We start from the raw sequence: 57671 nt of genomic DNA, 5'->3' as shown, positions 1-57671 counted from the left end.
CGGAACTGGGCGATGACCAGGCCGAAGAAGCCGCAGGCGGCGACCGTGAGGACCGTGCCGGGGGTGACTCTGGCCGGGCCCTGGGTGTACGGGCCGAGCACGACGGACTCGATGATCAGGGCCGTCGCCGACGCCGCGTACAGCCCCAGCAGACTGGCCGGGCGGAGCAGCAGTCCGCCCGCCACGATCGGCAGGACCAGCATCGAGGGCGCGCACCACACCGGCAGCAGGATCGTCCCGAACGCGATCGCCGGAACGGTCAGCAGGAGGAAGGCCAGGGCGAGCCAGTCCGAGCCGTCGCCGCGGAAGTAGTCGACCCCGGACCGGCGCAGCCCACCGCGGACCCGGTGCGCCCGCTTGCGCATCCGGGCCGTGAACGAGTCGACTCCCACTGCGTGGCCCATTGGCCAGGACACTACCGACCCTCCCGGCTGCCCCGCAGGGGGACCCCTATGACATCGCGTTCGAAATGAGTGGCTTGTCATGCCGGGCCACTGGTAGGCATGGCATATGACTACGGAACTGCGGGTGCTGTCCGAGGGCGAGTGGGACACCTGGTACGCGACCCTGGAGCGGGCCTTCGGCGGGGTCGAGGAGGCTCCCGAGGAGAAGGCGCTGTGGCGGGACCTGACCGAGTACGACCGGTCGCTGGGCGTCTGGGACGGGGCCGACTGCGTCGGTACCGCGGGCGCCTTCAGCTTCCGTATGACGGTGCCCGGCGGGGCATCGCTGCCGGTCGCCGGGATCACCATGGTCGGCGTCGCGGCCACGCACCGGCGGCGCGGGATCCTCACGTCGATGATGCGCCGGCAGCTGGACGACGTACGCGCGCGTGGTGAGGCCGTCGCCGTGCTCACCGCGTCGGAGCCGGCGATCTACGGCCGGTTCGGGTACGGCGCCGCGACGTTCGAGATGCGGGCCGACATCGACACCGCGCGGGTCTCCCTCGCCGTACCGGAAGGTACCGAAGGCATACGACTGCGGTACGTGCCGGTGACCGACGGGGACGTACACCGGGCGTGCGAGGAGATTTACGCGCGCGCCGTGTCCGGGCGGCCCGGGATGCTGGCGCGGCAGCCCGGCTGGGACCGGGTGCCGGTGCTGGACCCGGAGAAGGATCGGGGCGGGGCGTCCGCCCTCCAGTGCGTGCTGGCCGAGGACGGCGAGGGACGGCCGGTGGGCTTCGCGCGCTTCCGGGTGAAGCCGGAGTGGGGCGCGGCGGGCCCCGACGGGGTGGTGGTCCTGGCGGACCTGGAAGCGGCCGGTCCGCTCGCCCCGCAGGCGTACGCGGCACTGTGGCGCTTCCTGTTCGACGTCGATCTGACGTCGAAGCTGGTCACCCGCAACCGGCCCGCGGACGACGCCTGGCTGCATTTGGCGTCCGACGTCCGGCGCGCCGGGGTGCGGCTGCGCGACTCGATGCACGTACGGCTGGTGGAGGTGGGGGCGGCGCTGGAGGCGCGGACCTACCGGGCGCCGGTGGACGTGGTGTTCGAAGTGGAGGACCGCTTCTGCCCCTGGAACGAGGGCCGTTGGCGGCTGACCGGCGACGCCAAGGGCGCGGTGTGCACGCGGACCGCCGACCCGGCCGATGTGGCTTTGTCGGTACGGGAGTTGGGTGCGGCCTATCTCGGCGGGGTGTCGCTGTCGGCGCTGGCCTCGGCCGGGCGGGTGCGGGAGCTGCGCGAGGGCGCGGTGGCGGAGGCGGCGCTGGGGTTCGGGTCGGACGTGGCGCCGTGGCTGGCGCACGGGTTCTAGGTCCGGGGCCGGTGGGGGCGGGTCAGGTCTGCTGGCAGGTGGGGCACCAGAAGAGGTTGCGGGCGGCGAGGTCCGCGGTGGCGACCTCGGTGCCGCAGAGCAGGCACGGCTGGGTGGCCCTGCGGTAGACGTAGACCTCGCCCCCGTGGTCGTCCTTGCGGGGCGGGCGGCCCATCGCCTCGGGCGTGTGCTCGGGGCGGACGGTGTCGATCCGGTTGTTCCGCACGCCTTCGCGCATCAGGGCGGCCAGATCGTCCCAGACCGCCTGCCACTGGGCGGGGGTGATGGCTTTGCCCGGGGTGTACGGGTCGATGCCGTGCCGGAAGAGGACTTCGGCGCGGTAGACGTTGCCGACCCCGGCGATGACCTTCTGGTCCATCAGGAGGGCGGCGATCGTCGTACGGGAGGCCCTGATGCGGCGCAGTGCGCGGTCCGGGGCGGCGTCCGCGCGCAGCGGGTCCGGGCCGAGGCGGTCGTGCACGGCCTGCTTCTCAGCGTCCGTGATCAGGGCGCAGGTGGTGGGGCCGCGGAGGTCCGCGTACGAGGTGGTGTTGAGCAGGCGCAGGCGGATCGTGTCCGTGGGGGGCGGGGCGGGGGCGTCGCCCAGGGCGTACTTGCCGAAGAGGCCGAGGTGGATGTGGATCCAGTGGCCGCCCTCGAACCCGAGGAAGAGGTGCTTGCCGTGGGCCTCGGCGGTCTCCATGACCTTGCCGGTCAGGAGGGTGGCGGCGGCCGTGAAGCGGCCCTGGGGGCTGGTGGGGTGGGGGGCGGTGCCGGCGAAGTGGGCCAGGTGGTCCTCCGCGAGGCGGTGGATGGTGTGGCCTTCGGGCACGGGAAGCTCCTGGGGGGCGGGGGGGACGTGCGGGCCTCGGGGCTTGGGTGTGAGTGGCGGGCCGCGCCGGGTGTGCGGGTGGGGGTGGGTTGCTCGCGCCCGCGCGGCGGAGCCGCACATCGGCACAGCCCCGCGCCCCCCACCCGACTGCTCGGGCCCAGCACCGCACGGTTCCCCGCGGCTCCGCGCCCCTGAGTGCTCAAGGGCGCGGGGACGTGCGGGTTCGGTCAGGGCTGCTGGGGGTGGTGCGGGGGAATCGGGGGGAGTTCGCCCGTGGTCTCGTACGCCGCGAGCATCTCGATGCGGCGGGTGTGGCGCGGCTCGTCCGAGTACGGCGTGGAGAGGAAGATCTCCACGAACTTGGTCGCCTCCTCCTGCGAGTGCATGCGGCCGCCGATCGAGATGACGTTCGCGTTGTTGTGCTCGCGGCCGAGCGCCGCCGTCTGCTCGGACCAGGCGAGAGCGGCCCGTACGCCCTTCACCTTGTTCGCGGCGATCTGCTCGCCGTTGCCCGAGCCGCCGATCACGATGCCCAGCGCGTCCGCGTCCGCGGCCGTCCGCTCGGCGGCGCGGAGGCAGAACGGCGGGTAGTCGTCCTGGGCGTCGTAGATGTGGGGACCACAGTCGACGGGCTCGTGGCCATGGGCCTTCAGCCACTCGACGAGGTGGTTCTTGAGTTCGTATCCGGCATGGTCGGAACCGAGGTACACGCGCATGGGGGAAGTGTGGCACGGGACGCGACGGGTAGGGGGGACCGATGTGAGGACCTTGGTCCCTCCGCATTCGGGACCTGCGCCCCCGGACTTTCGTCCGTACAACGATCCGGAATCAGCTCTTCCGATTCACCTCCGGCTCAGCTTGAATGCGGAGGCTCGTAACCCGAGCGTCAGGACCCTGAGGGCCCGATGACGTGCCCGAACGAAAAGATGAATGAGGATTGTGCATGAGCGCGCAGCCGACCCAGGCGGAGATGAAGTCCGCGGAGCCAGGCGGTTCCGGTAACCCCGGAAGCCCCGGTTCCCCGGACAACGGCGGGCTCCAGGCCGGCCTCAAGAACCGCCACCTCTCCATGATCGCGATCGGCGGTGTCATCGGCGCCGGTCTGTTCGTCGGCTCCGGTGCGGGCATCGCCGCCGCCGGGCCCGCGATCCTGCTGTCGTACGCCCTGGTCGGCGCGATGGTCGTGTTCGTGATGCGGATGCTCGGCGAGATGGCCGCCGCCCGGCCCTCCTCCGGTTCCTTCTCGGCCTACGCCGACCAGGCGCTCGGCCGCTGGGCCGGCTTCTCGATCGGCTGGCTGTACTGGTTCTTCTGGGTCGTGGTGCTGGCCGTCGAGGCGACCGCGGGCGCGAAGATCCTTGAGGGATGGATACCGGCGGTACCGCAGTGGGGCTGGGCCCTGATCGTCATGCTCGTGCTGACCGCGACGAACCTCGCCTCGGTCTCCTCGTACGGCGAGTTCGAGTTCTGGTTCGCGGGCATCAAGGTCGTCGCGATCGGCGCGTTCGTCGTCATCGGTCTGCTCGCCGTCTTCGGCATCCTGCCCGGCTCCGACAACCCGGGCGCCGGATTCGCACACCTCACGGACACCGGGGGCTTCTTCCCCAAGGGGTACGGGGCGATCCTGACCGGTGTGCTGATGGTCGTCTTCTCGTTCATGGGCTCGGAGATCGTCACGCTCGCCGCCGGTGAGTCCGAGGACCCGCAGCGCGCCGTCACCAAGGCCACCAACAGCGTCATCTGGCGCATCGGCATCTTCTACCTCGGCTCGATCTTCGTCGTCCTGACGCTGCTGCCGTGGAACGACAAGTCGATCGTCGCCGAGGGCGGTTCGTACGTCGCCGCCCTGAACTCGATCGGCATCCCGCACGCCGGCCAGATCATGAACGTGATCGTGCTGACCGCCGTGCTCTCCTGCCTCAACTCGGGTCTCTACACCGCCTCCCGGATGGCCTTCTCGCTCGGCCGCCGCAAGGACGCCCCGCGCTCCTTCACCACGGTGAGCTCGCGCGGTGTGCCGCGCGTCGCCATCCTCGCGTCGGTCGTCTTCGGCTTCGTCGCTGTCTTCTTCAACTACATGTGGCCGGACACCGTCTTCCAGTTCCTGCTGAACTCCTCCGGCGCGGTCGCCCTCTTCGTCTGGCTCGTCATCTGCTTCACGCAGCTGCGGATGCGCGGCATCATCCTGCGCGAGGACCCGTCCAAGCTGGTCGTGAAGATGTGGCTCTTCCCGTACCTGACCTGGGCGACGATCGCGATGATCTCGTTCGTGCTGGTCTACATGCTCACCGACGACGCCGGCCGCACCCAGGTCCTCCTGTCGCTCCTGGTGGCCGCGCTGGTCGTGGGCTTCGCCCTGATCCGCGAGACCGTCCAGAAGCGCAACGGCACGCTGCCTGTGGACGCCGCTGCCGACGCTCAGAGCGGTACGAAGGACTCCGTCACCCGCTGATAGTTCTGGAAGGCCTCTTCGCGGGCGGCCTGTTCGAACCAGACGTTGAGCTGGTACGACTTGCCGCCCGCGTTGAAGCCGATCTGCCGGGCCTGCCAGGGCTTGCCCGCCTGGGTGAAGGTGTACTCCCAGATGATCGCGGGCCGGTCCTGGAACGTGGTCCGCTCCAGCCGGATCTTCGAGTAGCCCGCCACGTCGTGCGAATCGGCCTCGAACTGCTCCCACTGCTTCAACAGATCGCCGCCTCGTGCCAGTCCGTACGAGGCGGCGATTTCCTGTGTGCCGTCCGGCGAGTGGTAGTGGACGTTGGAGGGGCTCTTCGCGCTGCGCGTCCAGTTCGGCGGCGGCACCCAGGCGAACCCCGTCTCGTTCCGGTTGCCCGGGCGTACCCCTGAGGTGGGTGGGCGGGCGGTCCCGGCGACGGTCGGCTCGGTGGTCGGCCCGCCGCTGCTCCCGGTCTCCCGCTTCGTCCCGGGGTCGTTCCCCTGTGTGAGCACGATGACCAGCGTCGCCACCACCGCCACCCCTATCCCCGCACCGGCCACGGCGGCGGCTCGGGTACGGGTGTGGGTGTGGGTGTGGGAGCGGTGGTGGGGGGTGGGAGTTGGGGGTGAGGTGGCCTCTGGGGGTGGGGTTTCTTCGGGGGTTTCTTCAGGGGTTTCTGGGGCTTCCGGGGTTTCGGGGGCCGCTGCCTCGGGTTCGGCGGGCTCTTCGGGGGCGGCTTCGGGGGCAGTGGAGGGCGGTTCCGGGCTGACGGGCTCGGTGGGGGGCAGTGGGGCCGCAGGGGACGATTCGTCCGCCGACGGAGCGGGGGATTCCTCCCGGGGGACGGTCGTCGGCGGCGGGAACGGCACGACCGGTGAGGCCTCCGGGCTGCGGCGGAACCGTACGCCCCGGCCGCGCTTGCCTACCGGCGCGTCCTCGGGGGGCGGTGCCGTCGGAATCCGGAGTTCCGCCGTGTCCGAGCGGCTGACGGGGCCGGTTTCGGGTTCGGCTGCCGCGTCAGCCTCGGTTTCTGTTGCGGCTGCCGCTGCGGCTTCCGGTGGCTCCTCGGGTGCGGGCTGCGGCTCGGGGGCGGGCTCCGCCTCCGGCTCCGGCTCCGGCTCCGGCTCCGGCTGCGGTGTCGGCTCCGGTTCAGGTGTCGGCTCCGGGGTCGGCTCCACCCGGGTCGGTTCGTACGCCGTCGCGGGGGGCGGCTCCAGCGGTTCCGGCGGGGCTTCGGGGGCTGCCGGGACCGCCGGGACTGCCGGTTCCACCCGTTCCACCCGTTCCACCCGTTCCACCCGTTCCACCCGTTCCACCAGTGTCGGGGTCCTCGGTGGGGACAGCACCGCCTCCAGTGAGGCGTACAGCTCGTCCACCGTCGGGCGCGCCTCCGGTTCCTTCGCCAGCAGGGCGGTGAGCAGGGGGGCCAGTTCGCCCGCCTCAGGTGGGATTTCCGGCTCCTCGTACAGGACCGCGTGCAGCGTGGCCATGGTCGTGGGGCGGGTGAAGGGGGAGGTGCCCGCGACCGCTGCGCACAGGGTGGCGCCCAGGGACCACAGGTCCGAGGGGGCGCCCTGCTGCCGGCCGCCCACGCGCTCGGGGGCCATGTAGTCCGGGGAGCCGACCAGCATGCCGACGATGGTGAGGGCCGTCGTGTTCTGGATGGCGGCGATACCGAAGTCGGTGAGGACGATGCGGCCGTTGTCCCGGCCCAGGAGGACGTTGCCGGGTTTGATGTCGCGGTGCAGCACCCCGCGCGCGTGCACCTCGCGCAGGGCCGCCGCCACTCCGAGGCCGATCCGGGCCGCCTCGCGCGGCGGTACGGGTCCGTCCTCGACGAGGAGTTGCTCCAGTGATCGTGAATTCACCAGCTCCATCACGATCCACAGCCGCTCGCTCTCGTCGGCGACGTCGTAGACCCGCACCACATTCGGGTGGTCTATACGAGCCGTGGCCCTCGCTTCCCGCAAAGTCCTTTCCCGGCGAATTCGATTGTCCTCTGCATCCAATCCGTCGACACGCATTTCCTTTACGGCGACGGAGCGGTCCAGGATCTCGTCGTAGGCACGCCACACACGCCCCATGCCGCCCTGGCCTATCGTCTCCCCCAGCCGGTAACGACCGGCGATCAATAACCCCTGCACCCCGCCACTCGTAAACCCCGGCATTCCCGTCCCCCTCCTCAGCACCTGCTGCGACCAGGACAGAAGCATTAACTTCCCACCATTGCATCACAGTTGGACGCAATCTTGTGGTACTCCTGCATGTACAGCTGGCGCTGTCCCGAAAAAGGGGCCGGCTGACGCTGTTCAGAATAAGGGGGCCGGGAAATGCTCGAAAAGATCGGTAAAGAGATCGTCGGCAAGCGCACTGGATCTTGCCTGGCGATCGCGGCAGCGTCTGTACTCATCCTTCCGTACGGCGCATTCGCCGCCGAACCCACACCCGGAAGCACTCAGGGCGGTACCCCCGGCCCCAGTGCTCCCGCCGACCTGAAGATCTCGACGGAACTTCCCACAAAGATTTCGGTCGACAACAAAACAGGAAAGACAAAAATCACCGCGACAGTGGCGAACAAGGGCGCAAAGCCGACCGGTCAGATCACCATGGCCGTCGTCGGCTTCGACGGGCTGAAGGTCAACGGCGTCCCGGGCTGTGTGCCGGTCCCGGCCGACCGGCTGCCCAAGGGCTCCAACAGCGGGTTCGCCTGTGTCGTCGCCGACCTCGCCGCCGGAAAGTCCAAGTCGTACGAGGTGGACGCCACCTTCGACCTGAAGAAGACCGGCAAGATCTGTCTGCCGGTGACCGAGGGCACCAGCGAGAAGCTGCTCTGGCAGCAGGGCCCGGTCGACTTCGGCACCACCACCCCGACCCCGAACGCACCCGACACCCCCCTCCTGCTCAACACGGTGAACGTGCCGTTCGGGCCGGACTCCCCCTCCCCCGCCCCCGGCGACAGCAAGCCCCCCGGCAAGCCCGGCGGGCTGCCCAGCACCGGTGTTGGCGCGGACGCGCTGCCGCTCGGCGTGGCCGGGGCGCTGCTGCTCACGGCGGGTGGCGCGGGCTTCTGGTGGAGCAGGCGCGACCGCTCCGTGAAGCAGCACTGAGCGCACGGCGGCAGGAATGAAGAAGGGGCTGTCCCGGGGTGGTCAACCCGGGACAGCCCCTCCGTACGACGTACGGACCGAGCCGTGGGAGCGGGCCTCAGCCCTTGCGGCCCGCCAGCTTCCACGCGGCCGGCAGTGCGCCCATCGCCAGCGCCGCCTTCAGCGCGTCACCGATGAGGAAGGGGACCACGCCCGCCGCGAGCGCGGCGCCCAGGCCCATGCCGGTGACGGCCATCAGGTACGGGACACCGACGGCGTAGATGATCGCGGAGCCGACCACCATGGTGCCCGCGGTCCGCAGCACCGAGCGGTCGCCGCCGCGCCGGGCCAGCGCGCCGACGGCCGTGGCGGCCAGCAGCATGCCGATGACGTAGCCGAACGAGGCGCCGCCGGGGCCGGACGTACCCGCCTGGAACCACGGCACCCCGGCCATGCCCACCAGCGCGTACAGGGCCAGCGACAGGAAGCCGTTGCGGGCGCCGAGCGCGGTGCCGACGAGCAGGGCGGCGAAGGTCTGGCCGGTGACCGGGACCGGCGAACCCGGTACGGGCACGGCTATCTGGGCCGCGATGCCGGTGAGCGCCGCGCCCCCGACCACGAGTGCCGCGGTGCGGACGCGGGTGGCCGGCAGGAGGTCGGCAAGGACCGCACCGGGGCGGGCGGATACGGCAGCAGTGCTCATCGGGACTCCGCGGTGAAGAAGAGGGGGGCAGTCAGGGACATGGCGACGTTAGCCCAGGGGTCAACGCCCGATCACCCTAGAGCGCCGACAAAGCAGGGAACAGGGACTTGGTGGACATCACACAAAGAGCGGGCGGCCACGGCCGTACGACCGGAGGTGACGTGATGCGCATCACTGGCGCCGCAGAGAGATAGGTCCCTTTTGCGCGGTGGGCGCGCGAGAGGGGAGACTGTGGGGTCCCGCCAAATCCCAGCGGCCGTGCAGCTGTGCTCCACGGCCCTTCGAGAGCACGAGCGCCATGCACGACGAGCAGCAGCTCCGTACGCCCGACCTCACGGCACCCGAGGAGCCCCTGTCGCACGGGCTCAAGCAGCGCCATCTGACCATGCTCGGTCTGGGCGGGGTGATCGGTGCCGGTCTGTTCGTGGGTTCGGGGCCCGGCATCGTCCTCTCGTACCTGATCGCGGGCGCCATCGCGATGCTGGTGATGCGGATGCTGGGCGAGATGTCGGCGGCGATGCCGGCCTCGGGGTCGTTCTCGGTGCACGCGGAGCGGGCGCTCGGCCGGTGGGCGGGGTTCAGCGTCGGCTGGCTCTACTGGTTCCTGCTGGTCGTGGTCCTGGCGGTGGAGGCGACCGGGGCGGCGGCGATCGCGAACGGGTGGGTGCCGGGGGTCCCGCAGTGGGGCTGGGTGCTGATCTTCATGCTGGTCTTCACGGCCGCCAACCTGGCCGCGGTGAAGAACTTCGGTGAGTTCGAGTTCTGGTTCGCCGCCCTCAAGGTCACCGCGATCGTCCTCTTCCTGGTGCTGGGACTGCTCGCGGTCTTCGGGGTGCTGCCCGACACCGATCCGGTCGGCCTGGCGAACCTGACCGGCCAGGGCGGTTTCCTGCCCAACGGCTGGTCGGGGGTGATCTCCGGGGTGCTCGCGGTGGTCTTCGCGTTCGGCGGCCTGGAGGTCGTGACGATCGCCGCCGCCGAGACCGACGACCCGGCCCGCGCGGTGGGGCGCGCGGTGCGCAGCGCGGTCTTCCGGATCCTGTTCTTCTACGTCGGCTCGATGCTGGTCATCGTGACGCTGCTGCCGTGGACGTCGATGACGCCGGGGCTGAGTCCGTACGTCGCGGTCCTCGACCACATCGGGGTCCCCTCCGCCGGCACCCTCATGAACATCGTGGTCTTCGTGGCGCTGCTCTCCGCGCTGAACGCCAATCTGTACGGGGCGTCGCGGATGGTCTTCTCGCTGGCCGAGCGCGGCGAGGCGCCCAGGGGGCTGCTGCGGACCAGTCCCGGCGGGGTGCCGCGCCGGGCGGTGCTGGCGTCGGTGGCGTTCGGGTTCGTCTCGGTGGTGCTCAATCTGCTGTGGCCGGACACCGTCTTCCTCTACATGCTCAACGCGGTCGGTGCGGTGCTGCTCTTCGTGTGGGGGCTGATCGCGGTCTCGCAGCTGAAGCTGCGGCGGCGGATCGAGCGGGAGATGCCGGAGCGGCTGACCCTGAGGATGTGGGCGTTCCCGTATCTGACGTGGGCGGCGCTGGCGGCGATGGCGGTCGTACTGGTGCTGATGCTGCTCGACGACACGGCGCGGCCTCAGCTGCTCTGGTCGGCGGGGGCGACCGCACTGGTGCTGCTGGTGGCGGTGGTGCGGGAGTTGCGCGCGAGGCGTGCCTAGATATTCACGGTGTGTGAGCGTGGTGTCCGTATAGCGGTCCACTGTTCCCTCTGAGCGGGATGCGTGCCGAGACTGATGGCCACTTGCCGTCCGCTCCCCCACCGTCTCAGCTAGTGAACAGGGCACGCCCATGTCTCGGACCTCCGCGCCGCCGCCCCCGCCCGCCGACGCACAGGCGTCACAGACGTCACAGGCGTCACAGGCGTCACAGAGCGAAGGACCCTCGGGCTCCTCGCTCGGCAGCGGTCTCAAGCAGCGCCATCTCTCGATGATCGCCCTGGGCGGGGTGATCGGTGCCGGGCTCTTCGTCGGGTCGGGCACCGGCATCGCCGCGGCGGGCCCCTCCATCGTGATCGCGTACGCGATATCCGGCCTGATCGTCATGCTGGTGATGCGCATGCTCGGTGAGATGTCGGCGGCCAACCCGGCGTCGGGCTCCTTCTCGGTGCACGCCGAGCGGGCGATCGGGCCGTGGGCGGGTTTCGCGGCGGGCTGGTCGTTCTGGGTGCTGCTGTGCGTGGCCGTCGGCATGGAGGGCATCGGCGCGGCCAAGATCATGACGACCTGGCTGCCGGGTACGCCCGCGTGGGCGTGGGTGGCCCTGTTCATGGTGGTGTTCCTGGGGACCAACCTGGCAGCGGTGAAGAACTTCGGTGAGTTCGAGTTCTGGTTCGCCGCCCTGAAGGTCGGTGCGATCGCACTGTTCCTGATCATCGGTGCGCTGGCCATCGTCGGCTTCCTGCCCGGTTCGGACGCCCCGGCGCCCGGTACGGCGAACCTCACCGGCGAGGGCGGTTTCTTCCCGCACGGCACCGAGGGCCTGATCGTCGGTCTGCTCGCCTCGCTGTTCGCGTACGGCGGTCTGGAGACGGTCACCATCGCGGCGGCCGAGTCCAAGGACCCGGTGCGCGGTGTCGCGGGGGCGGTGCGGACCGCGATGTGGCGGATCGCGCTGTTCTACGTCGGCTCGATGGCGGTCGTGGTGACCCTGGTGCCGTGGGACGACAAGAAGGTCGTCGAGGTCGGTCCGTACGTCGCCACCCTCGACCACCTGGGCGTCCCGGGCGCGGGTCAGATCATGAACGTGATCGTGCTGGTCGCGCTGCTCTCCGCGATGAACGCCAACATCTACGGTGCCTCGCGGATGGCGTACTCGCTGGTCGAGCGCGACCAGGGGCCGAAGTTCCTGGCCAAGGTGTCCGGCGGGGTGCCGCGCCGTGCGGTCATCGCCTCGTCGGCCGGCGGTTTCCTGTGTGTGCTGCTGAGCTACTGGCGGCCCGACGACATCTTCGTGTGGCTGCTGAACATGACCGGTGCGGTCGTTCTGGTGGTCTGGGTGTTCATCGCCGTCTCGCAGCTGATCCTGCGCCGCCGCACCGAGCGCGAGGCGCCGGAGAAGCTGGTGGTGCGGATGTGGCTGTTCCCGGTGCTGACCTGTGCGGCGCTGGTGGCGATGCTCGGGGTCTTCGTACTGATGGCGCTGGAGCCGGGCACCCGCGAGCAGTTGTGGATGACGGTGGCGCTGACGGTGGCGCTGGCCGCGGTCGGTTTCGTACGGCAGAAGACGAAGAAGGAGGGGGCGAGGGGCTGACGCCCGCCCCGACGGCCTCCGGGAGCCCGTTCCGCGCACTGTGCGCGGGGCGGGCTTCCCGCGTTTTCGGGGGGGGTGCTCCGGCGCTTCTCCGCCCCCGGCCCTAGGCCCATTTACTGAGGCAGACCTTAGCTGCCGCTTCGAATAACTGCTGGTAGCGTGCAGCTGCATACGACTTGCAATAAGCATCGGAGGGGTCGGACGACATGGCCATTTACACGCTTCCTGAACTTCCGTACGACTACGCGGCGTTGGAGCCGGTGATCAATCCGCAGATCATCGAGCTGCACCACGACAAGCACCACGCCGCGTACGTCAAGGGCGCCAACGACACCCTGGAGCAGCTCGAAGAGGCTCGCGACAAGGACGCCTGGGGCTCGATCAACGGTCTGGAGAAGAACCTCGCGTTCCACCTCTCCGGCCACATCCTGCACTCGATCTACTGGCACAACATGGCGTCCCCGAAGGACGGCAACGGCGGCGGCGAGCCGACGGCCGCCGACGGCGTGGGCGACCTGGCGGACGCGATCACCGAGTCCTTCGGCTCCTTCGCCAAGTTCAAGACGCAGCTGACCAAGGCCGCGGCGACGACGCAGGGCTCCGGCTGGGGCGTGCTCGCCTACGAGCCGGTCAGCGGCCGCCTCATCGTCGAGCAGGTCTACGACCACCAGGGCAACGTCGGCCAGGGCTCGGTGCCCGTCCTGGTCTTCGACGCCTGGGAGCACGCCTTCTACCTCCAGTACAAGAACCAGAAGGTCGACTTCATCGAGGCGATGTGGGCGGTCGTCAACTGGCAGGACGTGGCGAAGCGGTACGCCGACGCGAAGAACCGCACCCCGCTGATCACTCCGTGACCCGGAGTCCGCGGTAAGCACCCTCCCGCCCGACCGGCGGGACCCCAAGCGCCCTGCTCGTGATCGTCTTCTCAACCTTCCCGGGCGGGTGGATGGACGAAGAGCCCCTGCGAGGACATGACTCGCGGGGGCTCTTCTGCGTCCGGGGTCCCTGCGTCCACGGGGGCCGGGGCACGTGCTCAGCGGGGCAGGTAGCCCGTACGGCCCGAGGCGACGAACTCGTGGGCGAGGCCCGTCTCGTGGAGCCGGGCGAACGGGGTGAACGGGATGCCGAACTCCGATTCGCCCCGGTCGAAGTTCCAGGTCTTGTGGAACTCCACCCGGTAGTAGTGCGGGTTGGGGCGCACCACGCGGTACTGGATGCCGCGTGCGGCCAGCCACCAGTCGAGGGACGTGGACGGTTTGATCAGGATGCCGCGCCAGTCGTCGGTGCCGGACCACAGGCCCGCCTCGGCGGCCATCAGGCGGGCGTTCACCGCCGCCCGGACGGGTGGCAGGGCCGCCAGGGTGGCGGCGTCCAGCGGGTACGGGGCGCCGGTTCCGCCGAGGTAGTGGCGCAGGGTGCCCGAGGCCCGGCGCAGCCCGGTCAGCCGCCAGAGGCCGGCCAGCAGGTAACACCCTGCCCGCACCACCCGGTCGGTCGGGCGTACGGGCAGGGTGGCATGGGGGGCGTTGTCGTTCGGCAGGGACGGGTCGGTGCGCTCGCGTCCGGGGGGCAGCTCCGCTTCGTGCGCGGGTGCGGGGACGCGGGGGGACCCGCCCTTGCCTATGTCGCCGCGTATCTCACCTGTCTCCATAGGGGGACGCTAAGGCGGGCCGGGCCGGGGCGCCTGTTGGGCGCGTCCGGTCGGCGGGGCCGGCCGCACAGGAGACCGGCCGGGGCAGGGGTCAGTCGAAGACCGGCTCCTGGGTGCGGGTGCGCTTCAGCTCGAAGAAGCCGGGGGTGGAGGCCACCAGCAGGGTGCCGTCCCAGAGGCGGGCTGCGGCCTCGCCCTTGGGCGACGGGGTGACGACCGGGCCGAAGAAGGCGATCTGCTCGCCGTCGGGGCCCGGTACGGCGATGACGGGGGTGCCGACGTCCTGGCCGACCAGGGTGATGCCCGCGTCGTGCGAGGCGCGCAGTTCCTTGTCGTACGTCTGCTGGGTGGCGAAGTCCGCGAGGGAGGCGGGCAGGCCGGCCTCGGCGAGCGCCTCGGGGATCACGTCGGGGTCGGTGACGCCCCGGCCCGCCACGTGGATGCGGTTGCCGAGCGCCGTGTAGAGCCGCCCGACGACCTCGTCGCCGTGCTGCTGCTGGGCGGCGATGACGACCCGGACCGGGCCCCAGGCGGACTTCATCGCCTCCGCGTACTCCTCGGGGACGTCGCGCCCCTCGTTGAGCACGGCCAGGCTCATCACGTGCCAGCGGACCTCGACGTCGCGGAGCTTCTCGACCTCCAGCATCCAGCGGGACGTCATCCACGCCCACGGGCACAGCGGGTCGAACCAGAAGTCGGCGGGAGTCTTGGCAGCCGTATCGGACATGTCGGTATCTCCTCGGTGCGGGTCGCCAGAAGCGTCGTCGGACTCCGCGGCGGCGGGGCCGCGGTGTCTGCCGGGACAACCCTCCGCGCCCCGCGCCCATTCCCGTGTTCGATCCGACAGGTGCACATGCGAGGATCGGTCCTGTTTCGAGTGTGCAGATACGTGTCACGAAGGAGTGCCCGTGCCCGGTGAGAACCTTTCCCGCGACGAAGCCCAGACCCGGGCGGAGCTGCTGTCCGTCGACGGCTACGAGGTCGCGCTCGACCTGCGTTCCGCGGTCGGCGAGCACGAGGGGGATGGGCCGCGCACGTTCCGCTCGGTGACGACGATCCGCTTCCGGTCGGCGACGCCGGGCGCCGCCACCTTCGCCGACCTGGTGGCCCCCTCGGTCAACTCGGTCACCCTGAACGGCACCGCGCTCGACCCGTCGGCCGTCTTCGACGGGGTGCGGGTCACCCTGGAGGACCTGGCCGCCGAGAACGTCCTGGTCGTCGACGCCCAGTGCGCCTACAGCCGTACCGGCGAGGGCATGCACCGCTTTGTCGACCCGGAGGACGGCGAGGTCTACCTCTACACCCAGTACGAGCCGGCCGACGCCCGCCGGGTGTACGCCAACTTCGAGCAGCCCGACCTGAAGGCGCCGTACCGCTTCTCGGTGCGGGCGCCCGAGGGCTGGACGGCGTGGAGCAACGGCGCGGGCGAGCTGGACGCGGACGGGGTCTGGCAGTTCGCGGAGACCAAGCCGATCTCGACGTACATCACGGCTGTCCTGGCGGGCCCGTACCACTACGTGAGCGACTCCTACACGCGCACCTTCGAGGACGGCTCCACGCTGGAGATCCCGCTCGGCGCGATGTGCCGCAAGGGTCTGGCCAAGCACTTCGACGCGGACGACGTCTTCCTGATCACCAAGCAGGGCCTGGACTTCTTCCACGACAACTTCGACTTCCCGTACCCCTTCGGGAAGTACGACCAGGCGTTCGTGCCCGAGTACAACCTCGGTGCGATGGAGAACCCGGGTCTGGTCACCTTCCGCGAGGAGTACATCTTCCGCGGCCGGACGACGTCCTCGGCGTACGAGGGCCGGGCCAACGTCATCCTGCACGAGATGGCGCACATGTGGTTCGGCGACCTGGTCACCATGCAGTGGTGGGACGACCTGTGGCTGAAGGAGTCCTTCGCGGACTTCATGGGCTCCTTCTCGATGGTCGAGGCGACCCGCTTCACCGACGGCTGGATCACCTTCACCAACCGCCGCAAGGCGTGGGCGTACCGCGCCGACCAGCTGCCGTCCACGCACCCGATCACGGCCGACATCCGTGACCTGGAGGACGCCAAGCTCAACTTCGACGGCATCACCTACGCCAAGGGCGCCTCGGTGCTCAAGCAGCTGGTGGCGTACGTGGGCCGGGACGCCTTCCTGGAGGGCGCGCGCCGCTACTTCAAGGCGCACGCGTACGGCAACACGCAGCTGGGCGACCTGCTGTCCGCGCTGGAGGAGACCAGTGGCCGTGACCTGGGCGAGTGGTCGCGGTCCTGGCTCCAGACGGCGGGGGTCAACTCGCTGACGCCGGAGGTCACTTACGACGCCGCCGGGCGCATCACCGAGCTGGCCGTGGTGCAGGAGGCCGCCGCGTCCCACCCCGAGCTGCGCCCGCACCGCGTCGCGGTCGGCCTGTACCGGCTTCAGGACGGTGACCTCGTCCGTTACGCCCGTACGGAGACGGACGTGGCGGGTCCGCGCACGGTGGTGAGCGAGCTCGCCGGGGCGGAGAAGCCCGCGCTGATCCTGGTCAACGACGACGACCTGACCTACTGCAAGATCCGCTTCGACGCGCTCTCGCTGGACACGCTGCGCGCCCACCTCGGGGACCTCACCGACCCGCTGGCCCGCGCGCTGTGCTGGTCGGCGCTGTGGAACCTGACCCGTGACGCGCTGATGCCCGCGCGGGACTTCGTGGACCTGGTGCTGCGGTTCGCGGGCCGCGAGAGCGACATCGGCGTGCTCCAGATGCTGCACAACTGGACGCGGACCGCGCTCACCCACTACGCGGCACCCGAGTGGCGCGAGGAGGGCGGGCGGCTGCTCGGCGAGGGGGCGCTGCGGGAGCTGCGGATCGCCGAGCCGGGCAGCCAGCACCAGCTGACCTGGGCGCGCTTCTTCGCGGCGGTGGCGTCCTCGGAGAGCGACCAGCAGCTCCTCGAAGGGCTGCTGGCCGGCACCGCGAAGATCGACGGCCTGGAGGTCGACCAGGAGCTGCGCTGGGCGTTCCTGTCGCCGCTGGTCGCGCAGGGGCGGGCCGACGAGTCGGCCGTCGCGGCGGAGCTGGCGCGCGACGACACGGCGTCCGGGAAGCGGCACCAGGTGCGCTGCCTGGCCTCGCGTCCCTCCGAGGCGGTCAAGGCGCAGGCGTGGGCCGCCGTGGTGGAGTCCGACGCGCTGTCGAACGCGCTGGTCGAGGCGACGATCGGCGGCTTCGAGCAGGGCAGCCAGCGGGAGCTGCTGGCGCCGTACGCGGCGAAGTACTTCGACGCCATCGAGCGGGTGTGGAGCGAGCGTTCCATCCAGATCGGGGTGCTGGTGGTACGGGGCCTGTACCCGGCTCTCCAGGACCCGGCGGCGACCCTCGCCGCGACGGACGCCTGGCTGTCCGCGCACGAGGACGCGGCGCCGGCGCTGCGGAGGCTGGTGCTGGAGTCCAGGGACGACCTGGCGCGGGCGGGCCGTGCGAGGGAGTGCGACAGCAGGGCGTAGCGGGTGGAGTGACGTGGAGGGGCCACGCGCGCGGGGGTGCCGCGCGCGTGGCCCCTCCCGTCTGTCCTCACCGGCCCTCACCTGCCCGCCACCTGGGGGTGTCCCGGTTTCGGGCCGGTCGGGCCGGGGCACTGCTCGGCAGTCGAACAGCCGTACTTTAGGGCGGTGTTGTCCCGAATTGTCGACGGGACTGTAACAGCGGTTAGAGGCCGGTCCCCGGGTGGGCAAGTCCTCGGCATGAACAACAACACGCGCCACGAGACCCCCTCCATCCCCTCCCCCACCCGGGCCGTCCCCCTCACCCACCTCTCCTCGGTCCAGCGCCGGGTGCTGACGACCGCCCAGCTCCGGGAGCACGGGGTGAGTGCCGCGAAGGCGGCGTCGCAGTGCCGGGACGGCGGGCCGTGGCAGCAGCTGCTGCCGGGGGTCTTCGTACTGCACCAGGGGCCGCCGACCAGCGAGGAGCGGCTGCACGCGGCGCTGCTGTACGCGGGGCGGGCGGGCCGGCAGGGCCAGGAGAGCGAGGCCGTGGTGACGGGGCTGGCCGCGCTCGCCCTGCACCGGTTCTCCTCGGCGCCGCCGCTGCTGGCGCTGGAGCAGCTCGACGTGATGGTGCCCAGGACCCGGCGGCTGCGGTCGACCGGGTGCGTGCGGATCGTACGGGCGCACGCGCTGCCCGGGACGCAGATGATCACCGGGCTGCCGGTGGCCCCGGTGGCCCGGGCCGTCGCCGACGCGGTGGCGCACCTCAGCGACGGTGACACGGTGCGGCGGATCCTCGCCGAGGCGGTGCGCGGCGGTCACTGCGAACCGGCGGCGCTCGTACGGGAACTGAAGCTCGCCCGGCTGCTGACCAGGCCGCACGTCGCCGACGCGGTGGACTCGGTCACGGCCGAGGGGCGGGCCGCCGGGGAGGAGCGGCTGTACGAGATGGTGCGCTGCTTCGGGCTGCCGGACCCGGTGTGGAACGTGGATCTGCGACTGCCCGGCGGGCCGCACCTCGGCGGGGTGGACGCGTTCTGGCCGGACCAGGCCGTGGCGCTCGAACTGGACACCAGGGCGCCCCGGCAGGACGAGGACGCGCTCTGGTCGGAGTACGCGCGCAAGCGGGAGTACCTGGAGCGGCTCGGCATCACCGTGGTGCACCTGACCCCGGCCAAGCTGCGCGCGGCCATGGACCAGCAGGCGGCCGTGGTGCGGACGGCACTGATGGCGTCCGTGGACCGCGACCCGGCCGCCTACGTGGTGGTGCTGCCGCGATGAGGATGCACCGCACTCCCCGGCACAGCGGCCCGCTCCTCGCCCAGCGTCAGTGGTTCGGCGGCCGGTGGCGTCCGGGGCCGGGCTGCTCGACCCGGCCGGTGGCGGGCCGGCTGCGCCACAACTCCAGTCCGGTATCCACCAGTTCGACCCGGTCGAGCCCCGGTACCGAGCTCAGCGGGTGCCAGGCGGCGAGGTCGGTGGAGCCGCCCGTCTCGTGGCGCAGCTCGCCGCCCGTCACCTTCGCCTCGTACACGATGCGCAGTCCCTGGAAGTCGGCGAAGGACCCGAGCCTGCGCGGGTAGCGGCGGCGGATGGAGTCGAGGCCGAGGAGCTGCACCGGTTCGACGGTGTAGCCGGTCTCCTCGTCGACCTCCCGGACGACCGTGTCCAGGGGGTCCTCGCCGTGTTCGAGACCGCCGCCCGGCAGTGTCCACCGCTTGGCCCCGTCGCGGGCCACCCAGCGCGCCAGCAGCACCTTCTCTTCCCGTACGCACACCGCGTAGGCGGCCACTCTCAGCTCTGCGTTCATCTGCCGAGGCTAGTCAGTGCCGCTGTGGATTGCTCTTCGGACGGGCGAAGTCACCGGGGTGGCGGAGAGCGGTCAGTGGCGGATGTACGTCACAACTGGGTTTCGCCTCAGGCAACTCTCCCCAAACAACAGTCACTTACGTCATGCTGACCGGTCACGGGATACCGGAATTCGGACCGTTTCTTTCACAACCCTGTTCATTTCTTTCACCCGGGGATGCATGCACATGACTGTCGATGCCCAGGACGCTCCGCGCCGCTCCGGCGCGAGACGTACCGCCCGAATAACCTTTGCCGCCTCCCTCGTGGCGGCGCTGTGCGCGGGCGCGCCGCTGCCGGCCCTCGCGGCCGACACCCCCGTGCCCAACCCGCCGGCGGCCAAGTCCTCCGGCGCCAAGCTGGGCGCACCGGACGAGGAGCTGCTCGCCAAGGCCGAGGCCTCGGGCGCCAAGGACGTCACCGTGATGGTGGCGACCGCCCCCGGTGCCACCGAGCAGGTCGCCCAGCAGCTCGACGCGGTGCGCGGCGCCACGGTGGGCCGGACGGACGACAAGCTGGGTTACGTACGGGCGACCCTGCCGACCGCGCAGGCGGCCGCGGCCCTCAAGGCCGCCGCCAAGCTCTCCAGCGTGCAGGGCATCGACCTGAAGCAGGAGATCGAGCTCGACGACCCGACCCCGGCCGGGGACCGCGCCAAGGGCGCGCCGGCGGCCGCCAAGGGCACGTACCCGGGTCCGGGGAAGAACACCCCGGCCGAGAACCCGTACAACCCGTCCTTCGAGACCGGTGCCGTCGAGTTCGTGAAGAAGAACCCGAAGGCCGACGGCCGGGGGATCACCATCGGCGTCCTGGACTCCGGTGTCGACCTGGGCCACCCGGCGCTGCAGAAGACCACCACCGGCGAGCGCAAGATCGTCGACTGGGTGACGGCCACCGACCCGGTCGCCGACGGTGACGGCACCTGGCGTCCGATGACCACCGAGGTCAGCGGCCCCACCTTCACGGCGGCGGGCCGGACCTGGTCGGCGCCCGCGGGGACGTACAAGTTCAACACCTTCGCGGAGGCCGCCACCCTCGGCGGTGACATGAAGGGCGACCTCAACCGGGACAAGGACACCACCGACGTGTGGGGCGTCCTGTACGACCCGGCCGCCGGTACCGTCCGCGTCGACCTCGACAACGACGGCGACTTCGCGGACGAGACCGCGATGAGCCCGTACAAGGACAAGTTCCAGGTCGGCTACTTCGGCAAGGACGACCCGGCGACCGAGGTCGCCGAGCGCATCCCGTTCGTCGTGGAGACCCGCAAGGACGTCAAGTACAACGCGGCGGGCGACAAGGCCGACTTCGTCAGCATCGGTGTCATCGAGAGCGAGCACGGCACCCACGTCGCCGGCATCACCGCCGCCCACAGTCTTTTCGGCGGCAAGATGAACGGTGCGGCGCCCGGCGCCAAACTCGTCTCCTCGCGCGCGTGCACCTGGAGCGGCGGCTGCACCAACGTCGCGCTCACCGAGGGCATGATCGACCTCGTCACCAAGCGCGGCGTGGACATCGTCAACATGTCCATCGGCGGTCTGCCGGCGCTCAACGACGGCAACAACGCGCGTGCCGCCCTCTACACCCGCCTCATCGACACCTACGGCGTCCAGCTGGTCATCTCGGCCGGCAACAGCGGCCCCGGCACCAACACCATCGGTGACCCGGCCCTCGCCGACAAGGTGATCTCGGTCGGCGCGTCCATCTCCAAGGAGACCTGGGCCGCCAACTACGGCTCGGCCGTCAGCACCAAGTACGCGATGATGCCGTTCTCCTCGCGCGGCCCGCGCGAGGACGGCGGTTTCGCGCCGACGATCACCGCGCCCGGCGCGTCGATCAACACCACGCAGACCTGGCTGCCCGGCGGCCCGGTCGCCGAGTCCGGCTACCAGCTGCCGGCCGGTTACCAGATGCTCCAGGGCACCTCGATGTCCTCCCCGCAGGCCGCGGGCGCCTCGGCGCTGCTGCTGTCGGCCGCCAAGCAGGCCGGCATCGAGCTGAAGCCCGCGAAGCTGCGCACCGCGCTGGTCAGCCAGGCCGACCACATCAAGGGCGCCCAGGCCCACGAGGAAGGTGCCGGCCTGATCAACGTGGTCGACGCCTGGAAGTCGATCAAGAAGAACGCGGCCGCGCACGAGTACACGGTGAAGGCCCCGGTCGACACCGCGATGGACGAGGCGCTCAAGGTACCCGGCTTCGGCACCGGTCTCTACGACCGTGAGGGCGGCCTGAAGAAGGGCCAGAAGAAGGTCTACGACATCACGGTCACCCGCACCTCGGGCCCGGCCGGCGACGTCCGCCACGAGCTGCACTTCGAGAACAACGACGGCACGTTCAAGGTCGTCGGCAACGACGTCGTGAAGCTGCCGCTGAACAAGCCGGTCACCGTCAAGGTCTCCGCGCAGCCCCGCACCGCGGGCATCCACAGCGCGATCCTGGAGGTGTCCGACAAGGCCACCGAGGGCATCGACAAGCAGATCCTCACCACGGTCGTCGCCTCCGAGGAGCTGGCGCAGCCGGGGTACGGCTTCAAGGCCCAGGGCTCGGTCCAGCGCAACGCCCCGACCTCGTACTTCGTGACGGTCCCCAAGGGCGCCAAGTCCCTTGAGGTGGCGCTGGGCAACCTCGCCAAGGACAGCCAGACCCGGTTCGTCGCGATCCACCCGGTCGGTGTGCCGGTCGACCCGACGTCGACGATCAGCTGCTACCCGAACTACAACAACCCCGCCAACACCTGCCGCCCCGACGTGCGTTCGTACCCGAACCCGGCCCCGGGCGTCTGGGAGATCGAGGTCGAGGCGCGCCGCACCTCGCCGCTGGCCGACAACCCGTACTCGCTGGACGTGACGGCGATGGGCGTGGACTTCGACCCGGCGGTCAAGGTCGTCCCCGAGGCGAAGGTCGGCACCCCGGCCCCCGTCGACTGGAAGGTCACCAACGCCTTCGGTCCCCTGACGGGCAAGCTCAAGGGCGGCTCGCTGGGCTCCGCGAAGATCGCCAAGCCGTCCATCAAGGAGGGCGAGCAGCAGGTCACCACGGTCACCATCGGTGCGGGCGTCGAGCGTCTGAACGTCGCCATCGGCAACCCCGCCGACGTCAAGGCCGACCTGGACCTGGTGGTCCTGAAGGACGGCAAGGAGGTCGGCAAGTCCGCCGAGGCCTCCTCGGACGAGGCGGTCAGCATCGCCAAGCCCGCGGCCGGCACGTACCAGATCGTCGTGGACGGCTACTCCGTCCCGGCCGGTACGACGGCGTACGACTACCGGGACGTCTTCTTCGACCCGGCGCTCGGCTCGGTCGTGACGGACGAGACGAAGACCGTGCAGCTCGGCGTCGGCGGTTCGGCGCAGGTCTCCGCCGAGGTGAAGGTCGGCGGTGCGGCTCCGGCCGGCCGTCAGTTCTTCGGCGAGGTCCAGTTGGTCAACGCGCGCGGTACGGCCGCCGGTCTGGGCAGCGTCCAGATCGACAAGGTCACGCAGTAGCGCAGTAGGTACTGCGGCAGTGGCGCAGTAAGTACCTGTAGGGGTACGTGAACAGAGGGGCGGGCCGGAACGACTCCGGTCCGCCCCTTTCCCGTGCGTACGGTCAGATCTCGACCATCACCTGGTCCAGCGTCTTGCGCACCAGGTCCGGGACCATGCAGTCGTCCGCCGGGTAGCCGACCGGGATCACCGCGAACGCCTTCTCGTTGACCGGGCGGCCCAGCACCTCGCCCAGGAAGCGCATGGGGCTCGGGGTGTGGACGAGGGCGGCGAGGCCGGAGAGGTGGAGGGCGGAGAGCAGCATGCCGACCGCGATGCCCACCGACTCGTCGACGTAGTAGTGCTTGCGCTTGGTGCCGTCCTCGGCGAGCCAGTAGCGCTGCTGGAAGACCACGATCAGGCCGGGGGCGTCGGTCAGGTGCGGTTTGACCTCGTCGGTGCCCAGCGGGCGCAGTGCGTCGAGCCACTCCTCGCCGAGCCGGCCCTCGTAGGAGATCTGCTCCTCCGCCTCGGCCGCCTCGCGTATCCGGCGGCGTACCTCCGCGTCCTTGACGAGTACGAAGGTCCAGGGCTGCTGGTGGGCGCCGGAGGGGGCGGTGGCGCCGCAGGCGATGGCGTCGCGGATCACCTGGTCGGGGACGGGGTCGGCGGAGAACTGGCGGACCGTGCGCCGCTCGTCCATGCGGGTGCGGAGCTCGGCGGCCCGGGCCAGGGATTCGGCGCGGTCCATCCGGGCGGGGGTGTAGGGCACCGGCCGGTAGGGGTCGCCGTGGGTCGGTGTCCACTTGTTCTTTGTCACAGTCATGGGTCGAGGATTACCGGGGCAGGTGCCCCCTGTCCCGTCCTTCGGACAATCGATTGGACAAGCCGGACGGCACCGCGCGCATCATGGGTGTCAACGCCGCAGGTCGTCGTACCTGCATACGTGTCGCACAGAGGAGTCACTGTGAGGGTCGGAATCGTCGGAGCCACCGGTCAGGTCGGCGGAGTTGTGCTGCGGATCCTCGCGGAGCGGAAGTTCCCGGTGAAGGAGCTGCGCCTGTTCGCCTCCGCCCGTTCCGCCGGTTCCACGCGGGAGTGGGACGGCAAGCCGGTCACCATCGAGGACGCCTCGACGGCCGACTACACCGGTCTCGACATCGTGATCTTCTCCGCCGGCGGTGCCACGTCCAAGGCGCTCGCCGAGAAGGTCGCCGCCCAGGGCGCGGTCGTCATCGACAACTCCTCCGCCTGGCGCCGTGACCCCCAGGTGCCCCTCGTGGTCTCCGAGGTCAACCCGCACGCGGTGGCGGACCGCCCCAAGGGCATCATCGCCAACCCGAACTGCACCACGATGGCCGCGATGCCGGTGCTGCGCCCGCTGCACGACGAGGCCACGCTGACCGCGCTGATCGCCACCACGTACCAGGCCGTGTCCGGTTCCGGTCTGGCCGGTGTCGCCGAGCTCGACGGCCAGGTGAAGAAGGTCGTCGACCAGGCCGCCGAGCTGACCCACGGCGGCGACAGGGTCGAGCTGCCCGAGCCGAACGTCTACAAGAAGCCGATCGCCTTCAACGTGCTCCCCCTCGCGGGCAGCATCGTCGACGACGGTTCCTTCGAGACCGACGAGGAGCAGAAGCTCCGCAACGAGTCCCGCAAGATCCTGGAGATCCCGGACCTGAAGGTCTCCGGCACCTGTGTCCGCGTCCCCGTCTTCTCGGGCCACTCGCTCCAGGTCAACCTGCGTTTTGAGCGTCCGCTCAGTGTGGCCCGCGCCTACGAGCTGCTCGGCGGCGCCCCGGGTGTGGCGCTCTCCGAGATCCCCACCCCGCTGGAGGCCGCGGGCCAGGACGTCTCGTACGTCGGCCGCATCCGCGTGGACGAGACCGTGGAGAACGGCCTCGCGCTGTTCCTCTCCGGCGACAACCTCCGCAAGGGCGCCGCCCTGAACGCGGTGCAGATCGCGGAGCTGGTGGCGGCCGAGCTCAAGGGCTGACACCGGGCCGGCGGACCGCGGTACGGCAGGGGCGGGGCGGGACCTTTGTGGGTCCTGCCCCGTTTTCCCACGTCATCCGGGCACCCGGAAGCCTCCGCACCGCAAAATCTCCCTCCCGTGAGGTGCCCACCCCGTGGAAGGATGGGCCAGAACGTCACGATCCGAGGAGATGACAGGTGCCTGGTACGAATCTGACCCGCGAAGAGGCGCAGGAGCGGGCTCGGCTGCTCACGGTTGATGCGTACGAGGTCGAGCTCGACCTCAGTGGTGCGCAGGAGGGCGGTACGTACCGCTCCCGGACCACGGTGCGGTTCGAGGCGGCCGAGGACGGGGCGAGCTTCATCGACCTCGTGGCGCCCACCGTGCACGAGGTCGTGCTCAACGGCGAGTCCCTGGACGCGAAGGCGGTGTTCGCGGACTCGCGGATCGCCCTGGCCGGTCTGAAGGCGGGCGCCAACGAGCTGAAGGTGGTCGCGGACTGCGCGTACACCAACACCGGTGAGGGTCTGCACCGATTCGTCGACCCGGTCGACGAACAGGCCTATCTGTACACCCAGTTCGAGGTGCCGGACGCGCGGCGGGTGTTCGCCTCGTTCGAGCAGCCCGACCTGAAGGCGACCTTCCAGTTCACCGTGAAGGCGCCGTCCGGCTGGACCGTCATCTCGAACTCGCCGACGCCCGAGGCGCCCAAGGACGACGTGTGGGTCTTCGAGCCGACGCCGCGGATCTCCACGTACATCACCGCGCTGATCGTGGGCCCGTACCACGCGGTGCACTCGGAGTACGTGGGCAAGGACGGGCAGCGGGTGCCGCTGGGCATCTACTGCCGGCCGTCGCTGGCCGAGTTCCTGGACGCGGACGACATCTTCGCGGTCACCCGGCAGGGCTTCGACTGGTTCCAGGAGAAGTTCGACTACGACTACCCGTTCGCCAAGTACGACCAGCTCTTCGTGCCGGAGTTCAACGCGGGCGCGATGGAGAACGCGGGCGCGGTGACCATCCGCGACCAGTACGTCTTCCGCTCCAAGGTGACGGACGCGGCGTACGAGACGCGCGCCGAGACGATCCTGCACGAGCTCGCCCACATGTGGTTCGGCGACCTGGTGACGATGGAGTGGTGGAACGACCTGTGGCTGAACGAGTCGTTCGCCACGTACACCTCCATCGCCTGCCAGGCGTACGCCGAGGGCTCGAAGTGGCCGCACTCGTGGACCACGTTCGCCAACTCCATGAAGACATGGGCGTACCGGCAGGACCAGCTGCCGTCCACGCACCCGATCATGGCGGACATCCGTGACCTGGACGACGTCCTGGTCAACTTCGACGGCATCACCTACGCGAAGGGCGCTTCGGTACTGAAGCAGCTGGTCGCGTACGTCGGCCAGGACGAGTTCTTCCGGGGGGTGCAGTCCTACTTCAAGGCGCACGCCTTCGGGAACACCCAGCTCAGCGATCTGCTCGGTGCGCTGGAGCAGACGAGCGGCCGTGACCTGAAGACGTGGTCGCAGAAGTGGCTGCAGACGGCGGGCATCAACGTGCTGCGCCCGGTCGTCGAGACGGACGGCGAGGGGAGGATCACCGCCTTCTCCGTCAAGCAGGAGGCCCCCGCGCTGCCCGCGGGCGCCAAGGGCACCTCGACGCTGCGTCCGCACCGCATCGCGATCGGCCTGTACGACCTGGACGCGGCGGGCAAGCTGGTGCGCACCGAGCGGATCGAGCTGGACGTCGACGGCGAACTGACGCCGGTGGAGCAGCTCGTGGGCCGCACGCGCCCCGACGTCGTACTGCTCAACGACGACGACCTGTCGTACGCGAAGGTGCGGCTGGACGAGGAGTCCCTGGCGTTCGTCACCGGGCACCTGGGTGACTTCACCGAGTCGCTGCCGCGTGCGCTGTGCTGGGCCTCGGCCTGGGACATGACGCGCGACGGCGAGCTGGCGACCCGCGACTACCTGGCGCTGGTGCTGTCCGGCATCTCCAAGGAGTCGGACATCGGCGTCGTGCAGTCGCTGCACCGTCAGGTGAAGCTGGCGCTCGACCTGTACTCGGCGCCGTCCTGGCGCGAGGCGGGGCTGAACCAGTGGACCGAGGCGACGCTGGCGCACCTGCGGTCGGCGAAGGCGGGCAGTGACCACCAGCTGGCGTGGGCGCGGGCCTTCGCCGCGACCGCCCGTACGCCGCAGCAGCTGGAACTGCTGCGGGGGCTGCTGGAGGGTTCGCAGTCGATCGAGGGTCTGGCCGTGGACACCGATCTGCGCTGGGCGTTCGTCGGACGGCTGGCCGCCGTCGGGATCTTCGACGAGGACGAGATCGCGGCGGAGCTGACGCGCGACAACACCTCGGCGGGCAAGCAGCACGCGACGTCCGCGCGGGCGGCCCGTCCGACCGAGGCGGCGAAGGCGGAGGCGTGGGCGGAGGTCGTCGAGTCCGACAAGCTCCCCAACTCGCTCCAGGAGGCCGCCATCAGCGGTTTCGTCCAGACCGACCAGCGCGAACTGCTCGCTCCGTACACGGAGAAGTACTTCGCCGCGGTCAAGGACGTCTGGGACTCGCGTTCGCACGAGATCGCGCAGCAGATCGCCGTAGGCCTCTACCCGGCGCTCCAGGTCTCGCAGGAGACCCTGGACGCGACGGACGCGTGGCTGGCGTCGGCGGAGCCGAGTGCGGCGCTGCGGCGGCTGGTGACGGAGTCCCGCTCGGGTGTTGAGCGGGCGCTCAAGGCGCAGGCGGCGGACGAGGCAGCCGCTTCGTAACCCGGCGGAACGAGGAAGAGGGCCCCGGCGCGGGTGGGTGTGCGCCGGGGCCCTCTCGTTGTAATCCGTGCGTGCGGGTTCGCTGTCCACCGCACGCACGGAGGTCTGTCGCAGCTGCCTGCTGCCTGCTGCCTGCTGCCTGCTAGTTGCAGTTGCTAGTTGCTCAGCTCCTCGTAGCGGGCCTTGAGTTCGGCCTGGCCCTGCTCGGTGACGGTGCCGTGCAGGCGCATCCGGGCGACGCCGCCGTCAGGGAAGGCGTCCAGGCGCACGTGGGTGGCGACGGCCTGCGCGGGGAGCTTGAAGCGGTGCAGGGTGTCGGGCTGGAGCTTGGTGCGCGGCAGGATCTCGAACCAGTCGCCGTCCTCGCCGTTGCGGCCGCTGAGGGCGATCCAGCCGGCCGAGTTGCCCTTGAGGTAGGCGGTGTCGATCTCGACGGCGCGGACGGCGCCCTGGGCGAGCAGCTTGAAGCGCACCCAGTCGTTGGTGTCGCGGACCCGGCGGCGGCGGTTCTCCCAGCCGTCGTCCATCTTGCGGGAGGTGCCCGGCAGGATGATCTGGGTGGGCGACGAGTAGAACTTGTCCGACGCGTCCTCGTACGTTCCGCCGTTCTGTACGGCGAGGAGGTCGACGGTGCCGAGCAGCTGGAGCCACTCGGGGTCCGGCACGACCTCGCCGTGCACGCGGAGGCGGGCGATGCCGCCGTCGGGGTGCTGGCACAGGCGCAGGTGCGTGAAGCGGCGCTCCAGGTCGATCCTGAACGCGTTGGCGGCGTGGCCCTTGACGGGGGTGAGCGGGACGACCTCCTCCCACTTCACGTCGTCGGCGAGCAGCTGCTCGGGGCTCGGGGAGCCCTCGACGGCGGTCGCCTGGATGCTGACGCGCTGCGGGTAGTTGCCGCGGAAGTGGGCGGTGTCGACGATGATGCCCCGGATCACCCCGGCGGCGCCGAGCCGCACGATCGCCCAGTCGTGGTCCTCGGCCTCGGGGAAGGGGTTCGCGGCGTCGGTGCCGCGGCGGCGGCGGGTCTCCCAGCCGTCCATGATCTTGCCCTTGTGCCCGAAGTGCTCGGGGTCGAATACGGCGCGCTCGCGGATCAGGAGGTTCTCGCGCTCGGCGAAGAACTCGTCGTTGGCGGCGATGACGCCCGCGCCGAGGCGCCGGTCGGCGAGGTCGACCAGCTCCGCGAAGGAGGCGGTGTCGTCGCCCGCGGTCCGGTAGTCGGCGTACGGGTCGCCTCCGGCGTACGGGGCGGCGTCGTTGGCGTGCGGGTCTTCCTGGAGCGCGGGCTTCGTCGTCATGGCTCCGACTCTGAACCACCCGAACCCGCAGGTCCATCGAATGTTTCCGAAAGGTCTGTTAAGCAAGCGCGAATGGTCCTCGTGGTCGGCCCCGCACCCCTACCCGTCGCCCACCACGCCCCGCAGGGCTCCCAGCACCCGCGCCACCCCCGCCCCCTTCTCGGCCCCGCGCCGCACCGCCGCGACCACGTGCCGCCGGGGCTGGTCGGCGCCGAGGACCCGGACCGCGACACCTCCCACGGCCCGTTCCGCGACGGCCATCCGGGGCACCAGTGCCACGCCCATCCCGGCCTCCACCATCGCCAGGATCGCCGTCCAGCCGGCCGCGCTGTGCGCCTGTTCCGGCACGAACCCGGCCGCCTCGCAGGCCGCCGTGGTGATCTCCGACCAGGGCCCGCTCCCGCCGAAGATCCACCGCTCCCCCGCGAAGTCCGCGAGCCGCAGCCCCGGTTTGTCGGCGAGGGGGTGCCCGGCGGGCAGTGCCACGTCCAGGGGGTCGGCGAGCAGCGGCACGCGCGCGAAGGCCGGGTCCCGCTCGGTGGGCGCGTGCGCGGCCAGCGAGAGCGCCAGGTCGACCTCGCCCGCCGCCAGCAGTTCGTACGCCTCGGCCGCCTCCGCCTCCCGCACCCGTACCTCCAGGCGCGGGTGGCTCTCGCGCAGCCGTCGTACGGCCGGTACGACGAGGGCCGGCACGGCCGTCGAGAAGGCGCCGATCCGCACCTCTCCGCCGTCCCCGTGCGCGTACCCCTCCAACTCGGCCTCGGCCTGTTCCAGTTGGGCGAAGACGGCTTCCGCGTGGCGCAGCACGAGGTGTGCGGCGTCGGTGAGGCGGACCCGCCGGCCGTGCGCCTCCAGGAGCGTCACGTCGAGCTGTTTCGCCAGGTTGGAGAGCTGCTGGGAGACGGCCGAGGGCGTCATCAGCAGCGCCTCGGCCGTCGCGGTCACGGTGCCCCGGTCGCGCAGTGTGCGCAGGATGCGGAGCTTCTTGATGTCCCACTCGGCCATGCCCGCAACCTATCCGGATCCGGAATCCAACCGGAACCTCTCGCCCCGCCCATGCGGGAGGGAGGGGCGATACGGTCGGGCCATGAGCGGTCGCGGAAGTTTCGGACGTACGGCAGTCGCAGCGGCACTGGCCGCCATCTCGCTTGCGCTGAGCGGCTGTTCGGTCGAGCCGAACGCGCCCGACCTGGTCCGTTTCCAGGCGGGCGTGGCCCAGGGCAGGGACGCCGACGCCAAGGCGAAGGAGTCCGGGAAGGTGGACTGCCGGGTCGCCAGGTGCATCGCGCTGACCTTCGACGGCGGCCCCGGCAGGGACACCCCCCGGCTGCTCGACACCCTGAAGCGGGAGCGGGTGCCCGCGACCTTCTTCCTGCTCGGCGACAAGCACGTCACGCGCTATCCGGACGTGGTGCGGCGGATGTCCCGCGAGGGCCACGAGGTCGCCAACCACACCTGGACCCACCGCATCCTGGTCAACTTCAGCGAGGCCGAGGTACGGGACGAACTGGCCCGCACCCAGAAGGCGATCGAGGAGGTCACCGGCCGCGCCCCCACCCTGATGCGCCCGCCCCAGGGACGTACCAACCCCATGGTCGCGGGGGTCGCCCGCGAACTCGGCCTGGCGCTGGTGCTGTGGGACAACACCGCCAGGGACTACTCGACGACAGACTCCGCCCTCATCGAGTCGCGCGTCCTGTCGCAGGCGAAGCGGGACGGGATCGTGCTGCTGCACGACATCTACGACGGCACGGTCCCCGCGGTGCCCGGCATCATCGCGAAGCTGAAGAAGCAGGGGTACACCTTCGTGACCGTGCCACAGCTGATCGCCCCGGCCGTCGCGCAGCCGGGGCAGGTCCTCAGGCCCACTTACTGACCGTTCAGCCGGCCCTGCGGCGACCGGGGCGCGCGGCCGTCGCGCCCAGGATCACGCCGCCCAGGATCAGCACCGCGCAGAGGATCTGGAGCACTCCGGTCCGCTCGCCCAGGACGGCGTACGAGAGCAGGGCCACGCACACCGGCTGCAGGTAGTAGACGACTCCGGCCCGGGCGGCGCCGATCAGCGAGATCGCCTTGTTCCAGGCGAAGAAGGCGACGGCGGAGGAGAACACGCCGACGTAGACCAGCGGGCCGACCGTACCGGCCCGGAACTCGAAGCCGCCCTGGACGGCGAGGCTGACGCCGTACGCGGGGGCCAGCATCAGCGCGCCGAGGACGAAGGTGCAGAAGAGGAAGGCGAGGCCGCCGAGTTCGGCGGGCTTGCGGCGCAGGAGGGCGCTGTAGGAGCCGAAACAGAGGGCCGCGGCGATCATCCAGAACGCGCCGACGGACAGTCCGAGGGTGAGCGAGCCCTTGCTGACCAGGAGCAGCACTCCGGCGCAGGCGATCAGCATGCCGACGATGCGACGGGCACCCAGGCGCTGCCCGCCGAGCCGTTCGTACACCGCCATGACGACCGGTGAGGCGGCCATGATCATGCCCATGGTGCCGGCGGGGGTGTCGAGTCCGGCCTGGTTGACCAGGGTGTTGTAGACGGTGACGCCGAGCAGCGAGGCGAGGGTGATGAAGCCCAGGTGGCGGCGGATCAGGGCGCGTTGGCGCCAGGTCTCGCGCAGGGCGAAGGGGGCGACGGCGAGCAGGGCGACGATCCAGCGCCAGAAGGCGGCCTGGACGGGCGGGACGGAATCGTGCAGTCCGCGCGAGGTGACGAAGCTGCCGGACCAGACGACGGTGGCGAGGAGGGCGAGGAGGAGGCCGAGTCCGGCGCCCTTCTTGACCGTCGCGGAGGCCGTTGCGGTGGCCGTGGCCGTCGTCTTGGTGCTCGGTGTGCGGATGTGGGTGCTCGGTGTGCGGATGCGGTCCAGTACTGCCATCGCTGCCCCCTGGGTGATCGGTGGATCTCGGTGAGGGCTCTACCGTCACACCGCAGGGTTATTCAGGTCCATCGAAACTTTTCGACGGTTCTCTTCAGCAGAACTGAATGGTGAAGGGCATCGGAAACGCACCGAGGGCGCTGTTGACCCGTACGTCGTACGGAACAACAGCGCCCTCGGAGAAGTGCGAGCGGGTCAGACCTGCTTGCGCGACTTGTCCAGGACCATCACCAGTCCGGCGATGATCACGAAGAGGCCGATCGGGGCCGCCACGAAGAGACCGAGGGTCTCGGCGACACTCAGGCCGGGGCCCGGGTCGTCACCGTCGTCCCGTACGGCCGCGAGCGCGGGAGACGACAGGAGCAGCATCATCAGCGTCGTACCGGTCGCGACAGCGCCGGCGCGCAGAGCGTTCTTCTTGTCCACGGTGCAAAAGTAGCGAACGCCCGAGCGGGGCGCGCGCCCGGGGGTGCCGTAAGGGGTCCGGGCGGGGTCGCGGCCGGGTCGGGGCCAGGTTCTTGGGGCCCGGTCAGGGCTCCCGCGCGAACACCTCCATCAGCCGGTGCAGCCGGGGTGACGAGGCCAGTTCCTCCAGGGTGAGCGGGCGTCCCCGGGCGTCGGCGACGGGCAGCCGCCAGTTGGGGTACTGGTCCCAGGTGCCGGGGAGGTTCTGCGGGCGGCGGTCGCCCACGGCGTCCGGCAGCCACACCCCGACCATCCGGGCCGGGGTGCGCAGCAGGAACCGGTACACGGCGCGCACCGCCGCCTCCTCGTCGCGGCTCCCGCCGCCGCCCAGCCCCTCGGGCAGCAGGCCGAGGCCCGCCAGGTACGTCAGCCACTCGGTGACCTCCGCCGCGTCCCTGGCGCGTTCCTCCGCCGGCGGGCGGGTGAGCAGTCCCAGGCGGTGGCGCAGGGCGACGTGGTCGCCGGTGAGGCGGGCGGCGGTGGAGGGCAGGTCGTGGGTGGTGGCGGTGGCGACGCAGCCCTCGCGCCAGGCGTCGGGGGGCAGCGGGCGGCCGGTGCCGGTCCAGTCGCGCTCGAACCAGAGCACCGAGGCGCCGAGGACGCCGCGTGCGGCGAGTGCGTCGCGGACGCCGGGCTCGACCGTGCCGAGGTCCTCGCCGACGACGACGGCACCGGCCCGGTGGGCCTCCAGGACGAGTACGGCGAGCATGGCCCGGGCGTCGTGGCGGACGTACGTCCCGTCGGCGGGCTCGTGCCCCTCGGGCACCCACCACAGCCGGAAGAGCCCCATGACGTGGTCGATGCGGATCGCGCCGCCGTGCCGCAGGATGCCCCGGAGCAGACTGCGGTACGGGGCGTAGCCGGACGCGGCGAGTGCGTCGGGGCGCCAGGGCGGCAGGCCCCAGTCCTGGCCGTGTCCGTTGAACGCGTCCGGGGGCGCACCGACCGACATCCCCCGCGCGTACGCGTGCGGCTGCGCCCAGGTGTCGGCTCCGCCGGGGTGCACGCCGACGGCGAGGTCGTGGACGAGTCCGACGGTCATCCCGGCGCTGCGGGCCTCCCGCTGGGCGGCTGCGAGCTGTTCGTCGGTGAGCCAGGCGAGGCGGGAGTGGAAGTCGATACGGTCCCGCAGGGCGGTGCGGGCGCGGGCGGTGTCGGCGGAGTCCCGGTCGGCGAGGCCGCCGGGCCAGGCGGCGCGGTCGGGCCCGTGGAGTTCGGCCAGCGCGCACCAGGTGGCGTGGTCCTCCAGGGCGCGGCCCTGCTCGGCGAGGAAGGCGCAGTAGGCGGCCCGGCGGCCGGGCCCCAGCGGTACGCGCGCGAGGATCTCCAGGGCCTGCTTCTTGAGCTCCCAGACCGCGTCGCGGTCGATCAGCGCCCCTTTGTGCAGGACGTCCGCGCGGAGTACGGCGGCCCGTCCGGACAGCTCCGCGAGCCGTGCCCGGTCGGTTTCGCCGGTGACGTACCCGTACTCGGGGACGTCCTCGATCCGCAGGTGCACCGGGTCGGGGAACCGGCGCGAGGAGGGCCGGTACGGGGACGGGTCGGTCGGCGCCCCGGGCACGGCCGCGTGCAACGGGTTGACCTGGACGAACCCGGCCCCGAGATCGCGCCCCGCCCAACCGGCCAGCTCCCGCAGGTCACCCAGGTCCCCCATGCCCCAGGACCGGCCGGACAGCAGTGAGTAGAGCTGTACGAGGAGTCCGTGCCGTGGCCCGCGCACCGGCGGCACGCGCGCGGGTGCGACCACCAGGTGGCAGCTGCCCCGCCGCCCGTCGGGCAGCCATGCCTCCAAGCGGTGCACGCCCAGCGGCAGTTGTTCCCAGCACTCGCGCTCTCGGGCCTCGTCCTCCTGCTCCGGTAACTCCCACTCGCCGACGTCCCCCTGCTCGGTCTCCACCCGTACCCGGGTGGAGGCGGGGAGTTCCGCCAGTACGTCCGGGGGGCCGGTGTCGTCCCGCCACAGGACGACGGTCGGCGGGAGGGGTGCGGCACGGAGCGCGGCCTCGCGCGTGGCGAGAGCGGCGTCGATCGCCTCCGCCGAGCTCGCGTCGACTCCCAGGGCGGCGAGCACCGCGACAACAGTGCCGTCCGGCACGAGAACACTGCGCCCCTCGGAGGGCGCGTACGAAGTGGCAACACCGTGCATCCCTGCCAGACGCGCAAGTGCTGCTGCCATCAGAACCCCGAGTACTCCATGCCGGACGCCGTTCCGTACGACGACGGCTCGCTGGTGAGGGGCGTCGCGTCGGTGAGCGGCGGCTCACTGGTCAGCGGCGCGGCATCGGCGAGCGGCGGCTCGCTGGTGAGGGGCGGCTCCGCACAGCCGCAGGCGCAGGATCCGTCGAGACCCGAGTCGGGTCCCGAGACCTGTTTGGACAGGGCCGAGAGGAGAAGCTGGGCGGAAGCGGCCACGGAGGGCCTCCCTTGATGGGGGACGCGGACTACAGCAGCCATACCCAGAGGGCGGAGCTACAGACATTTACGGTTGTTGAACGTGAGCCGGGTCACATTTGGTTCCCGGTGGCGGGAGTTGGCGGAAGAAGTTGAAGGAACCGGACGGACGGCCGCAGACTGTCCGCCACACCCCCTCCGGCAAATGCGACACAACAGGTGCCCGCATTGACACCCTTGGCGGGCGGGTGATGGGCTCGGCGCGCGTACGCGACAGTGCGTGAACAAAAGAACGACGAAAAGCGGGGAGTGCGGCGTGCAACTGGGGCGCAGAAGGGGCGCGACCGCCGTCGCGTTCGCCGTGATGGGCGGTCTGCTCGGCGGTGCGCCGGGGGCTGTTGCCGCCCCGCCCGCCCCGGACGTCCCCGCTCCCGCCGCCCGCGACCGGGACAGCGACTCCGCTCTGCCGCCGGTGTGGCCGCGCCCGCAGTCGATGCGCGCCGCCGGGGCCGCGGTGCCGGTCGGCGACCAGGCCGTGCTCGTGGTGGCGCCGGGCACCGACCCGTACGCCGTGGACGCGTTGCGCAGTGTGCTCAGGAGTGCGGGCGCCAACACCCTCTACGAGATCGCCCCGGGCGAGCCGCTGCCGCCGCGCGGTCTCGTCGTACGGGCGGGTGACGCCGAGGACGCCCTGCGGGAGTTGCGCGCACCGGCCCGTGGTGACCTGCCCCCGGGCGGTTACCGGATCGCGGTGGGGCAGCTCGCGGGCCGGGACACGGTCGCGCTGGACGGTGTCGGCGCGGACGGAATGTTCCACGCGGCGCAGACCCTGCGGCAGTTGGTGCGGCAGGGCAGGAGCGGCTCCGAGGTGGCGGGGGTCGCGGTGCGGGACTGGCCGGGCACGGCCGTGCGGGGCATGACCGAGGGGTTCTACGGGCGCCCCTGGAGCACCGAACAGCGGCTCGACCAGATCGAGTTCATGGGCCGCACCAAGCAGAACCGGTACCTCTACGCGCCGGGTGACGACCCGTACCGTCAGGCGCAGTGGCGCGAGCCGTACCCGGCGGCCGAGCGGGCGGGATTCCGGGTGCTCGCCGAGCACGCCCGGCGCAACCACGTGGCGCTGGGCTGGGCGGTGGCTCCGGGGCAGGCGATGTGCATGTCGGACGACCGTGACGTCAGGGCGCTGGTCCGCAAGGTGGAGTCGATGTGGGCGCTGGGGGTGCGGGTCTTCCAGCTGCAGTTCCAGGACGTCAGTTACAGCGAGTGGCACTGCGGTCAGGACGCCGATGTCTTCGGGTCGGGTCCCGAGGCGGCGGCCAGGGCCCACGCGCGCGTGGCCAGTGCGGTCGCCCGCCACCTCGCCGAACGGCACCCGGGCGCCGAGCCGTTGTCGATGATGCCCACCGAGTTCTACCAGTCGGGGGCGACCGCCTACCGCCGCGCGCTGGCCGCCGAGCTGGACCCGCGCGTGCAGGTGGCGTGGACCGGGGTGGGTGCGGTGCCGCGCACCATCAGCGGGCGCGAACTGGTCACCACCCGGGCCGCGTTCGGGCACCCGCTGGTGACGATGGACAACTACCCGGTCAACGACTACGCGCAGGACCGCATCTTCCTGGGCCCCTACACGGGCCGGGAACCGGCCGTGGCGAGCCGCAGCGCCGCCCTGCTGTCCAATGCCATGGAGCAGCCCTCCGCGTCCCGCATTCCGCTGTTCACGGCCGCCGACTTCGCGTGGAATCCGCGCGGTTACCGGCCGCAGGAGTCGTGGCGGGCGGCGATCGACGATCTGGCGGGCGACGACAGCGGTGCCAGGGAGGCGATGCGTGCCTTCGCCGGGAACCACGCCTCCTCGATCCTCGACCCGTCGCACGAATCGGCGTACCTGCGCCCGCTGATGGACGCCTACTGGAAGTCCCGCTCGTCGGGTGACGCGGCGAAGCGCGATGCGGCGGCGGTGCGGCTGCGGGCCGCCTTCACGGTGATGAAGGAGACCCCGAAGCGCCTCGACCGGGCCGCCGGGGGTGCCTTCGACGACGAGGTGCGGCCCTGGATGGACCGGTTCGCGCTGTACGGCACGGCGGGCGAGCAGGCCGTCGACATGCTCCAGGCCCAGGCCGCCGGGAAGGGTGCCGCCGCCTGGCGGGCCTCGCTCGCCCTGGATGCCTCGCGCTCCGCGCTGAAGGGGCCCCGGGTCACCGTCGGCAAGGGGGTGCTGGACCCGTTCCTGTCGCAGGCGGTGCGCCAGGGTGCCGCCTGGACCGGCGCGGACCGCGCGCCCGACGACGTCTCGCACGGCCCGGGTTCGTACACGGTGCGGCTGGGGCGCCCGCGCCCGGTGACGGCGGTGACAACCATGGCGGAACCCGGCGCGACGGACGCCACCGTCGAGGTGCACGTGCCGGGCGAGGGCTGGCGGCGGGCCGGCGTGCTGACCGGCGACGGCTGGACGCAGACGACGGTCGGCGGCACGCGCGTGGACGCGGTGCGCCTCGCCTGGGGTGCGCGGGCGCCGAAGGTGCGGCGGGTGGTGCCGTGGTTCGAGGACGAACCGCAGGCCCGGCTCACCCTGTCCCGCAAGGAGACGGACGTGGAGATCGGCGGCGCCCCCGCGCGCGTGGAGGCGGCGCTGAGCGGCCGTCGGCCCGGCGAGGTGCGCGGCGAACTGCTCGCGAAGGCCCCGAAGGGGGTGCAGGTGGTGGTGCCGAAGGCGACGGTCGTACCGCGCGGGACGGACGCCTCCGTACCGCTGGAGATCAAGGTCGCCAAGGGCACTCCGGCGGGCGAGTACCGGATCCCGGTGTCGTTCGCGGACGGCGAGGAGCAGATCCTGACCGTACGGGCCGCTCCGCGCACCGGTGGGGCCGATCTGCTGCGCGGTGCGGTTCCGTCGTCCTCGGGCGACGAGACGGCCGACTTCCCGGCGGCGGCCGCGTCGGACGGTGACCCGGGCACCCGCTGGTCGTCGCCTGCCGGGCCCTCCGCGTGGTGGCAGGCACAGCTGCCGGAGCCGGCCCGGATCGGCGCTGTGGTGCTGTCCTGGCAGGACGCGTACGCCAAGGCCTACCGGGTGCAGGTGTCGGCCGACGGGCGCACCTGGCGTACGGCGGCCACCGTGCGGGACGGCAGGGGCGGCCGGGAGACGGTCCGCTTCGATGCGGCCGACGCCCGTTTCGTACGGGTGCAGGGTGACGAGCGGGCCACCCGGTTCGGGTACTCGCTGTGGTCGGTGGAGGCGTACGCGGTGGACCCGAAGTGACAATCGCCGCGTAGTGGCATGGGCTCCGAAGTGATGTTGAGCGGCCGCTCAAGCCCTGTTTGAGCGGCCGCTCAAGAGGAACACCGCGGGGGTTGAGCGTTTGCTCAACCCCCGCGGTGTTTCTGCGCGCGGACACAAAAAATCCCGGTCTCAGGCCGATATGCCGTCGATCCGGGCCAGGGCGTCGTCCGCGCCGAACGGTTGCAGGTAAGGGAGCCAGCGCGGATCCCTGTGCCCGGTCCCGATGATGCGCCAGGCCAGACCGGACGGCGGGGCGGGCTGATGGCGCAGCCGCCAGCCGAGCTCCAGGAGGTGCCGGTCGGCCTTGACGTGATTGCAGCGGCGACAGGCCGCCACCACGTTCTCCCAGGCGTGCTGTCCGCCGCGACTGCGCGGAATGACGTGGTCGACGCTGGTTGCGACGCCACCGCAGTACATACAGCGCCCGCCGTCCCTGGCGAAGAGCGCACGGCGGGTGAGCGGAACGGGACCCCGGTAGGGAACCCTCACGAACCGTTTGAGCCGGACCACGCTGGGAGCGGGGACGACACGGGTCGCGCTGTGCAGAAAGGCGCCGGACTCCTCCAGGCAGAGTGCCTTGTTTTCGAGGACGAGGACGAGCGCACGGCGGAGCGGTACGACGCCGAGCGGCTCGTACGACGCATTGAGGACCAGGACATGCGGCACGGATGCCTCCTTGTACGCCGGCGGCGCGTGGCTCGCGCCGGGACGATGCACGAACAGTCTCCCCTCATGCCTGGTCGTGGCGCCACCACGTCCGCGTAACGGGCCCGAAGTGTTGTGCGCCACAGCCCGGAACCGGTCGACGGAGTGTCAGGGACCACAGCCCCCGGCCCCCCAAGTCAACGAGCCCCTTCACATTGCCCCGTTAGTGTGGTGGGTCTGCCACATCGCATGGAGGTGCCCGAGGTGTCCTGGTCCGGCCTACTGGTCGCAGAACCGCCCGCCGACCCCGTCACGTTCGACGAGGCCGCCGAGAAGGCGGGAAACGCCGCGAGCTGGGTGGAGCAGAACTGGTCCACCTGGCTGAGCGTCGGCCTGCGCATCCTGCTGATCATCGTGATCGCCACCGTCCTGCGGTCGGTGATCCGGCGCACGATCACCAAGCTCATAGCGCACATGAACAACAGCGCCCAGGCCGTGGAGGGCACCGCGCTGGGCGGCCTGCTGGTCAACGCCGAGCGGCGCCGTCAGCGGTCCGAGGCGATCGGCTCCGTACTGCGGTCGGTGGCCTCGTTCCTGATCATGGGCACGGCCGCGCTGATGGTGCTCGGCGCGCTGAACATCAATCTGGCGCCGCTGCTGGCGAGCGCCGGTGTGGCCGGTGTGGCACTCGGCTTCGGCGCGCGGAACCTGGTCACCGACTTTCTGTCCGGTGTCTTCATGATCCTGGAGGACCAGTACGGGGTCGGCGACAGCATCGACGCCGGTGTGGCCTCCGGTGAGGTCATAGAGGTCGGCCTGCGGGTGACCAAGCTGCGCGGCGACAACGGTGAGATCTGGTACGTCCGCAACGGCGAGGTCAAGCGGATCGGCAACCTCAGCCAGGGCTGGGCGACGGCCGGCGTCGACGTCCAGGTCCGGCCCACGGAGGACCTGGAGAAGGTGCGCTCCGTACTGTCCGAGGTCGCGGAGGAGATGGCGAAGGCCGAGCCGTGGAACGAGCGGCTGTGGGGCCCCATCGAGGTCCTCGGCCTGGACTCCGTACTGCTGGACTCGATGGTGGTGCGGCTGTCGGCGAAGACCATGCCGGGCAAGGCCCTGGGTGTGGAGCGGGAGCTGCGCTGGCGGGTCAAGGACGCCTTCGACAAGGCCGGGATCCGGATCGTCGGCGGGCCGGTCCCGCTGACCGTGGAGGAGCCGGTGGACCCGACGGCGGGCGTCGCGGCCCCGTCGGCGATGGCGAACCCGACGTCTCCGCAGGCCCTGGCCAGTGCCCCGATCCCGCCGGCGGGCGCGGCTCCCGGCACGGGGGGCGCCACCCCGGGCCCGAATCTCGGCAAGCAGTAGCGCACGGCGCACACCCGTCCCCTCCGCACCCCCCAGGTAACGCTTTGGTTGCCTCGGGGGTGCTTTCCATTGACGGGCGGATTCAGCGGGCCTTACCTTCCTGTCACTGAATAGGAAACTTTCCTAACAACCTTGTTGGGGTGACACCGAGATGGCCGTAACGCCAGGGACGCCGAGCGTTCTGCGCGCGATGAACGACCGTGCCGCGCTGGATCTCCTGCTGGCCCACGGCCCTCTCTCGCGTACCCGGATCGGCAAGCTCACCGGGCTCTCCAAGCCGACCGCCTCCCAGCTCCTGGCCCGTCTCGAAGCGGCCGGGCTGGTGGTGGCGACCGGCACGACGGAGGGCCGCCCCGGACCCAGCGCGCAGTTGTACGCGGTGAACGCGGGTGCCGCCCACGTCGGCGCCCTCGACGTGACGCCGGAGAGGATCCGCGCCGCCGTCGCCGATCTGACCGGCGAGACCGTCGGCGGTTTCGAACTGGCGACGCCCGGACGGCGCTCGGCGGACGTGGTGGGCCAGGTCACCCGGGCCCTGGACGGGGCCGTCAAGGACGCCGGGCTGGTCCGCGGCGATCTGCACCGGGTGGTGATCGGCACGCCGGGCGCGTTCGACCCGGGCACCGGGCGGCTGCGGTACGCCTCGCACCTGCCGGGCTGGCACTCCGCCACGCTGCTCGACGAGTTGGCGGCGGTGCTGTTGATGCCGGTCGAGTACGAGAACGACGTGAACCTGGTCGCGGTCGCCGAGCAGCGTCTCGGCGCGGCGCGCGGGCACGAGGACTTCGTCCTGCTGTGGGCGGAGACCGGCCTGGGGGCCGCGCTCGTCCTCGGTGGGCGGCTGCACCGGGGCTGGACCGGCGGCGCGGGCGAGGTGGGCTTCCTGCCGGTGCCAGGTGCCCCGCTGATGCGGCATGTGGCGCAGGCCAACGGCGGTGGCTTCCAGGAGCTGGCGGGCGCCGTCGCCGTACCCCGGATCGCCAAGCGGCTCGGGGTGGAGACCGCCGAGCAGCCGGCCGTGGAAGTGGCCGCCGGGCTGCTGGAGCGGGCGGCCGCCGGAGAGCCGGAACTCGCCGGGCTGCTGCCGGAGTTCGCCCAGCGGCTGGCCACCGGACTGGCCTCCGTGGTGGCCGTGCTCGACCCCGAACTGATCGTGCTGTCCGGGGCGGTGATCGCCGCCGGCGGTGAACCGCTGCGGGCACGTGTCCAGGCGGAGCTGGCCGAACTGGCCGCGCCGCGCCCCCGCCTCGTCCTCGGCGAGATCCAGCAGTCCCCCGTGCTGAGAGGTGCGCTGCACAGCGCCCTGGAGGCCACCCGCGACGAGGTCTTCGACACCTCGTCCCGCTAGAACCCCGCCCGTCCCCTTCACCCAACCCCCGTGCCCCGTCCTGCCCCTGGGAGCTCCGTCATGCGCAGAAACCGCCGTCTGTCCTCCGCCGCCGTCGCCGTCGCCGCGATATCGGTCGTCGCCACCGCCTGTACCGGCTCCGCCGAGAACACCGCGAAGGACGACCCGAACGCCAGGACCACGATCAACTTCTGGCACGGCTGGAACCAGCCGAACGAGGTCAAGGCGATCAAGGAGAACGTCGACCGCTTCGAGAAGGCGCACCCGAACATCAAGGTCAACGTCGTCGGCAACATCAATGACGACAAGCTCAACCAGTCGCTGCGCAGCGGCGGTTCCAACGGCCCGGACGTCGTGTCGTCGTTCACCACGTCCAACATCGGAAAGTTCTGCTCCTCGGGCGCCTTCGCGGACCTGAAGCCGTTCATCGAGAAGTCGAAGCTGGACCTGGAGAAGACCTTCCCGAAGGTCATGCTCGACTACACCCAGTTCGAGGGGAAGCGCTGCGCACTGCCGTTGCTGGCGGACGCGTACGGGCTCTACTACAACAAGGACGCCTTCGAGAAGGCGGGCATCAAGGAGGCCCCGAAGACGTACTCGGAGCTCCTGAAGACCGCGAAGGCGCTGACGAAGGCCAAGGGCGACGGCTTCGAGCAGCTGGGCTTCATGCCCGCCTTCCACGGCTACGAGACGACCACCGAGCACTACCTGGGCTCCTGGGGCCCGGAGTACTTCGACAAGGACGGCAAGTCGCAGGTCGCCAAGGACCCGGCGTTCGCGGACATGTTCACCACCCAGAAGAAGATGGTCGACGAGCTCGGCGGGCTGCAGAAGCTGGAGAAGTTCCGCAACACCTTCGGTGACGAGTTCGGCGCGAAGCACCCCTTCCACACCGGCCAGGTCGCGATGCAGATGGACGGCGAGTGGCGGCTGGGGATGGCGAAGGACGCCAAGGTCCCGTTCAGGATCGGTGTCGCCCCGATGCCCGTCCCGGACAGCCAGAAGGACACCTACGGCAGGGGCTACCTGTCCGGCACGGTGATGGGCATCGCCCCTCAGAGCAAGAAGCAGAACGCCGCGTGGGAGCTCATCAAGTTCATGACGACCGACACCAAGGCGGTCGTGGAGTTCTCCAACGGGATCCACAACGTGCCGTCGACCTTCGAGGCGCTGAAGTCGCCCGACCTGAAGATCGAGCCGGAGTTCAAGACCTTCATCGACATCGCCCAGCACCCGAAGTCCAACACGGCCGCGGGTGCGGTCAACGGCGCCACGTACCTGAACACCATCCAGGACTTCGGCTACCAGTACGAGAAGGGCACCGAGAAGGACCTCAAGGCGGGTCTGGAAAAGCTCGCGAAGCAGATCGACACCGACATCGCGAAGGCGAAGTAGCCCTCTGATGACCACGCACACGCTCCGTACGAAGCGCAGGAGGTCTGCGCTTCGTACGGCGGCCTTCATGTCGCCGTGGCTGATCGGCTTCGCGGTGTTCTTCGCGTACCCGCTGCTCTCCACCGTGTACTTCTCGTTCACGAAGTACGACGGCTTCGGCGCGCCGGCCCTCAACGGCCTCGACAACTGGAAGTACGTCTTCCAGAACTATCCGATGTTCTGGCCCGCGATGCGCAACACGCTGTGGCTGGTCGTCGTGATGGTGACCTGCCGGGTCGTCTTCGGGCTCGGCATCGGCCTGCTGATCACCAAGATCAAGACGGGTACGGGAGTCTTCCGCACTCTCTTCTACCTGCCCTACCTCGCCCCGCCGGTCGCCGCCACCCTGGGCTTCGTCTTCCTGCTGAACCCGGGCACCGGACCGGTCAACGCGATCCTCGGCGACCTGGGCCTGCCCACTCCCGACTGGTTCACCGATCCGGCCTTCTCGAAGCCGGCGCTCACCATCCTCGCGGTGTGGGGCATCGGCGACCTCATGGTCATCTTCATGGCCGCGCTGCTCGACGTGCCCAAGGAGCAGTACGAGGCGGCGGAGCTGGACGGCGCGTCGTCCTGGCAGCGGTTCCGCTTCGTGACGCTGCCGAACATCTCGCCCATCGTGATGTTCGCCGTCGTCACGGGTGTCATCCAGGCGATGCAGTACTACACCCAGCCCCTCGTGGCGGGGAAGGTCGCCTCCGGCATCATCGGCAACTCGGGCCAGACACTGGAACCCGGCTTCCCGGACAGCTCGACCCTGACCCTGCCGCAGCTCGTCTACAACCTCGGCTTCCAGCGCTTCGACTACGGCTCGGCCGCGGTCACCGCGCTCGTCCTGTTCGTCCTGGCGATGGCCTTCACGGCCCTGCTGATGCGACGTCGCGGCGGCCTTCTCCAGGCAGGTGACTAACTCCCATGTCCACCACCACACTTGAGCGACCGCTCAACACGGATGCGCCCACTCCGGCGCACCGCACCGCACGCCGCAAGGCCACGCTGCACTGGATCGGTGTGCACTCCCTGGGGATCGCGGCGGCACTGTTCTTCGTGCTGCCGTTCGTCTTCCTCTTCCTCACCTCTGTGATGAGCGACTCCCAGGCGCTCACCAGCGACCTGATCCCGCACACCTGGGAGTGGGGCAACTACGTCAAGGTCTTCGAGACACCGGGCTTCTTGAGCTGGTGGAAGAACAGCCTGCTGTACGCAGGTCTGGGCACCGTCCTCACGGTGGTCTCGTCGGTTCCGGTGGCGTACGCACTGGCCAAGTTCCGCTTCCGCGGGCGCAACCTGTCACTGCTGCTGGTGATCTCGATGATGATGCTGCCGCAGCAGGTCATCATCATCCCGATGTATTTGTTCTGGTCGAAGCAGCTGGACCTCACCGGCACACTGTGGCCGCTGATCATTCCGCTGGCATTCGGGGACGCTTTCTCCATCTTCCTGCTGCGGCAGTTCCTGCTGACCATTCCCAACGAGTACCTGGACGCGGCGAAGGTGGACGGCTGCGGCGAGTTCCGCACGCTGATCCGCGTCGTGCTGCCGATGGCCAAGCCCGGCATCGCGGCGATCGCCCTGTTCCAGTTCTTCGCCCTGTGGAACGACTATTTCGGCCCGCAGATCTACGCCTCGGACAACCCCGCGGCGTGGACGCTGAGTTACGGCCTGGAGTCCTTCAAGGGCGCGCACCAGACCAACTGGAATATGACCATGGCCGCGACCGTACTGGTCATGGCCCCTGTGATCCTCGTGTTCTTCTTCGCACAGAAGGCGTTCGTCGAAGGTGTCACGCTGACCGGAGTGAAGGGCTAGGTCATCAATTCATGAAACTCGCAGTAATTGGTGGAGGATCCACCTACACACCCGAGTTGATCGACGGCTTCGCCCGGCTGCGGGACACGCTCCCGGTCACCGAGCTCGTCCTGATCGACCCGGCGGCCGACCGTCTGGAGCTGGTCGGCGGACTCGCCCGCCGGATCTTCGCCAAGCAGGGCCACCCGGGCACCATCACCACCACAGGTGACCTGGACGCGGGCGTGGCCGGTGCCGACGCGGTGCTGCTCCAGCTCCGGGTGGGCGGCCAGGCGGCCCGCGACCAGGACGAGACGTGGCCGCTGGAGTGCGGCTGCGTCGGCCAGGAGACGACGGGCGCCGGCGGTCTCGCCAAGGCGCTGCGCACGGTCCCGGTCGTCCTGGACATCGCCGAGCGGGTGCGCCGCACCAATCCCGAGGCGTGGATCATCGACTTCACCAACCCGGTCGGCATCGTCACGCGCGCGTTGCTGGAGGCGGGCCACAAGGCGGTCGGTCTGTGCAACGTGGCGATCGGCTTCCAGCGGAAGTTCGCGAAGCTGCTCGACGTCTCCCCGGCCGAGGTCCACCTCGACCACGTCGGCCTCAACCACCTCACCTGGGAGCTGGGGGTACGTCTCGGCGGCCCGGCCGGTGAGAACCTGCTGCCCCGGCTGATCGCCGAGCACGGCGAGGACATCGCCGCCGATCTGCGCATGCCGCGCGCCGTCGTGGACCGGCTCGGCGTCGTCCCCTCGTACTACCTGCGCTACTTCTACCTGCACGACGAGGTGGTCCGGGAGCTCGGCACCAAGCCGTCGCGGGCCGCCGAGGTCGCCGCCATGGAGAAGGAACTGCTGGCGCTCTACGGCGACCCGGCGCTGGACGAGAAGCCGGAACTGCTCGCCCAGCGCGGCGGCGCCTTCTACTCGGAGGCGGCGGTCGACCTGGCGTCCGGGCTGCTCGGCGGCGGCGGTTCGCCGGTGCAGGTCGTCAACACGTACAACAACGGCACCCTGCCCTTCCTCCCCGACGACGCGGTCATCGAGACGCAGGCCCGCATCGACGCGAGCGGTGCGACGCCGCTCGCGGTGCCCGCGCTCGACCCGATGTACGCGGGGCTGATCTCCCATGTCACGGCGTACGAGAACCTCGCCCTGGAGGCCGCCGTGCACGGTGGCCGCGAGCGGGTCTTCAAGGCGCTGCTGGCGCACCCGCTGGTCGGCCAGTTCGAGTACGCGGAGGCACTCACGGACAAGCTGATCGCGCACAACCGGGAGCACCTGGCGTGGGCGTGAGCACTTCCCCGGACGGCTTCGAGGACGGCAGCGTCCTCGCGGTCGACGCGGGCAACAGCAAGACGGACGTGGCCGTGATCGGCGCGGACGGCACCGTTCTGGGCAGCGGCCGGGGCGGCGGTTTCCAGCCACCCCTGGTCGGTGTGCAGGTGGCCGTCGACGTCCTGGCGGACGCGGTGGTACGGGCGATGACGGCGGCCGGCGTCCAGGGCGTCGACCACGTCTCGGCGTGCCTGGCCAACGCCGACCTGCCCGTCGAGGAGGAGGAGTTGGCGCTCGCCGTGCAGGCGCGCGGCTGGGGCCGCAGCACCGAGGTCCGCAACGACACCTTCGCGATCCTGCGGGCCGGGGTGGACGAGCCGCGCGGTGTCGCGGTGGTGTGCGGCGCGGGCATCAACTGCGTCGGCATGCTCCCCGACGGGCGCACCGCCCGCTTCCCGGCGATCGGCAAGATCTCCGGCGACTGGGGCGGCGGCGGGGGCCTGGCGGACGAGGCCATGTGGTTCGCGGCGCGTGCGGAGGACGGGCGGGGTGCGCACACCGACCTCGCGCGCGTGCTGCCGGCGCACTACGGGGTGGAGTCCGTGTACGCACTGATCGAGGCGCTGCACCTGGGCCGCATTCCGATGGTGCGGCTGCACGAGGCGGCGCCGCTGGTGTTCGAGGTGAGCGCCGGCGGGGACGCCGTGGCGCGTTCGCTGGTGCACCGGCTGGCGGACGAGGTGGTGGCGCTGTCGTCGGTGGCGCTGGGGCGGCTGGGGCTGCTGGAGGAGGAGGCACCGGTGCTGCTCGGCGGCAGTGTGCTGGCCGCCAGGCACCCGGAGCTGGACGACCGGATCACGGCCCTGCTGGCCGAGCGGGCGCCGAAGGCGTCGGCGCGGGTCGTCACGGCGGCGCCGGTGCTGGGCGCCGCGCTGCTGGGACTGGACCACGTCGGGGCGCCGGCCGGGGCGCACCGGAGGCTGCGGGCGCAGTACGCCTGACGGCACGTGAGGCGTACGCACCCCGCGGCATGTGCGCCGCGTGTACCGCGTGAGGCGTGCGCACCGCGTGAGGCGTGCGCCGCGCGCACCGCGTGCGTACGGGCCGCCGACCGTGGCGTTCCCCCGCAATTGGGGACGACACGGTCGGCGGTCCTGCCCCCATGGCCCCCGGCCCCTTACCCGCATAGGATTCGGCCACGAAGTGGCATGTCCCCGGCACGAATTGGGCAACGACCGGTCCCCGGTCGGTCACCTTCCCGGCCGCCCGTCGGCCGGGCGCGGTGATCGTCCCCGGGTTCCGTACGGGAACCAAACGGATCTCTCCGACGTATTCATGGGGAGGGAGGCCCGCCGGAAGACGGGCCAGCCGTCCACGACCGAGGGGGAGGTCACGTGGCACACCCGCCGATGAGCGGCCCAGGGGGGACCGCGGTGGCACCCGCGCCCGCACCGGCAGCGCCACCCGCGCCCGCAGGCCCGGGGCCCCAGCCGCCCGCGCGCACCAGCGCCTGGTCCGAGGGCATGGACCGGCTGCGCGCGGGGGCGACGACCGAACCGGGACGGCTGCGGATCATCGGGGCCGTACTGGCCGTGCTGGTCCTCGCGTTCGGCGCGGCGACGGCCTGGCAGGTCGCCGACCGGGCGGCCGCCGCCGACGACGTGGTGCTGCGCAGCCAGCCGCTGTCCGCCGACGCCGCGAGCATCTACCGTTCCCTCGCCGACGCCGACACCTCGGCCGCCAGCGGATTCCTGGCCGGTGCGCAGGAGCCCCGCTCGGTGACCGAGAAGTACGACAAGGACATCGCCGAGGCCTCCCGGCTGCTGGTCAAGGCCGCGGCGAACACCGACGGTTCGGGCACCTCCCGCCAGGAGATAGCCACCCTCAACCAGTGGCTCCCCCGGTACACGGGCCTGATCGAGCGGGCCCGCGCCAACAACCGGCAGGGCCTGCCGCTCGGCGGCGCCTACCTGCGCTACGCCAACGACCAGATGACCGTCCACCTGCTGCCCGCCGCGGAGCGGCTGTACCAGGCGGAGACCGAGCGCCTGGAGCGCGACTACGACGACGCGAGCACCTGGCCGTACGTCGCCCTGGCCCTCGGCGTGCTGGCGCTCGGCGCGCTCGGCTGGGCCCAGCAGCGCAACTTCCGCCGTACGAACCGGGTGTTCAACCAGGGTCTGGTGGCCGCGACCGTCGCCTCCGGCGCCGTACTGCTGTGGCTGGTGGTCGGGCACTCGGTCGCCTCGTCCGGGCTCGACGACTCCCGGGCGCACGGCCAGGAGTCGCTGAAGGTCCTCAACGACGCCCGGATCAGCTCGCTCCAGGCGCGCGCCAACGAGAACCTGACCCTGGTGTCCCGGGGCGCGGTGACCACCTCGGACAACAAGGACAAGTACGACGCGGACTACCGCACCAGCATGGACAAGCTGGTGCAGCGGCTCGCGGACGCGGGGCGGCTCGCGGACGACGACGAGGGCCGGAACCCCGTGAAGCAGGCCACGGCCGGGGTCGACACGTGGAAGACGCGGCACACCGAGGCGCGCGCCGCCGACGACCTGGGCAACTACGAAGAGGCGCTGGACAAGGTCGTCGGTGCGAAGACCCCGACCGGTGAGTTCGATCCGAAGGACTCGACCGGCGAGACGTTCGCACAGGTGGACAACGCCCTGGCGAAGGCGTTGAGCTGGGAGCAGCGCGAGTTCACCGAGGCCGCCGAGGGCGGGCGCAGCGCACTGTCCGGGCTGGCGATCGGGGCGGCCGTACTGGCCGTGCTCGCCGCGGCGGCCGCCGTTCTCGGCATGGGCCGCAGGCTCGCGGAGTTCAGGTGATGAGGCCACAGGACGGACAGCGTGCACAGAACGGACAGCGTGCACAGGACGCATGCGACGCTCGGGACGCTCGGGATCAGGCAGCCGGAGGGAGTGCGATGAACGGGAGCGGGACGAAGAGGTCCGGTTCGGCCCGGACCCTGCGGGCCGGCTGGCGGTCCGGTCTGGTCGCCCTGGCGGCCGCCTGCGCGCTGACGGCGGGCATCACCGTGCTGCCGCTTCCCGACGGCGCGGGCGGCGGTGCGGACACGGTGGCGGCCGGTGGCGGCGTCACCACGGCGCTGCCCGCGAAGGCCGACGACTGCAAGGACCCCGAGGCGAGTCTGCGTCCGGGGCTGCCGGAGGGGGCCGCGATCGAGAAGATCAAGGCCCGGGGCAAGCTCATCGCGGGCGTCGACCAGAACAGCTTCCGCTGGGGTTACCGCAATCCCGCCAGCGGCGCCCTCGAAGGCTTCGACATCGACATCGTCAGGGCGATCGCCACCGAGCTGCTCGGCAGCCCGGACAAGGTCATCTACCAGGCGATCCCGACCAGTCAGCGCATTCCGCTGCTGAAGGCCCAGAAGGTCGACGTCGTGGTGCGCACGATGACGGTCAACTGCTCCCGGATCAAGGACGTCGCGTTCTCCCACGCCTACTTCCAGGCCGGACAGCAGGTGCTGGCCCCGCAGGACTCCGAGATCACCGGGTACGACGACTCGCTCAAGGGCAAGCGGGTCTGCACGGCCAAGGGCTCCACGGCGTTCGACGCGATGAAGAAGGACGCGCACGGTGCGGTCTTCGAGACGCGCGAGTACCCCGTGCCCAACCAGCTGGACTGCCTGGTGCGGCTCCAGATCGGCCAGGTGGACGCGGTCGTCACGGACAACGCGCTGGCCGCCAGCCAGGCGGCGCAGGACCCGGCGATCAAGCTGATGGGCGACCCGTTCACCAAGGAGTACTACGGCGTCGCGACGAACAAGGACAACACCGACCTGGTCAGCCGGATCAACAAGGTGCTGGACACGTACAGCAAGGCGAAGCAGGCGAACGGCAAGACCGCCTGGGTGAACTCCTACGAGAAGTGGCTGCAGGCGGACCTGCCGGGCCTCACGGGCCCGCCCGCCCCGAAGTTCAGGACGCAGTAGTTCAGGCCGCAGTAGCCGAGTTCAGGCCTAGTTGCCGAGTTCGGGCCGAGTGGAAGAAGCAGCCGGGAGAAGACAACCGGCCCAGCAGCGAAACGGAGAGGTGATCGATGGGCGTCGCGGGATCCTCCCCCGACCCGGCGGGGAGCCCTCCCGGCCCGGTCCTCGACCGGGACCGGGCGGACCGCGCCCTGGCGCGCCTGAGCGCCGAGCACGAGGCGATCGAGACCTCGCTGCTGGCCCTCCAGGACCACGCCGGACGGCGTCTTCTGGAGGGTGCCGAGCTGACCGGCCGCACCAAGGACCGGTGGGCGTCCACGGAGCAGTCGATCACCCTGCTGTGGACGTACTTCGACGCGTACACGACCGCCCTCGACACGGCCCGCGAGGTCCGCGCCCGGCGCCGCTGGCCCAGCCGCGAGGACCTGGTGGAGCTGACCGAACTGCTGCGGGGCGACGGCATCACCGTCTCCGGCGGCGCCCACTCCCACGGCGCGCCCGCCTCGATCACCGGCCCCGCCAAGCTGTCCGAGCACTTCTCGCTCGCCGAGCTGGTGAAGCGGATGAACGAGCTGTACGCGGCCTCCCTCGACATGGTGGTGACCGCCGACGCGGTGTGGTCGGCGCTGCCCGCCCGGATAGACCTCCTCGCCGCCGAGCTGCACCGCACCCGCTCGCTGGCGCACTCGGTGGGGGTGCGGCCGGGCGAGCATCCGGCGGGCGACGACCTGGAGTCGATCACCCAGGAGCTGGCGACGCTGCGCGCCCAGGTGGTGTCGGACCCGCTGGCCTTCTGGCGGTCCGCGCCCGGGAGTTCGGCACCCGGCGGCGGCCGGCCGGACACCGACCGCTACGACCGGGCGGCGCGCGCCCTGGAGGACGTACGCCGTGAGATCGACGCCGTGCTGACCGTGCGGCAGGACGCCGAGCAGCGCCTGGTGTCGCTGCGCGACGTGCTGTCGAGGGCGGACCGCACCCTCACCGAGGCGCGCTCCGCGCGCACCGAGGTCCTCGCGAAGATCGCCGGTTCCTCGGTGCCCGCGGTGAGCGGCCCGCCGACCGCGCTCCAGGAGCTGCTGGCGGCTGCCGCCGAGCACCGCAGGAACGCCCGCTGGCACCGGCTGTCCCCGCTGCTCGACTCGCTGGAGCGGGACGCCGAGGACGAACTGCTGCGCGCCCGCGAGTCGTTGGGCGCCGTCACCCAGCCGCTGGCCGTACGGGCGGAACTGCGCGGCAGGCTGGACGCGTACAAGGCGAAGGTCGCCCGGCACGGCATGGCGGAGGACCCGCAGCTCGTCGAGCGGTACGACGCCGCGCGCCGGATGCTGTGGAGCGCGCCGTGCGACCTGCGCGCCGCCGAGCAGGCGGTGCTGCGCTACCAGGAGACCGCCAGGGACGTCCTGACCCCACGCCCTTCGGGGCCCAACGACCGCATCCACGGGGGTAACTCATGAGCACGACCTGTCAGCGCCCCGGTTGCGGGGGCAACTACGAGGACATGGGCGGCGGGGAGATGTACTGCGACACCTGCGGGCTCGCCCCCGTGGTGTCGCCGAACGGGCTGATCGCCGCGAGTGCCACCGGCATCACCGGCGGCGGCAAGGCGTCCTCGCGGGGCTCCAACAGCAGCTCCCTGCGCAGCAGTTCGCGCGCCTCCTCGCAGGCGTCCCGCTCCTCCCGGTCGTCGACCTCGCGCCGGTCGGTCTCGGGGCGGCTCTCGCGGGCGCTGTCCGGGGCGACGACCTCGCGTTCGGTGTCGGTGCGCTCCTCGGGCAAGTCGACGGCCGCCTCCGGGCGCAACCGGCTCGGCGCGGGTCTGGTCACGGTGCCGGAGGTGCCGCGTCCTGATCCTCGTACGGCCATCATGGAGAACCCCGAGGTGCCCGAGCGGAAGCGATTCTGCTCGCGCTCGGACTGCGGGGCCCCGGTGGGGCGTACGCGCGGGGAGCGGATCGGGCGGACCGAGGGCTTCTGCACCAAGTGCGGCAACCCGTACTCCTTCGTCCCCAAGCTGGGCACGGGCGACGTGGTGCACGGCCAGTACGAGGTGGTCGGCTGTCTGGCGCACGGCGGTCTCGGCTGGGTCTACCTCGCCGTCGACAAGGCGGTGTCCGACCGCTGGGTGGTCCTCAAGGGCCTCCTGGACACCGGTGACCAGGACGCGATGGCCGCCGCGATCTCCGAGCGCCGCTTCCTGGCGGAGATCGAGCACTCCAACATCGTGCGGATCTACAACTTCGTCGAGCACCTGGACACCCGCACCGGCTCCATGGACGGCTACATCGTCATGGAGTACGTGGGCGGCAAGTCGCTCAAGGAGATAGCCAACGAGCGCCGCGACACCGGCGGCAAGCGCGATCCGCTGCCGGTCGAGCAGGCCTGCGCGTACGGCATCGAGGCGCTCGAAGCGCTCGGCCACCTGCACAGCCGCAACCTGCTCTACTGCGACTTCAAGGTCGACAACGCGATCCAGCAGCAGGACCAGCTGAAGCTGATCGACATGGGTGCGGTGCGCCGCATGGACGACGACGAGTCGGCCATCTACGGCACCGTCGGCTACCAGGCGCCCGAGGTCGCCGAGGTCGGCCCCTCGGTGGCCTCCGACCTGTACACGGTGGCGCGCACCCTGGCCGTCCTCACCTTCGACTTCCAGGGCTACACGAACGTCTTCGTGGACTCGCTCCCGGAGCCGGACAACATTCCGGTCTTCCAGAAGTACGAGTCCTTCTACCGCCTTCTCGTACGGGCGACGGACCCGGATCCGGTCCGCCGGTTCGCTTCCGCGTCCGAGATGGCGGACCAGCTGACGGGGGTGCTGCGGGAGGTCGTGGCGCTCCAGACGGGCAGGCCCAGGCCGTCGCTGTCGACGCTGTTCGGCCCGGAGCTGCGGGTCACGGACACCGGGCTGTTCGCGGAACTGACGGGTTCGGTCTCGCAGTTGGGCATACGGTCACTGCCCGCGCCGCGCCGCACCCGGCAGCGCAAGGGCGTCGCCGGGGCCGCGGGGGCACCAGGGGCCGCCGGGGCGCCCGGGGCAGCCGGGCAGATCCCCGCGCAGGCCCAGGGCCCGGGCAGCCAGCAGGCGTACGCACTCCAGGGCGCCCCGCAGCCAGGCCAGCCCGCACCCGGCCAGCCCGGCCAGCTCCCGCCCGGCGCCCACCCCGGCGCCGCCCCGTCGTCCGCCGCCGCCGTCGCCTACGCGCCCACCCAGGGCGGCCTCCCGGTGCCCCCCGCACCGCCCGCCCCCGGCGCCCCGCCCGCCCCGCCGGGCGCTCCCGCCGCGCCTGCCCTGGTGGCTCCCGAGCACGCCGAGTACCTGCGCTCCCTGGAGGCCAGGACGACCGCGCTGGCCCTGCCGGTCCCCCGGGTCGACCCGAACGACCCGAACGCCGGGTTCCTCGCGGGCCTGATGGCCGCCGCCCCCGCCGAACTGATCACCGCCCTGCGCTCCGCCCCCGCCGCCTCGGTGGAGCGGCAGCTGCGCGAGCTGCGGGCCCTGCTGGAGATGAGCGAGGGCACCGAGGCCGCCCGCACCCTGGCCGATCTGGAGGCCACCTACCCGGACGACTGGCGGGTGGTCTGGTACCGGGGCATCGCCTCGCTGGCCACCGGGGACAACGCGACCGCCGCGCTGTCCTTCGACGCGATCTACGACGCGTTCCCCGGCGAGGCCGCCCCCAAGCTGGCTCTCGCGGTGTGCGCGGAGGTGCTCGGCCAGCTGGACAACGCCGCCGAGTACTACCGCCTGGTGTGGACGACCGACCCCTCCTACGTCAGTGCCGCGTTCGGCCTGGCGCGCGTACAGCTGGCGGCGGGCAACCGCCCCGAGGCGGTACGGACGCTGGAGTCGGTGCCCGAGGCGTCGATCCACTACACGGCGGCACGCGTCGCCGCCGTACGGGCGAGGCTGCGGCGGCGCGCCGCGCACGACCCGCTGATCGACGATCTACTGGCGTCCGCGGCGCAGGTGGAGGCCCTCCAGGGCTTCGGTCTGGACGCCGTACGCCGGGAGCAGCTGGCCACCGAGGTGCTGGGTACCGCCCTGGACTGGGTACTCTCCGGTGGGCACGGGGCCCGCCCCGTGCAGACCGCGTTGCTCGGCAGCCCGTTGGACGAGCGGGGCCTGCGCTTCGGCCTGGAACGCTCGTACCGGGTGCTCGCACGGCTCGCGCAGCGCGGCGACGAGAGGATCGAATTGGTGGAGCGGGCCAACCGCCTCCGCCCCCGGACTTGGGTGTGATGATGTCGCAGACGCACCAGCTGTCGGCCTGCCCCGGCTGCGAGGAGCCGCTGGAATCGGGCGACTCGTTCTGTGAGGTGTGCGGGTACGACCTGACGGCCGTGCCCGAGCCGCCGGACGACCGGCCGACGGTCGCCATCGGGGCGCACGCGCCCGGTGCCGCCCCCTCGGAAACTCCCGCACCAGCTCCCGCACAAGCTCCCTCCGGAGCCCCCTCGGGCGCTCCGGCCGGCGGGCAGTCCACCGGCAGACCGGCCCAGGAGTCCTCCGCACCCGCCGCACCCACAGCGCCCGGTTCCGGCGACGACGCCGCCCACGCGTCCCCGCGCGCCAGCGACCCGCGCCGTCCGGCCGGGCACGACGGCTTCCCGGACGACGGCGAGGACACCGCCGACATGCCGGTCATCGAGCTGCCCACCGTGGACGACTACCCCCTGGCGGCCCCGGGCGCCCAGGGCACCCCGGGTGCGCCCGCGGCCGCTCAGCCGCAGCAGGTGTGTGTCGCCTGCCGGGCCGGGCGGATCGACACCGACGGCTACTGCGAGACCTGCGGCCACGCCCAGCCCCGCGAACGCGACCACCAGGAGCGCGAGTTGGGCTCGGTGGCCGCGGTGAGCGACCGGGGTCTGCGCCACCACCGCAACGAGGACGCGTTCGCGATCTCCGAGGCGACGCTGCCCGACGGTACGACGGCGACGATCGCCGTGGTCTGCGACGGGGTGTCGTCCGCGACCCGCCCCGACGAGGCCTCGGCCGCCGCGGCCGCCGCCGCGAACGCGCTGCTCCTTGAGTCCCTGCCGCAGGGCACCCACCCCCAGCAGGCCCTGCACGAGGCGATCCTGGCGGCCGCCGGTGCGGTCAACGCGCTGGCCTCCGACCAGTCGGCCGCCATGGAGCACGACCCGCACCGCCACCAGAACGCCCCGGCGTGCACGCTGGTCTCCTCGATCGTCGCGGACGGCCTGCTGGTCGTCGGCTGGATCGGCGACAGCCGCGTCTACTGGGTGCCCGACGACCGTTCCGCGCCGCCCGCCCGGCTCACCGAGGACGACTCGTGGGCGGCGCAGATGGTCGCCGCGGGTCTGATGGGCGAGGCCGAGGCGTACGCGGACGACCGGGCGCACGCGATCACCGGGTGGCTGGGCGCGGACGCGTACGAAATCGATCCGCACACCGCGTCGTTCAAGCCGGACCGTCCGGGCGTGGTCGTCGTCTGCACGGACGGGCTGTGGAACTACGCCGAGGCGGCACAGGACATGGCGCTCGCCATTCCGGCCGATGCGGCGACGCGTCCCCTGCACAGTGCGCAGGTGCTGGTGGGCCACGCGCTCGACGGCGGCGGGCACGACAACGTAACAGTGGCGGTGCTGCCGTTCCCGATGCTGCCGCAAGGGGCAGGATCCGCCTACGGAACCGGCACAGCGCAGCAGTAGGCGGCAACGGGCCGCACCACGTCTCGCACCATCCGCAGGTCTCACCAGGAGCCGAATCGATGGCCAATTTCTCCAAGTCCAACGTGCCTCAGTTCTCCGTCGACGTGTACCAGAACGAGTTCCTGCCGGAAGGCGGCCGTGAGGTCAACGCGATCGTGACGGTCACCTCGACCGGCGGTGGCACCAGCGGCGGCGCCCCCCTCACCGGGGCGAGCGCCTCGACCGCACGGATACCCGGCGAGGGTCCGGCGGCGGCCGTGGTGATCATGGTCGACTGCTCGGGCTCGATGGATTACCCGCCGACCAAGATGCGCGGCGCCCGCGACGCGACGTCCGCGGCGATCGACGCCCTGCGCGACGGGGTCGAGTTCGCCGTGATCGGCGGCACCCACCTCGCCAAGCAGGTCTATCCGGGACAGGGCTCACTGGCAACGGCGAGCGCCGAGACCCGGGCGCAGGCCAAGACCGCGCTGCGGTCGCTGAGCGCGGGCGGCGGCACCGCGATCGGCACCTGGCTGAAGATGGCCGACCGGCTGCTGGCCACCTCCGACGCCCCGATCCGGCACGGCATCCTGCTGACCGACGGCCGCAACGAGCACGAGTCGCCGAAGGACCTGGCCGCCGCCCTGGAGGCCAGTGCGGGCCGCTTCACCTGTGACGCCCGGGGCGTGGGTACGGACTGGGAAGTGAAAGAAGTCACGGGCATCGCCTCGGCCCTGCTCGGTACGGCGGACATCGTCGCGGACCCCGCGGGGCTCGCCGCGGACTTCACGCAGATGATGGAGAACGCGATGGGCAAGGAGGTCGCGGATGTGAATCTGCGGCTGTGGACACCGGTCGGCGTCGAGATCAAATTCGTCAAGCAGGTCGCCCCGACGGTCGAGGAGCTGACCACCAGGCGCACCGAGGCGGGTCCCCGCGCGGGCGATTACCCTACGGGGTCATGGGGTGACGAATCGCGTGACTACCACGTGTGCGTGACCGTGCCGGAGGCCGGTGTGGGCCAGGAAATGCTGGCCGCCAGGGTCTCGCTGATCCTTCCGGACGCGGCGGGCGGCACCCCGCAGACGCTGTCCCAGGGGCTGGTGCGGGCGGTGTGGACGGACGACATGGTCGCCTCCACGTCCATCAATCCTCAGGTCGCCCACTACACGGGCCAGGCGGAACTTGCACAAGCAATCCAACAGGGCCTGGATGCGCGGAAGTCGGGCGATTTCGACGGTGCCACGTCCAAACTGGGACGGGCCGTCCAGCTCGCGGCGGCCTCCGGGAACGCGGATACTGCGAAACTGCTTGCGAAGGTGGTGGACGTCGTCGACGAGGCGACGGGTACTGTGCGGCTGAAGGCGAAGGTCGCGGAAGCGGACGAGATGACTCTCGAAACGCGCTCGACCAAGACCGTTCGCGTGAAGAAGTAGCAGCAGAAGTTTTTCGTTTCAGGACTGTGTACGGCCTGCGGGCCGGACGAGGAGAGGGGGAAGCGCCGACATGCCGACCTGCCCGAACGGACACCAGTCGGGTTCCGACGACTGGTGCGAGGTCTGCGGCCATCGCATGGCCGGCGCCGTGCCGCCGCCCCCGCCTCCGCCGCCCCCCGCCTACGGTTACCCGCAGCCCGACCAGGGTCAGGGCCAGGGCGGATACGGCGGTGGCCCCGACGCCACCGCCCACGCCGAGCTCTGCCCGCAGTGCCGCACCCCGCGCGAGGCACTGGCGCCGTTCTGCGAGGAGTGCCGGTGGAACTTCCTCACCAACCAGGCGACGTACGCGCCGCCGGCCCCGCAGCCCCCGTACGGCGGTCAGCAGCAGCGTGACCCGTACGAGTACCAGGGTTCGCGGCCCTCGCAGATGAACCGCCCCGCCGAGCCGTTCCAGCAACAGCAGCAGGCTCCGTACCAGCAGCAGCCGCAGCACACCGGCGGGGGCGACGACGACTGGATGCTGCCGCCCCCCTCGCAGCAGGTCCCGCAGGGCGGGTACCAGCAGCAGGGCCAGGGACAGCAGGGTCCGCAGGGTGGCTACCCGCAGCAGGGCGGCTACCAGCCCGACTACCAGCAGGGCCAGCAGGGCCACCCCCAGCAGGGCGGCGGCCAGTGGTCCGCGACGGTCGGCCCGGACCGTGACTACTTCATGGCGATGATGCAGCGCAGCGGCCCGGAGGCGGGCGGCCTGAACCTGCCCGCGTACTCGCCCGAGCAGCACCTTCAGCTCACCGGCAGCCAGATCACCATCGGCCGCCGCCGGCACTCCACCGGCGAGTCCCCCGACGTGGACCTCGCGGTGCCGCCGGAGGACCCGGGCGTCTCGCACCAGCACGCGGTGCTGGTGCAGCAGCCGGACGGGACCTGGGCGGTCGTCGACCAGAACTCGACGAACGGCACGACGGTGAACGGCGGCGAGGACCCGATCCAGCCGTACGTGCCGGTGCCGCTCCAGGACGGCGACCGGGTGCACGTCGGCGCCTGGACGACGATCACGATCCACCGGGGCTGACGGAAGCCACGACGGAGGGGGCGGGCAGGACCTTCAAGGTCCTGCCCCCCCCCCCCCTTTGTCCGTTCCCTTCCCCACCGGCCACGCGTCATGTCCCGCCTAGGCATCCATAAAGGCCCAATGTTCAACGG

Annotated in this window: 44 protein-coding genes (1 of these 44 only partly in view); 27 read left to right on the top strand and 17 right to left on the bottom strand. The window is 71.1% G+C overall.

Features of this window, described 5'->3' with window-relative positions; all coding sequences use genetic code 11:
* A protein-coding gene (locus ACZ5PB_RS07005) for a SpoIIE family protein phosphatase (RefSeq protein WP_468688518.1) crosses the window boundary here: on the bottom strand, positions 1-404 show its 5' portion. 742 nt of this gene lie to the left of the window's left edge; only the first 404 of its 1146 coding nucleotides appear in the window; it begins with the start codon at positions 402-404; its stop codon lies off the left edge, out of view.
* 106 nt (positions 405-510) lie between these two features.
* Between ACZ5PB_RS07005 and ACZ5PB_RS07000 the strand changes: the two genes are divergently transcribed.
* Positions 511-1758 (top strand): GNAT family N-acetyltransferase, encoded by a 1248-nt coding sequence (locus ACZ5PB_RS07000; protein ID WP_468688516.1) that lies wholly within the window; start codon positions 511-513, stop codon positions 1756-1758.
* Positions 1759-1780: 22 nt separating this feature from the next.
* On the opposite strand, the gene ACZ5PB_RS06995 is transcribed toward ACZ5PB_RS07000, so the two are convergent.
* Positions 1781-2590 (bottom strand): Fpg/Nei family DNA glycosylase, encoded by an 810-nt coding sequence (locus tag ACZ5PB_RS06995; protein WP_468688514.1) that lies wholly within the window; start codon positions 2588-2590, stop codon positions 1781-1783.
* 227 nt (positions 2591-2817) lie between these two features.
* Entirely contained in the window at positions 2818-3306 is a 489-nt protein-coding gene (locus ACZ5PB_RS06990) for a ribose-5-phosphate isomerase (RefSeq protein WP_468688512.1), read from the bottom strand.
* Between the two features lie 227 nt (positions 3307-3533).
* On the opposite strand from ACZ5PB_RS06990, the gene ACZ5PB_RS06985 reads away from it, so the two are divergent.
* A complete protein-coding gene (locus tag ACZ5PB_RS06985; protein WP_468688510.1) occupies positions 3534-5042 on the top strand; it encodes an amino acid permease in 1509 nt (502 codons plus the stop codon).
* Here the strand turns inward: ACZ5PB_RS06985 and ACZ5PB_RS06980 are convergent.
* On the bottom strand, positions 5009-7195 hold the full coding sequence (locus ACZ5PB_RS06980; RefSeq protein ID WP_468688904.1) for a serine/threonine-protein kinase: 2187 nt from the start codon (positions 7193-7195) through the stop codon (positions 5009-5011). The genes ACZ5PB_RS06985 and ACZ5PB_RS06980 overlap by 34 nt on opposite strands.
* 162 nt (positions 7196-7357) lie before the next feature.
* On the opposite strand from ACZ5PB_RS06980, the gene ACZ5PB_RS06975 reads away from it, so the two are divergent.
* Positions 7358-8134, top strand: coding sequence for an LPXTG cell wall anchor domain-containing protein (locus tag ACZ5PB_RS06975; protein WP_468688509.1), 777 nt, complete (start codon positions 7358-7360; stop codon positions 8132-8134).
* A 97-nt stretch (positions 8135-8231) separates the two neighbouring features.
* Here the strand turns inward: ACZ5PB_RS06975 and ACZ5PB_RS06970 are convergent, their stop codons facing one another.
* Complete coding sequence (locus ACZ5PB_RS06970; RefSeq protein ID WP_468688507.1) at positions 8232-8816, bottom strand: biotin transporter BioY; 585 nt, start codon at positions 8814-8816, stop codon at positions 8232-8234.
* A gap of 298 nt (positions 8817-9114) precedes the next feature.
* Between ACZ5PB_RS06970 and ACZ5PB_RS06965 the strand changes: the two genes are divergently transcribed.
* The 3 genes from ACZ5PB_RS06965 to ACZ5PB_RS06955 all read left to right on the top strand — a co-directional run bounded on the left by ACZ5PB_RS06965 (position 9115) and on the right by ACZ5PB_RS06955 (position 12933).
* Complete coding sequence (locus ACZ5PB_RS06965; protein ID WP_468688506.1) at positions 9115-10488, top strand: amino acid permease; 1374 nt, start codon at positions 9115-9117, stop codon at positions 10486-10488.
* Between the two features lie 130 nt (positions 10489-10618).
* Positions 10619-12079 (top strand): amino acid permease, encoded by a 1461-nt coding sequence (locus ACZ5PB_RS06960; protein ID WP_468688504.1) that lies wholly within the window; start codon positions 10619-10621, stop codon positions 12077-12079.
* A 206-nt stretch (positions 12080-12285) separates the two neighbouring features.
* Entirely contained in the window at positions 12286-12933 is a 648-nt protein-coding gene (locus ACZ5PB_RS06955; protein ID WP_468688503.1) for a superoxide dismutase, read from the top strand.
* A 179-nt stretch (positions 12934-13112) separates the two neighbouring features.
* On the opposite strand, the gene ACZ5PB_RS06950 is transcribed toward ACZ5PB_RS06955, so the two are convergent.
* Positions 13113-13730, bottom strand: a complete 618-nt coding sequence (locus ACZ5PB_RS06950) for a hypothetical protein (RefSeq protein WP_468688502.1) — start codon at positions 13728-13730, stop codon at positions 13113-13115.
* A gap of 91 nt (positions 13731-13821) precedes the next feature.
* Positions 13822-14457, bottom strand: a complete 636-nt coding sequence (locus ACZ5PB_RS06945) for a DsbA family oxidoreductase (protein WP_468688501.1) — start codon at positions 14455-14457, stop codon at positions 13822-13824.
* A gap of 181 nt (positions 14458-14638) precedes the next feature.
* On the opposite strand from ACZ5PB_RS06945, the gene pepN (ACZ5PB_RS06940) reads away from it, so the two are divergent.
* The gene (gene pepN / locus ACZ5PB_RS06940) at positions 14639-17212 is read left to right on the top strand and encodes an aminopeptidase N (RefSeq protein ID WP_468688499.1); all 2574 of its coding nucleotides are present in this window, start codon (positions 14639-14641) and stop codon (positions 17210-17212) included.
* Between the two features lie 237 nt (positions 17213-17449).
* On the top strand, positions 17450-18475 hold the full coding sequence (locus tag ACZ5PB_RS06935; protein ID WP_468688498.1) for a hypothetical protein: 1026 nt from the start codon (positions 17450-17452) through the stop codon (positions 18473-18475).
* 46 nt (positions 18476-18521) lie between these two features.
* Here the strand turns inward: ACZ5PB_RS06935 and ACZ5PB_RS06930 are convergent, their stop codons facing one another.
* Positions 18522-19004, bottom strand: a complete 483-nt coding sequence (locus ACZ5PB_RS06930) for an NUDIX hydrolase (protein ID WP_468688496.1) — start codon at positions 19002-19004, stop codon at positions 18522-18524.
* A gap of 226 nt (positions 19005-19230) precedes the next feature.
* On the opposite strand from ACZ5PB_RS06930, the gene ACZ5PB_RS06925 reads away from it, so the two are divergent.
* A complete protein-coding gene (locus ACZ5PB_RS06925) occupies positions 19231-22524 on the top strand; it encodes a S8 family serine peptidase (protein ID WP_468688495.1) in 3294 nt (1097 codons plus the stop codon).
* Between the two features lie 103 nt (positions 22525-22627).
* On the opposite strand, the gene ACZ5PB_RS06920 is transcribed toward ACZ5PB_RS06925, so the two are convergent.
* On the bottom strand, positions 22628-23329 hold the full coding sequence (locus ACZ5PB_RS06920) for a nitroreductase family protein (RefSeq protein ID WP_468688493.1): 702 nt from the start codon (positions 23327-23329) through the stop codon (positions 22628-22630).
* 141 nt (positions 23330-23470) lie between these two features.
* Here ACZ5PB_RS06920 and ACZ5PB_RS06915 point away from each other — a divergent pair, with 141 nt between their 5' ends.
* Entirely contained in the window at positions 23471-24499 is a 1029-nt protein-coding gene (locus ACZ5PB_RS06915) for an aspartate-semialdehyde dehydrogenase (RefSeq protein ID WP_468688492.1), read from the top strand.
* Between the two features lie 176 nt (positions 24500-24675).
* Positions 24676-27252, top strand: coding sequence for an aminopeptidase N (gene pepN / locus ACZ5PB_RS06910; protein WP_468688491.1), 2577 nt, complete (start codon positions 24676-24678; stop codon positions 27250-27252).
* Positions 27253-27407: 155 nt separating this feature from the next.
* On the opposite strand, the gene alc is transcribed toward pepN (ACZ5PB_RS06910), so the two are convergent.
* Positions 27408-28550 carry an allantoicase gene (gene alc, locus ACZ5PB_RS06905; protein ID WP_468688489.1) on the bottom strand — a complete coding sequence of 381 codons (1143 nt, stop codon included), beginning with the start codon at positions 28548-28550 and terminating at the stop codon, positions 27408-27410.
* A 99-nt stretch (positions 28551-28649) separates the two neighbouring features.
* The gene (locus tag ACZ5PB_RS06900; RefSeq protein WP_468688488.1) at positions 28650-29555 is read right to left on the bottom strand and encodes a LysR family transcriptional regulator; all 906 of its coding nucleotides are present in this window, start codon (positions 29553-29555) and stop codon (positions 28650-28652) included.
* A gap of 82 nt (positions 29556-29637) precedes the next feature.
* Here ACZ5PB_RS06900 and ACZ5PB_RS06895 point away from each other — a divergent pair, with 82 nt between their 5' ends.
* Positions 29638-30426 carry a polysaccharide deacetylase family protein gene (locus ACZ5PB_RS06895; RefSeq protein WP_468688486.1) on the top strand — a complete coding sequence of 263 codons (789 nt, stop codon included), beginning with the start codon at positions 29638-29640 and terminating at the stop codon, positions 30424-30426.
* 4 nt (positions 30427-30430) lie between these two features.
* On the opposite strand, the gene ACZ5PB_RS06890 is transcribed toward ACZ5PB_RS06895, so the two are convergent.
* The 4 genes from ACZ5PB_RS06890 to ACZ5PB_RS06875 form a co-directional block, all read right to left on the bottom strand.
* Positions 30431-31423, bottom strand: coding sequence for a DMT family transporter (locus tag ACZ5PB_RS06890; RefSeq protein WP_468688485.1), 993 nt, complete (start codon positions 31421-31423; stop codon positions 30431-30433).
* 195 nt (positions 31424-31618) lie between these two features.
* On the bottom strand, positions 31619-31849 hold the full coding sequence (locus ACZ5PB_RS06885; protein ID WP_189824193.1) for a hypothetical protein: 231 nt from the start codon (positions 31847-31849) through the stop codon (positions 31619-31621).
* 103 nt (positions 31850-31952) lie between these two features.
* Positions 31953-34064, bottom strand: a complete 2112-nt coding sequence (gene malQ, locus ACZ5PB_RS06880) for a 4-alpha-glucanotransferase (RefSeq protein ID WP_468688483.1) — start codon at positions 34062-34064, stop codon at positions 31953-31955.
* Positions 34064-34300 (bottom strand): hypothetical protein, encoded by a 237-nt coding sequence (locus ACZ5PB_RS06875; protein WP_468688481.1) that lies wholly within the window; start codon positions 34298-34300, stop codon positions 34064-34066. The genes malQ and ACZ5PB_RS06875 overlap by 1 nt, the downstream gene beginning before the upstream one ends.
* Positions 34301-34595: 295 nt before the next feature.
* Here ACZ5PB_RS06875 and ACZ5PB_RS06870 point away from each other — a divergent pair, with 295 nt between their 5' ends.
* Positions 34596-37538 (top strand): beta-N-acetylglucosaminidase domain-containing protein, encoded by a 2943-nt coding sequence (locus ACZ5PB_RS06870; protein WP_468688479.1) that lies wholly within the window; start codon positions 34596-34598, stop codon positions 37536-37538.
* A 150-nt stretch (positions 37539-37688) separates the two neighbouring features.
* Here ACZ5PB_RS06870 and ACZ5PB_RS06865 read toward each other — a convergent pair whose 3' ends face one another.
* A complete protein-coding gene (locus tag ACZ5PB_RS06865; RefSeq protein ID WP_266653880.1) occupies positions 37689-38225 on the bottom strand; it encodes an HNH endonuclease in 537 nt (178 codons plus the stop codon).
* Between the two features lie 228 nt (positions 38226-38453).
* Here ACZ5PB_RS06865 and ACZ5PB_RS06860 point away from each other — a divergent pair, with 228 nt between their 5' ends.
* The 10 genes from ACZ5PB_RS06860 (at position 38454) to ACZ5PB_RS06815 (ending at position 50828) form a co-directional block, all read left to right on the top strand.
* Entirely contained in the window at positions 38454-39569 is a 1116-nt protein-coding gene (locus ACZ5PB_RS06860; RefSeq protein ID WP_468688477.1) for a mechanosensitive ion channel family protein, read from the top strand.
* A 151-nt stretch (positions 39570-39720) separates the two neighbouring features.
* Positions 39721-40917, top strand: a complete 1197-nt coding sequence (locus ACZ5PB_RS06855; protein WP_468688476.1) for an ROK family transcriptional regulator — start codon at positions 39721-39723, stop codon at positions 40915-40917.
* 60 nt (positions 40918-40977) lie between these two features.
* Positions 40978-42312, top strand: a complete 1335-nt coding sequence (locus tag ACZ5PB_RS06850) for an ABC transporter substrate-binding protein (RefSeq protein WP_468688474.1) — start codon at positions 40978-40980, stop codon at positions 42310-42312.
* 7 nt (positions 42313-42319) lie between these two features.
* The gene (locus ACZ5PB_RS06845) at positions 42320-43261 is read left to right on the top strand and encodes a carbohydrate ABC transporter permease (RefSeq protein ID WP_468688473.1); all 942 of its coding nucleotides are present in this window, start codon (positions 42320-42322) and stop codon (positions 43259-43261) included.
* 5 nt (positions 43262-43266) lie between these two features.
* Positions 43267-44160 (top strand): carbohydrate ABC transporter permease, encoded by an 894-nt coding sequence (locus ACZ5PB_RS06840; protein WP_468688471.1) that lies wholly within the window; start codon positions 43267-43269, stop codon positions 44158-44160.
* Between the two features lie 11 nt (positions 44161-44171).
* Positions 44172-45437 (top strand): 6-phospho-beta-glucosidase, encoded by a 1266-nt coding sequence (locus tag ACZ5PB_RS06835; RefSeq protein ID WP_468688470.1) that lies wholly within the window; start codon positions 44172-44174, stop codon positions 45435-45437.
* Positions 45434-46420: an N-acetylglucosamine kinase gene (locus ACZ5PB_RS06830; RefSeq protein WP_468688468.1), complete on the top strand. Its 987-nt coding sequence runs from the start codon at positions 45434-45436 to the stop codon at positions 46418-46420. Before ACZ5PB_RS06835 ends, ACZ5PB_RS06830 begins: the two co-directional genes overlap by 4 nt.
* A 393-nt stretch (positions 46421-46813) precedes the next feature.
* Entirely contained in the window at positions 46814-48250 is a 1437-nt protein-coding gene (locus ACZ5PB_RS06825; protein WP_468688466.1) for a hypothetical protein, read from the top strand.
* Positions 48251-48348: 98 nt separating this feature from the next.
* A complete protein-coding gene (locus ACZ5PB_RS06820) occupies positions 48349-49377 on the top strand; it encodes a glutamate ABC transporter substrate-binding protein (protein WP_468688464.1) in 1029 nt (342 codons plus the stop codon).
* A gap of 107 nt (positions 49378-49484) precedes the next feature.
* Positions 49485-50828, top strand: coding sequence for a coiled-coil domain-containing protein (locus tag ACZ5PB_RS06815; protein ID WP_468688461.1), 1344 nt, complete (start codon positions 49485-49487; stop codon positions 50826-50828).
* Between the two features lie 34 nt (positions 50829-50862).
* Here the strand turns inward: ACZ5PB_RS06815 and ACZ5PB_RS06810 are convergent, their stop codons facing one another.
* Positions 50863-51198, bottom strand: coding sequence for a hypothetical protein (locus ACZ5PB_RS06810; RefSeq protein WP_468688459.1), 336 nt, complete (start codon positions 51196-51198; stop codon positions 50863-50865).
* A 10-nt stretch (positions 51199-51208) separates the two neighbouring features.
* Between ACZ5PB_RS06810 and ACZ5PB_RS06805 the strand changes: the two genes are divergently transcribed.
* The 4 genes from ACZ5PB_RS06805 (at position 51209) to ACZ5PB_RS06790 (ending at position 57540) form a co-directional block, all read left to right on the top strand.
* Entirely contained in the window at positions 51209-53614 is a 2406-nt protein-coding gene (locus tag ACZ5PB_RS06805; protein ID WP_468688458.1) for a serine/threonine-protein kinase, read from the top strand.
* A gap of 2 nt (positions 53615-53616) precedes the next feature.
* Complete coding sequence (locus ACZ5PB_RS06800) at positions 53617-55047, top strand: PP2C family protein-serine/threonine phosphatase (RefSeq protein ID WP_468688456.1); 1431 nt, start codon at positions 53617-53619, stop codon at positions 55045-55047.
* Between the two features lie 59 nt (positions 55048-55106).
* Complete coding sequence (locus tag ACZ5PB_RS06795; RefSeq protein ID WP_468688454.1) at positions 55107-56465, top strand: vWA domain-containing protein; 1359 nt, start codon at positions 55107-55109, stop codon at positions 56463-56465.
* Positions 56466-56535: 70 nt separating this feature from the next.
* On the top strand, positions 56536-57540 hold the full coding sequence (locus tag ACZ5PB_RS06790) for an FHA domain-containing protein (RefSeq protein ID WP_468688452.1): 1005 nt from the start codon (positions 56536-56538) through the stop codon (positions 57538-57540).
* Positions 57541-57671: the final 131 nt, after the last annotated feature.

The organism is Streptomyces sp. NPDC032721, from assembly GCF_055579625.1.
Note: the sequence above shows the minus strand (reverse complement) of the source record. Positions and strands in the feature narration are given on the sequence as shown.

Bases quoted from the DNA above. Each gene is read 5' to 3' on its own strand.
- ACZ5PB_RS06820 (WP_468688464.1), top strand. From the start codon at position 48,349: ATGAACGGGAGCGGGACGAAGAGGTCCGGTTCGGCCCGGACCCTGCGG.
- ACZ5PB_RS06950 (WP_468688502.1), bottom strand. From the start codon at position 13,730: ATGGAGACAGGTGAGATACGCGGCGACATAGGCAAGGGCGGGTCCCCC.
- ACZ5PB_RS06935 (WP_468688498.1), top strand. From the start codon at position 17,450: ATGAACAACAACACGCGCCACGAGACCCCCTCCATCCCCTCCCCCACC.
- ACZ5PB_RS06800 (WP_468688456.1), top strand. From the start codon at position 53,617: ATGTCGCAGACGCACCAGCTGTCGGCCTGCCCCGGCTGCGAGGAGCCG.
- ACZ5PB_RS06965 (WP_468688506.1), top strand. From the start codon at position 9,115: ATGCACGACGAGCAGCAGCTCCGTACGCCCGACCTCACGGCACCCGAG.
- ACZ5PB_RS06960 (WP_468688504.1), top strand. From the start codon at position 10,619: ATGTCTCGGACCTCCGCGCCGCCGCCCCCGCCCGCCGACGCACAGGCG.
- ACZ5PB_RS06955 (WP_468688503.1), top strand. From the start codon at position 12,286: ATGGCCATTTACACGCTTCCTGAACTTCCGTACGACTACGCGGCGTTG.
- malQ (WP_468688483.1), bottom strand. From the start codon at position 34,064: ATGGCAGCAGCACTTGCGCGTCTGGCAGGGATGCACGGTGTTGCCACT.
- ACZ5PB_RS06845 (WP_468688473.1), top strand. From the start codon at position 42,320: ATGACCACGCACACGCTCCGTACGAAGCGCAGGAGGTCTGCGCTTCGT.
- ACZ5PB_RS06930 (WP_468688496.1), bottom strand. From the start codon at position 19,004: ATGAACGCAGAGCTGAGAGTGGCCGCCTACGCGGTGTGCGTACGGGAA.
- ACZ5PB_RS06970 (WP_468688507.1), bottom strand. From the start codon at position 8,816: ATGAGCACTGCTGCCGTATCCGCCCGCCCCGGTGCGGTCCTTGCCGAC.
- ACZ5PB_RS06795 (WP_468688454.1), top strand. From the start codon at position 55,107: ATGGCCAATTTCTCCAAGTCCAACGTGCCTCAGTTCTCCGTCGACGTG.
- ACZ5PB_RS06815 (WP_468688461.1), top strand. From the start codon at position 49,485: ATGGGCGTCGCGGGATCCTCCCCCGACCCGGCGGGGAGCCCTCCCGGC.
- ACZ5PB_RS06835 (WP_468688470.1), top strand. From the start codon at position 44,172: ATGAAACTCGCAGTAATTGGTGGAGGATCCACCTACACACCCGAGTTG.
- ACZ5PB_RS06985 (WP_468688510.1), top strand. From the start codon at position 3,534: ATGAGCGCGCAGCCGACCCAGGCGGAGATGAAGTCCGCGGAGCCAGGC.
- ACZ5PB_RS06855 (WP_468688476.1), top strand. From the start codon at position 39,721: ATGGCCGTAACGCCAGGGACGCCGAGCGTTCTGCGCGCGATGAACGAC.
- ACZ5PB_RS06980 (WP_468688904.1), bottom strand. From the start codon at position 7,195: ATGCCGGGGTTTACGAGTGGCGGGGTGCAGGGGTTATTGATCGCCGGT.
- ACZ5PB_RS06790 (WP_468688452.1), top strand. From the start codon at position 56,536: ATGCCGACCTGCCCGAACGGACACCAGTCGGGTTCCGACGACTGGTGC.
- ACZ5PB_RS06920 (WP_468688493.1), bottom strand. From the start codon at position 23,329: ATGACTGTGACAAAGAACAAGTGGACACCGACCCACGGCGACCCCTAC.
- ACZ5PB_RS06900 (WP_468688488.1), bottom strand. From the start codon at position 29,555: ATGGCCGAGTGGGACATCAAGAAGCTCCGCATCCTGCGCACACTGCGC.
- ACZ5PB_RS06840 (WP_468688471.1), top strand. From the start codon at position 43,267: ATGTCCACCACCACACTTGAGCGACCGCTCAACACGGATGCGCCCACT.
- ACZ5PB_RS07000 (WP_468688516.1), top strand. From the start codon at position 511: ATGACTACGGAACTGCGGGTGCTGTCCGAGGGCGAGTGGGACACCTGG.
- ACZ5PB_RS06850 (WP_468688474.1), top strand. From the start codon at position 40,978: ATGCGCAGAAACCGCCGTCTGTCCTCCGCCGCCGTCGCCGTCGCCGCG.
- ACZ5PB_RS06975 (WP_468688509.1), top strand. From the start codon at position 7,358: ATGCTCGAAAAGATCGGTAAAGAGATCGTCGGCAAGCGCACTGGATCT.
- alc (WP_468688489.1), bottom strand. From the start codon at position 28,550: ATGACGACGAAGCCCGCGCTCCAGGAAGACCCGCACGCCAACGACGCC.
- ACZ5PB_RS06925 (WP_468688495.1), top strand. From the start codon at position 19,231: ATGACTGTCGATGCCCAGGACGCTCCGCGCCGCTCCGGCGCGAGACGT.
- ACZ5PB_RS06895 (WP_468688486.1), top strand. From the start codon at position 29,638: ATGAGCGGTCGCGGAAGTTTCGGACGTACGGCAGTCGCAGCGGCACTG.
- ACZ5PB_RS06860 (WP_468688477.1), top strand. From the start codon at position 38,454: ATGGAGGTGCCCGAGGTGTCCTGGTCCGGCCTACTGGTCGCAGAACCG.
- ACZ5PB_RS06890 (WP_468688485.1), bottom strand. From the start codon at position 31,423: ATGGCAGTACTGGACCGCATCCGCACACCGAGCACCCACATCCGCACA.
- ACZ5PB_RS06945 (WP_468688501.1), bottom strand. From the start codon at position 14,457: ATGTCCGATACGGCTGCCAAGACTCCCGCCGACTTCTGGTTCGACCCG.
- ACZ5PB_RS06990 (WP_468688512.1), bottom strand. From the start codon at position 3,306: ATGCGCGTGTACCTCGGTTCCGACCATGCCGGATACGAACTCAAGAAC.